We start from the raw sequence: 56,027 nt of genomic DNA, 5'->3' as shown, positions 1-56,027 counted from the left end.
CGTCATCGCGCCGGAGCAGGCGCCGTGCAGGTTCACGTCATCGCTGCCGGTGATATCGCGAATCGCGGCGATGGCTTTAATCAGCGCGCCGACATAGGTATCCATGTCCCAGTCGCAATGTTCGATGGTCGGATTGCGCCAGCTCACCACGAACACCTGGAACTGGTTCCGCAGCATGTAGTCGACAATGCTCTTGCCTTCGGAAAGGTCGAAGACATAGAACTTGTTGATCTGCGGTGGCACGATCAGTTGCGGGCGCGCATACACATCGGGCGTGGCCGGCGTGTACTGGATCAGTTCGAGCACCTCATTGCGGAACACCACCGCGCCGGGCGAGGTGCCGAGGTTCCTGCCGACTGCGAACGCGCTCTTGTCCACCTGGGACGGCATGCCCTGGTTCGTCAGCGCGTCGGTGACGATATTGCGCAGTCCGGCAATCAGGCTGGCGCCGCCTGACTCGATGACCTTCCTCAGCGCAGCCGGATTGCCGAGCAGCGTGTTGGTCGGCGACAGCGCATCGGTCATCAGCGACAGCACGAACTGCGCGCGCTCCTTGCTCTGCTCATCCAGCGCCGAGCGCTCGACGAAACCTGACAGCGCATGGCACCAGGCCAGGTAGCCTTGCATCGACATGCGGTACAGCGGATTGTCGTGCCATGCCGGGTCCGAGAACCGCCGGTCGCCCTTTTGCGGCGCGGTCGTCGATTTGCCGGCCAGCACCGACACCAGCTCGCGCGCCAGCGCGGCTTCCTGCTCCAGCAGCTGCACGGGGTGGCGCACCGCCTGTACGCCAATCTGCTGTGCGCTGGCCATGATGTCGCGCGCGCGCATGCCGATGAACGGGTTGGGCCCGCGCCGGCGTGGCCTGGGTTGCGTCGCGCTTGCGTGCGCTGTGCTGCCGCTCTCGCGCTTTTCGGTTGCTGCCGTCATTGCTGTCTCCTCATGCCTCGAGTCTTGCCCTGGTGCTGGCCGGTGTGTCATGCCACCAGCAGCGCCAATGTCTCCGCGAGCAACGCCGGCTTGCTTTCGCCGTCGATCTGCAGTTCGTTCGCCATCTTCACCATGTAGCGGCCGTTGCCCTTGTCCTCGACGGACAGCAGGGTCACGCGGCCGCGCACCCGTGAACCGGCCTTGACCGGCGCCATGAAGCGCACCTTGTCCAGGCCGTAGTTCAGTCCTGACGAAGCGTCGCCGGGGATGAGCCCGATCTCGATCGCCAGCGAGGCCAGCAACGACAGCGTCAGGTAGCCGTGCGCGATGGTTCCGCCGAACGGGCTTTCGCGCTTTGCGCGCTCCACGTCAACATGGATCCATTGCCTGTCGCCGGTGCACTGCGCGAAGGCGTCGATGCGTGCCTGGTCGACCAGGACCCAGTCCGATGTGCCCAGTTCGCGGCCGGCAAACTCGCCCAGCGTGGCCATGCTGTATCCGGGGATGCTCATGGTGGTGTTTCCTTGATATCAATCGATCGGTCGGGAAGGATCAGGCGAACTGCTCGCGCATCAGCTTCTTGTTCAGCTTGCCGATGCTGGTCTTTTCCAGTGCGGGGACGATCCTGACGACCTGGGGCACGGCATATTTCGAGATGCGGCCGGACTCGCTGTAGCTGAGCACGTGCCGCTTGATGTCATCCTCGCTGGCCGGGGCCGCGGCGTCCGGCTTGAGCACGACCAGTGCAGCGGGCCGTTCGCCCCATTTCTCGTCCTTGATGCCGATCACCGCTACCTCCGCCACCGCGGGGTGCATGGAGATCAGGCTCTCGATCTCGAGCGACGACACCCATTCGCCGCCGGACTTGATCACGTCCTTGATGCGGTCCGTGATCTGCACGTAGCCATCCGGGTCGATGTTGGCAATGTCCTGCGTATGCAGGTAGCCGCCTTCCCAGAGCTGCCCGGATGCCTGCGGATTCTTCAGGTAGCCCTGGGTCAGCCACGGCGCCCGCACCACGATCTCGCCGCAGGCCTTGCCGTCGTGCGGCACGTCATCCATGTCCGGGTCGACGATGCGCAGGTCGACGAGCGGCACCGGCACGCCGGTCTTGCAGCGCAGCCGGACCTCGTCGTCGGTGTTGCCCGGCGCCGCGTCGGGAGCGAGCTGCGCCAGGGTCAGCAACGGGCCGGTCTCCGACATGCCGTAGCCGGAGAACACATCGATGCCGCGGTCAAGCGCGGCGCGGGCCAGGCCGTGGGGCAGGGCGCCGCCGCCGATCACCATCTTCCAGCGGCTCAGGTCGACGCTCTTCGCCTCGGCGCAGCCCAGCAGCATGTGCAGGATGGTGCCGACGCAGTGCGAGAAGGTCACGCCTTCATCGCGCACCAGCCGCATGATCTGGTCGGGTGCGTAGCGGCCGGGGTAGACCTGCTTCACGCCGAGCACCGTCGCCACATAGGGCATGCCCCAGGCATGCACGTGGAACATCGGCGTCAGTGGCATGTACACGTCGCCGCGGTGGAAGCGCTGTCCGGCTTCCGGGCTGGCCAGTGCCGCCATCAGCGTGATGGTGTGCAGCACCAGCTGGCGATGGGAGAAATAAACGCCCTTCGGCAGCCCGGTGGTGCCAGTGGTGTAGAACGTCGTTGCCCGTGTGTTCTCGTCGAAATCAGGGAAGTCGTAGTCGACCGGGCTGGCGGCGAGCAGGGTCTCGTAGTCGGCGCAGAAGGGGATCGCATGCGCGGGGGCGGCACCGCCCTCATCGTCGATGCTGACGAAGACCCGGACGGTCTCGAGCTTGTCGCGGATCGACTCGACCACGGGCAGGAAATCCGTGTGCACAAACAGCACTTCCGCGCCGGCATGGTTGATCGTGTAGGCGATCTCTTCCGGCGAAAGGCGGACGTTCACGGTCTGGAGCACGGCACCCATCATCGGCACCGCGAAATAGCATTCGAGGTAGCGGTGGCTGTCCCAGTCCATCACGGCCACGGTGGTGCCGTGAGCGGTGCCGAGCCGGCTCAGGCCGTTGGCCAGCCGCCCGATGCGCTCGCGCAGGGTGGCGTAGGTCTGGCGGTGCTTGCCACGATAAACGATCTCCTGATCGGCAGCGTGGGCAAGCGGCGTATTCAGCAACTGCTTGATCAACAGCGGATACGCATATGCCGCGGGAGTCATCCCCATCACCTGGTCCTGCATTCTGTTCTCCTGAAATACGGAATCTGTGGCGCGCCCAAGACACTCAAGCCATTACGCGGTTGCGGTACGGCGGCGTTTTGTGCCTGGGTCTATCGTCGCTGCGGTGCAGCAACGCAACCATCCCCCGAAAAGGGGAGCGGCGATGGGGGAGGCGATGGGGAAGGGAACGCGCGCGGACGGGCGACGCGAAGCGGTGGACCGCGCTGGGTGCGGCGTCAGCGCCGCATCAATGCGGGCGAACCAGTCCCAGGGATTGCGCGCGTGCGACGGCGTGGGCGCGCTTGTCGACGGACAGCTTGATGAAGATGCTCTTGACGTGTGATTTCACCGTCTCCGGCGCAATCCCGAGGGAGCGGGCGATTTCCTTGTTCGATTGCCCTTCGGCGATCAGGCCGAGAATATTGCGTTCGCGGCCGCTCAGCGATTCGCGTGCCGTCCCGGAGAGCGCGCTGTCCTCGGGTTGATAGCGCGCCCGCCATCCTTCCAGCAGGCGCTCGACATAGGCGAGCAAGGCATTGGTCTGCGCCGTGGCGGGCGTGTCTTCGCGAACCGCGCGCAGTAGCGCACCGGTCTCCGGCCCCTGGTCGAGGATGGTCCGGAACACGCCGGCGGCCGCGGCGGCTTCCAGGATTTCTCGGAACACGCCCACGGCCTGCTGGCGTTCATTGGCACGCAGGAAAGCGATGGCCAGCGTGCAGCGCAGGCGCAGCGCCAGGTAGTCGCGATGCTTGCGCCCGGCGCTGTCCAGCAGCGTGTTCAGCAATGCCACGGCATCCTGCGTGCGGTCCTGCGCCATCGCCAGGTAGGCAGCGCCAAGCGCGCGATAGTTTTCGATCTGCCTGGCGATGGAGCACTGGGGATCGACGGAAGGCTGCGCCAGTGCGTCGAGCCGGGCCACACACGCAGCGGCTTCGCTGACGCTGCCCTCCGCAAGCAGCAGACGGATGCGTTCGATCAGGGCGGCGGCGCTCAGCCGGTTCCATCCGCGCGCATGGCCAAGGCCCTGCGCCTGGTCGAGCAAGGCGTAGGCCTGGTCGGTGTCGGCACGTGCCACGGCGATGCGCGCCAGCACCAGGTGAGCGACCAGCACGCTGTCGAGCATGACCGCGGCATTGATGACCGGGAGGCGGTCGGCGATCAGCGCATGCGCCTCGTCGAGCCGGTCCTGTTCATAGCGTATCTGCGCGATCAGGGGCGCGCACACCGCGGCGGAGGTGGACTGCGGTCCGACGTGATGCTCGGCCAGGCGCATGGATTTCATGAGATGCCGCTCGGCCTGGGCGAAATGCATCTGCTGCAGCTCGGCCAGCCCGAGCAGGCAGAAGTAATAGACGGACGAGAACACATTGCGCTGGTCGTCCTCGTCCGAATAGGGAATCCATGGGGTCGCATGGAAGCGATCGAGATCGCCGGCCTTCCAGTGGGCAAAGCGGACCACGTTCGACACCACGTTGGTGGACCAGGCATGGCTGGCCGGCCGGTCGAGGCAGGCCTGGGCAATGGCCAGCGCACGCCGGGGATCGTCCTGCAGCGCGGCGGCGACGGCGCGTACCGCCTGGCATTCCCAGCGGACGTTGTCCCGTTCGGGGAGCACGCCGGCCGCCATGTCGTCCTCGATCGACGCCAGCATCGCTGCGGATTCGTCAAACCGCATGGCCAGGGCCATGCCCCACGCAATCGCCAGCCGGACCTCGTCCTGGCCACGCATCAGGTCGGCGGGGAACTGGCGTTGCCAGCCCAGCAGGGTGAGCAGGTCACCCTTCCTGACCAGGGCCATGGCGCAGTTGCCGAGCAGGCTGATGGCCGTTTCGTTGTCGTGCGCGGCGATCGCATGCCGTACCGCATCGGTCCAGAGCTGGCGTGCCGCATACCATCGGCAGGCGCGCAGATGCAGGGCCGCGACCTCCTCCGGTGCGCCGGCTTCAAGCCGCTGGCGCAGGAACTCCCGCAGCAGGTGATGGTAGCGAAACCAGTGGCCGTGCGCGTCCATCGGTTCCAGCAACAGCTGCCGCGTCGCGATACGTTCGAGCATGGACTGGCTGGCATCGAGCCCGGTGACCGCCTGGCACAGCGATGCGGTCAGGCCATCGAGAATGGACGTGTCGAGCATGAACCGGACCATCTCGTCGGGCAGCTGCCAGAGCATGTCCTCGATGTAGGCGGCGATCGGGCGTGCCGTGCCGGACGGCACGACGATCTCCCAGCCGTTGCCGCCGGGTTTCTCCCGCAGCAGCGTCGAGGCCGAGATACGCAGCGCGGCCGCCCAGCCTTCGGTGGTCGCGTGCAGGGTGCTGACGTCGGGCTCCGGCAGTTTGCCGGCGCATGCGTGCTCGAGGAAGCGCTGCGTTTCATCCAGGCTGAACCGCAGCATCGAGGCCTCGATCTCGAGCAGTTCGTTCTGCGCCCTGAGGCGCGCCAGCGGCAGCGGCGGGTCGGAGCGTGTGCCGATGATCAGGTGGAAGTTCGACGGCGCATGCGCGAGCATGAACGCCACCGCGTCATGGATCACCGGAAGATTGATCACGTGATAGTCGTCGAGGAACAGGCAAACCTCTTCGTCGACCTCGGCGAGCTCGTTGATCAGGGTTGCGATAATGGTTTGCGGCGGAACGAGCGAGGTCTCGGCGGTCAGGCCGACGGCTGATGCGCCGACGCCGCTGCACGCCTGCCGCAGCGCCTTGGCGAGATGGTGGAGGAAGCGGGCCGGTTCATCGTCGGCGCCGTCCAGCGACAGCCAGGCTGTGCGGGTGCCGCCCGCGCGCAAGCGCGCGAGCCACGCGGTCGCCAGCGAAGTCTTGCCGAACCCGGCCGGCGCCTTGATCACGCTGAGGCGCCTGGCCGCGGCCGATTCCATCAGGCCAAGCAGGCGTGGCCGGTCGATCAGTCCTGCCGGCAGGCGCGGCGGAATCAGTTTGGTGGCAAGCAGGAGGGGCAGCTTTTCGGTGGCCATCTGTGGTCAATTGGCCTGGGCCGCCTGAAACCTGGTGAGCCCATGTCGGTGGCGTGGAACATCGCGTCGCCGGGACGTCCTGAAAACTGAGTCTAGGCTCTCGGCATGAGAATTCAAAAGAGGAATCACGGGAGGGGCCGCCCATGGACGATGCCGCTGAACACGCGCATATCCGGCCACGCCTTGCAATCAAGGCGCCCCGAAACGCGCCGCGAACTCCCGGTCGCGGAACGCATCGACGACGAAATCGATAAAGACGCGGGTCTTGGGGGGCAGCAGCTTCTTGCTTGAGTAGTACACCGACACGGGTCCGTTGTCGGCCTGCCATGCTGGCAGCAGGCGCATCAGCGCGCCGGTTTCCAGCCACTTTGCTGCATGCGTGGTTGGCAGCAGTGCGACGCCGTAGCCGAGCATCGCCGCATGTGCCATCGCCTCCGGGTCGTCGAAAACCATGCGCGTGCGTTGCGCCGCCGGCGCCTCGTCGCCGGCCTGGTTGCGCAGCGTATAGGCGCGCAACCGGCCGGTCGGGCCCGATCGCCGCACGATGCCGTCAAGGACGGCAAGGTCAGCGGGGTGCGCCGGAACCGGCCTGCCTTGCATATAGGCGGGCGATGCCGTCGCGATGATGCGGGTCTGGACGAGTTCTCGCGCCACCACGCCCTCGGTCAGCTCGATGCCGCCGCCGATCGCGGCATCGAAGCCGTCCTGGATCAGGTCCACCGGCCGGTTATCGAAGTGCCAGTCCGGCACGATGGCGGGATAGCGTGCCAGGAACTCGCCCAGCAGCGGCACCAGGTACTCCCTGCCGAAGGCAAGCGCCAGGCTGACCTTGAGCACGCCCGCGGGTTTGCCTGCGTCCTGCGAGACGCTGGCAAAGGCATCGCGCAAGGTCGAGAACGGACCTGACACCTGCTGGAAGAACTGCTCGCCGCTGTCGGTCAGGGTGAGCTGGCGCGTGCTGCGCTGGAACAGCCGCACGCCGAGGTGTGATTCCAGCCGCGCGACATTCTTGCTGACCGCCGCCGGGGTGAGGCCAAGGCGGCGTGCCGCCGCCGAGAAACTGCCGGCTTCAGCACTCCGCACAAAGGATTCGAGAAGGTTCAGGGCTTCCATGCCACCAGCTTATACCAATGGTTGAAGAAGTTGATGCTGACTTATCGCTACCGGCGACGCAATGCACAGACCATACTGACTTCACCAACCTTTCTTGCTCAGGAGCACTTCATGACCACCCTTTCCGGAAAAATTGCCTTTGTCACCGGTGGCGCCCGCGGCATTGGCGCTGCCATCGTCCGCCGCCTGGCGCGCGAAGGCGCAAGCGTTGCCTTTACCTACCAGCAGTCCGCCGCAACCGCCAATGCACTGGCCGCCGAGGTCGAAGCGGCAGGCGGCCGCGCACTGGCGATCCAGGCAGATGCGGCCGATTCCGCTGCGCTCACCGGCGCGATCAATGATGCCGCGCGGCAGTTCGGCAGGATCGATATTCTCGTGAACAACGCCGGCGTGCTGCGGCTGGGCCCGGTCGAGACCCTCTCGCTGGAGGACTTCGACCAGACGCTGGCCGTCAATGTGCGCGCGGTCTTTGTCGCCGCCAAGGCCGCGCTCGCGCACATGGGGCAGGGCGGCCGCATCATCAATATCGGCAGCACCAATGCCTACCGGATGCCGTTCCCTGGCGGCAGCGCGTATGCCATGAGCAAGTCCGCGCTGCTGGGGCTGGTGCAAGGCATGGCCCGCGACCTGGGGCCGCGCGGCATCACCGTCAACAACGTCCAGCCGGGTCCGACCGACACCGATATGAATCCTGAAGCCGGCGAGTTTGGCGCCACCATGCATGGCCTCATGGCCTTGCAGCGCCACGCGTCGCCGGACGAGATCGCGGCGATGGTGGCCTACGTCGCCGGTCCGGAAGCCGGATTCGTGACGGGCGCCAGTCTGACGATCGATGGCGGATTCAGCGCCTGATCCAGCTCCCGCTCGCCGGGCAGGCGGGCGGGCCACCCATGCATTGGAGGCGATCGATGGATCCGGGCTGTGGCGCGCCGGGGGCAGAGTTGCAAACGCATGTATCCAGCGGGCGTGCGGATACATAGCCATACAAAGAAGCCAGGCGCCGGTCCGTCAGCCGGGATATCTTGCAAGCAAACGGCGGCCGGAGCGCCGGGCACCGTATTGCGTTACCCTTTCGATGCCCGGCGCCGCGCCTGGTGGTTTTCAATCAATATGCCAAGGTAACGCCGATGGACGCCCACACCGACCACATCCTGATCGTGGATGACGACCGCGAAATCCGCGAACTCGTCTCCACCTATCTCACCAAGAACGGCTTGCGCGTCACCGTGGTGCCGGACGGGCGGCACATGCGCTCGTTCCTGGATGTCAACAGCGTCGACCTGATCGTGCTCGATGTGATGATGCCGGGCGACGATGGCCTGGTGCTGTGCCGTGAGCTGCGGGCGGGCAAGCACAAGGCCACCCCGGTGCTGATGCTGACCGCGCGCAGCGACGAGACCGACCGCATCATCGGCCTCGAAATGGGCGCCGACGACTATCTTGCCAAGCCGTTTGCCGCGCGCGAGCTGCTGGCCCGCATCAAGGCGGTGCTGCGCCGGACCCGGATGCTGCCGCCCAACCTGCAGATCTCCGAGGCCGGGCAGCTGCTTGCCTTTGGCGACTGGCAGCTGGACACCACCGCGCGCCACCTGATTGACCAGGATGGCGTCATCGTTGCGCTGAGCGGCGCCGAATACCGCCTGCTGCGCGTCTTTGTCGACCATCCGCAGCGCGTGCTCAACCGCGACCAGCTGCTCAGCCTCACGCAGGGCCGCGAAGCCGAAATGTTCGAACGCTCGATCGACCTGCTGGTCAGCCGCTTGCGCCAGCACCTCAGGGACGATGCACGCGAGCCCCGCTACATCAAGACCGTGCGCAGCGAGGGCTATGTCTTCTCGACGCCGGTGGAGATCCGGGAGGCACGCCAGTGAATCTCCGTGCCTTGCCCTGGCCCCGTACCATGGGCTCGCGGCTGTTCCTGATCCTGCTGGCGGGCCTTATCGTCGCCCATGGCCTGTCGTTTGGCGTACTGTTTGCGGAGCGCTACATCACCGCGCGCCAGGTCATGCTCGGCACCCTGGAGACCGACGTCTCCACGTCGATCGCCATCCTGGACCGCCTGCCGGCGGCGGAGCGCCCGCAGTGGCTGCGGTACGTGAATCGCGGCACCTACCAGTACATACTCGGGCCCGGGCTGCCGGGCGTGCCGGAGATGTCCCCCCAGGCCAAGGAAGTCGCCGACCGGATCATGGAAGCGAGCGGTGGCCGTTTCCCGGTCAGGGTGGAGTCCATCCCCGGGCAAGGCAAGCGCATGCAGGCGCACCTGACCCTCAGCGATGGCAGCCCGCTGACCATCGACGTGCATCCGAAGCCGACCCCGGTCGCGCAATGGCTGCCCTATGTGCTGGTGATCCAGTTGCTGCTGCTGGTCCTGTGCTGCTGGCTTGCCGTGCGGCTGGCGATCCGCCCGCTGGTGGCGCTGGCCAATGCCGCCGACGCGCTCGACCCGAATGCCAGGAGCCAGCCGCTGGGCGAGACCGGGCCCACTGAACTGGTACGTGCCGCGCGCGCATTCAATGCCATGCGCGAGCGCATTGCCCGCTTTGTCGAAGAGCGCGTGCAGATCCTGGCCGCTATCTCCCACGACCTGCAGACGCCGATCACGCGGATGAAGCTGCGCGCCGAACTGGCGGAAGACTCCGAGGACAAGCGCAAGCTGGTGCACGACCTCACCGAGATCGAGACGCTGGTGAAGGAGGGACTGGCCTACGCGCGCGCCACCCATGGCGATGGCGAGAAGCCGTCGCGGATCGACATCGGATCATTCGTCGAGAGCCTGGTCTACGACTACCAGGATACCGGCAGGGCCGTCACCATCGTGCAGAGCGCCGGCGGCGCGGTCGAGACGCGCCCGCACGCCTTGCGCCGCATCCTGACCAACCTGACCGACAACGCCATCAAGTTCGGCGGGGCGGCGGAGCTGGCCGTGCAGCGCGAGGACAGCGGCGCGGTGATCATCCGTGTGCTCGACCGCGGGCCCGGCATCCCGGCAGAAATGCTCGAGTCCGTGCTGCAGCCGTTTGTCCGGCTCGAGGCATCGCGCAACCGGGAGACCGGCGGCACCGGCCTGGGCCTGGCGATCGCTCACCAGCTTGCGCTGGCGATCGGCGGCTCGCTGACGCTGCGCAATCGCGAGGGCGGCGGCCTGGAGGCGCTGCTCAGGGTGGGTTGAGCCGCCGCCCGCTGCATTACCAGCCGCCTCCCAGCGCGCGGAACGTGGCCACCGCCGCGCGGGCATTGTCGGCCCCCACGCGCGCCTGCTGGTCGCGCGCGGCCAGCAGCAGGCGGTCTTCCTCCAGCACTTCGAACAGGCTGACCGCGCCGCCCTTGTAGGCATCCTCGGCGGCGCCGCGCGCGCGGGCCTGGGCATCCACTTCCACGGTCAGCTCCTTGTCCTGCAGCTCCAGCTGGGTCAGCGTAATGATCGCGTTCTCCACGTCCTCCGTGGCGCGCAGCATGGCCTTGCGGTAGGTGGCCAGGGCTTCGGCGTTGGCGCCTTTGGCCTGCGCCACTTCCGCGTCCACCCTGCCGAAGTCGAACAGCCGCCAGCGCAGCCCTGCGATTGCGGCGGGCTGGAATGCGGACGCCGTGAACAGCTTGCCGGCGGAGAGGCTCTCGAAGCCGAGCAGCGCTGACAGCGAAAGCTTGGGGTAGTACTCGGCGGTGGCCACGCCGATGCGCGCGCTGGACGCCGCCAGCCGGCGCTCCGCGGCAATCACGTCGGGGCGGCGTTGCAGCAGGTTGGCCGGACCTTGCGCCACGGTGATCCGCGGCACGGCGGTGCGCCCGGCAGGGGCCACGAGTTCGGCGGCATAGGTGCCGGGGTGCGCGCCCATCAACACATCGAGGCGGTTCAGCTGCGTTTCCAGTTCGATCTGCAGCGGCGGGATGGTCACGCGGGTCTGTGCGAGCTGTGCTTCGGCCTGGGCGCGTTCCCGCTCGGCGCCGATGCCATCGGCCAGGCGCAGCTGCACCAGCTCGAGCAGCTTGGCATTGGTCAGCACCTGCTGTTGCGCGATCGCGATGCGCTGCTGCGCGCCGCGCACGCGGAAGTAGGCGTCGGCCGCTTCTGCGACCACCAGCACGCGCACGCCCATGTGCTCGGCTTCCGCGGCCTGGGCCTCGGCGCTGGCCGCCTCGGCGCCGCGCCGCAGCCCGCCGGCCACGTCGATCTCCCAGCTTGCCCCCACCCCCGCGCTGTACAGCGTCGTGTTGCGGTCAAAGCCCGGCGCGTGCTTGCCGAGGCTGCCCAGGGGCGCTTCCAGCGACTGGTGCTCCTTGCTCACGCTGCCGGAAAACGATGCCTGCGGCAGCAGTTCGGCGCCGGCGTGGCGGGCGGCGGCGCGGGCCTGGTCGACCCGCGCAATGGCCGCCGCCAGGTCGAGATTCTGCGCCAGCGCGCGCTGGATGACCCGCGTCAGCGCGGGGTCGTCAAAGCCCAGCCACCAGCTGTCCAGTGACGGCGCCGGCTGCGTGGCTTCGCGGGCGTCCAGTGCCGCGGCATGCGGGTAGGCCGCCGGCATGTCCGGGGCTGGCGTGTGGTAATCGGGGCCGGCCGCGCAGGCGGCCAGGCTGGCCGCGACGCCAGCCGCAAACAGGGTGGGCAGGAGACGGGCGATACCAGAGCGGGTGCGCTGGAGCGGGTGACGGGAGGGACTCTGCGGCATGACGGACACCTTTCACAAGCAACGAAGACAACACAAAGTAAAAACTAACTTGCATGATGATAGTGACTACTCTAGACTAACTTTCAAGTTGATAGCAACTACATTTTCAGAGGAAGCCAATCATGCAGAGAAAGCCGCTTGATGAAGCCCCGTGCCCGATCACCCGCACCGCCATCCGTGTGGCCGACAGCTGGAGCGTGCTGATCCTGCGCGAAGCGTTCTACGGCGTCACGCGCTTCGATGCGTTCCAGCAGAACCTGGATATCGCGCCGAACATGCTTACCCGCCGCCTGAACTCGCTGGTGGACGAGGGCATGCTGGAGCGGCGCCAGTACTCTGACCGGCCGCCGCGTTCGGAATACCTCCTGACCGAGCGCGGGCGCGACTTCCGCCAGGTGCTGCTGGCCATGCTGGCCTGGGGCAACAAGCATCTCGCGCCCGAGGGCGAGAGCCTGCAGCTGGCCAACCGGCACACCGGCGCGCGCGTCGAGCCGGTGCTGGTCGATGCCGCCAGCGGCCGCCCCGTCACCGACCCCGACTTCCACATCGTTCCCGGCCCGGCGGCCTGCGAAGGTGTGCGGCGGCGGCTGGACCACTCGGCCGAAGCCTGACCCGAACCATTCCCAACCCTACCGAACCCTCCACCGATACCGCCTCGCAGGCGGGGTAAGTCCGAAAGCAGAAAGGAAGTGCCATGAGCAGTAATACGCTGACTGAACGGGCGGGTACCGAACCCGTTCCCGTGTCGAAATCCAAGGCCAGCCCCAAGCGGCTGCTGGCGACCGGCGCGCTGGTTGTCGCCGGACTGGCCGGGATCGGCTACGGCTACCACTGGTGGACTTCGGCCCGCTACCAGGAGAGTACCGACGACGCTTACGTCGGCGCCGATGTCACGGTGATCGGCGCCAAGGTCGGCGGCTACATCGCTGAAGTCGCGGTGACGGACAACCAGACGGTTCATGCCGGCGACTTGCTGGTGCGCATCGACGATCGCGACTACCGCGCCGCACTGGCCAAGGCCGAGGGCGCCGTGGCCGCGCAACAGGCACTGCTGGCAAACCTGGATGCCACCGCGCGCCTGCAGGAGGCGGTCATTGCCCAGGCCAGGGCCGGCATCGCGGCTACCAACGCCGACACCGTACGGGCGCGCGACGACCAGGTGCGCTACGCCAGCCTGGTGGCCAAGGCGGCGGTTTCCATCCAGAGCTCGCAGAAGGCTGACTCGGACTACAAGCAGGCACAGGCCAACGGCGAGAAGGCACAGGCCTCGCTGCTGGCCGCGCAGCGCCAGCTGGAAGTGATCGGCACGCAAAAGCAGCAGGCGCAGGCGGCGCTGGCGCAGGCGACTGCCGAGCGCGACATCGCGAAACTGAACCTTGGCTATACGGAACTGCGCGCGCCGGTGGACGGTACCGTGGGCAACCGGCGCGCCCGCGTCGGCGCTTTTGCCGGTGCCGGCAGCCAGCTGCTGTCCGTCGTGCCGGCCAGCGGGCTGTGGGTGGACGCTAACTTCAAGGAAGGGCAGCTGGCGCACATGCGCGCCGGCATGCCGGTCGAGATTGAAGCCGATGTCCTGCCGGGGCGGGTCTTCCATGGCCACGTGGCCAGCCTGGCGCCCGCCACCGGTGCGCAGTTCAGCGTGTTGCCGCCGGAGAATGCCACCGGCAACTTCACCAAGATCGTCCAGCGCGTACCGGTGCGGATCCGCCTGGATGAGCAGGATGCCCGGCTTGGCGTCCTGCGTCCGGGCCTGTCGGTCATGGCCCAGGTCAATACCCGGCCCGGCAAGCAGGTGCAGTGATGACGACGACCAGCCTGACCAGCCCTGCGCCCGCCGTGGTGGTGCCCACCGCGCCCGACGAGATGTCCACCGCCGCCAAGGTGTTCGCCTTCAGCACGATGTGCGTGGGCATGTTTATCGCCTTGCTGGATATCCAGATCGTTTCCGCGTCGTTGCGTGATATCGGCGGCGCGCTCTCGGCCGGCGCCGATGAAACCGTCTGGGTGCAGACCAGCTACCTGATCGCCGAGATCATCGTCATTCCCTTGTCCGGCTGGCTGTCGCGCGTGATGTCGACGCGCTGGCTGTTCGCCGCCTCGGCGGCGGGCTTCACGCTGACCAGCCTGCTGTGCGGCGTGGCGTGGGACATCAACAGCATGATCGTGTTCCGGGCGCTGCAGGGTTTCCTGGGCGGCTCCATGATCCCGATGGTGTTCACCACCGCCTTTGCCTTTTTCTCCGGCCCCAAGCGCGTCATCGCCGCCGCCACGGTCGGCGCGCTGGCCTCGCTGGCGCCGACGCTGGGGCCAACCATCGGCGGCTGGATCACCGACAATTTTTCCTGGCACTGGCTGTTCTTCATCAACCTGGTGCCGGGCATCTTCGTCACCATCGCGGTGCCGCTGCTGGTCAAGGTCGACCGGCCCAACTGGTCGCTGGTTCGTGGCGCCGATTACCTCGGCATGGCCTTGATGGCGCTGTGCCTGGGCTGCCTCGAATACACGCTGGAAGAAGGCCCGCGCTGGGACTGGTTCGGCGACGACGTGATCCTGGCCACCGCCTGGATCGCCGGCCTGTCGGGCGTGGCCTTTATCTGGCGCTCGCTGGCCTATGCCAACCCGGTGGTGGACCTGCGCGCGCTCAAGGACCGCAACTTCGCGCTCGGCTGCTTCTTCTCCTTCGTCACCGGCATCGGCATCTTTGCCACCATCTACCTGACCCCGCTGTTCCTGGGGCGCGTGCGCGGCTTCAGCGCGCTGGATATCGGGCTGGCGGTATTTTCCACCGGCGTGTTCCAGATGGCGTCGATCCCGTTCTATGCCTTCCTGGCGAACCGGGTCGACCTGCGCTGGCTGATGATGGTCGGACTGGGGCTGTTCGCGGTGTCGATGTGGTACTTCGCCCCCATCACGCACGACTGGGGCGCGGCGCAACTGCTGCTGCCGCAGGCGCTGCGTGGCATGGGACAGCAGTTTGCGGTCGCGCCCACGGTGACCCTGACCCTGGGCAGCCTGCCGCCGGAGCGGCTCAAGCTGGCGTCCGGCCTGTTCAACCTGATGCGCAACCTGGGCGGGGCCATCGGCATCGCGGCCTGCGCGACCGTGCTCAACGACCGCGGCAACATGCACTTCCTGCGCGAGGCTGAGCACCTGAACATCCGCAATGAAGCCATGGGCAGCCTGCTGCAGGGCGTCAGCGACCAGTTCGTGGCGATCGGACACGATGCCCTCGATGCGCAGACCGCGGCGCTCAGGCAATTGTGGGCGCTGGCCTGGCGCGAGGCGCAGACCCAGACCTTTGGCGACATCTTCCTGCTGATCCTGGTCTGCTTTGCGATCGCCACCGCGATGGTGCCGCTGATGCGCAAGGTTGCAGCGCCGAAGGGACCGTCGGCGGACGCGCATTGAATGGGGGGCAAATCATGAAATCCACTCTGTACAAGCGGTTACTCGCTATCGCGCTGGTCGCGGGCGGCGCCACCGCGGCGTTCGCGGGGGAACGCCCGCGCGATACCGGTGTTGGATGCCACCGCGCCGCCAATGCCTATTGCAGGCTTTCCGACGAGGGCAGCAAGCCCATGCTGCAAGGCGTGCTGCCTGCGGCAAGCCTGTTTTGTATCAACGTATCTTGCGCTGGAGCGCCGATACACAGCGATACAAAATCCCCCGAAGTCCGACACATGCCGCTTGCGATGGCCTCCTAGACTCACGTTCACATTGATCACCCACACAGGAGCAGCAGATGTCGAACAAAGTCGATTTGCCTCGTCGAGGCTTTCTGGGTGCCGCGGCAGTGACACTGGCCGCGGCCCCGTTCGGGTTGCCGCAGGCCGCCCGCGCACAAGCCGGCGGGTCGAAGGCGGCGCCGCTGCCCTCGACCACGGCGGGCACCCATACCAGCTTCGCGCCGATCAGGCACGTCAACGCCGGCGTGCTCAATATCGGCTATGCCGAGGCCGGCCCGGCCACAGGGCCCGTGGCGCTGCTGCTGCACGGCTGGCCCTACGACATCCACAGCTTTGTCGACGTCGCGCCCCTGCTGGCGGCGCGCGGCTATCGGGTGATCATTCCCCACCTGCGTGGCTTTGGCTCGACCACCTTCCTGTCAGCCGACACCATGCGCAACGGCCAGCCCGTGGCCATCGCCGCCGACATGATCGCGCTGATGGACGCGCTCAATATCCGGAACGCCGTGGTGGCCGGCTTTGACTGGGGCGCGCGCACCGCCGACATCATGGCGGCGATCTGGCCGGACCGTTGCAGGGGGCTGGTCTCGGTCAGCGGCTACCTGATCGGCAACCAGGCCGCCGGCAAGCTGCCGCTGCCACCCGAAGCCGAGCTGCAATGGTGGTACCAGTTCTACTTCGCCACGGACCGGGGCCGCGCCGGCTACCAGAAGTACACGCACCAGTTCGCCAGGCTGATCTGGAAACTGGCGTCGCCGAAATGGAACTTCGACGATGCCACCTTCGACCGCAGCGCCGCCGCCCTGGACAACCCGGACCACGTGGAAATCACCATTCACAACTACCGCTGGCGGCAGGGGCTGGCCGCCGGCGAAGCCAGGTTCGACGACTTCGAGAAGCGGCTCGCCACCGCGCCCACCATCGGCGTGCCCACCATCACCCTGGAAGGCGATGCCAATGGCGCGCCGCACCCTGAGCCCAGCACCTATGCCAGCAAGTTCACGGGCCGGTACGAGCACCGGGAACTGACGGGCGGGATCGGCCACAATCCGCCACAGGAAGCGCCCGCGGCGTTTGCGCAGGCGGTGCTCGATGTCGACGTGCGCTGAGGAACGAGGTGAGGTAATGCTGCAAAGGGCGCTATCGCATACGTGATATTTGCCGGCCCCGGCATCTTCACGGCCCCGCATATGGCAAATTGGACAGCACTCCGCGAGTACCGCGCGATGGCTGCCAGTGAGGCATATCGAAATCAAGGGTCGTTTGGGGGAGCTGGATGTCAACTGTTCGCCATGGGCGCAGGCTTGCGTTGGTGCTTGCCGTCATTGCCATGACCGTATCCGCACCGGGTTGGACGCAGGGCGAAAGCTGGCCGGCGCGTCCGATCCGGATGCTGGTGCCGTTTCCGCCCGGTGGTGCCGCCGACATGATGGCGCGCTATCTCGGCAACGGGCTGGCAAAGCGCCTGAACCAGGCGGTGGTGGTGGAGAACGTGCCGGGCATGGGGGGCGTGCTCTCGTTGCGGCGCCTCGCGCATGCGCCGGCAGACGGCTATACGATCGGGCTTGCACACGTCGGGGTGCTGGCCATCAGCCCCCATCTCTACGCGAGTGTTGGCTACGATCCGCTCAAGGATTTCGCACCGATTGCGCAGATCAGTGAGTACGAGAATGTCCTGGTGGTCAACAGCAAGTCTCCCTTTCGGTCCCTGGGCGACTTGCTGGCCGCCGCGCGCGCGCAACCTGGCGTCGTCAGCTATGGCTCGGCGGGCAACGGCTCATCCAATCATCTCACCGCGGCCATGCTGTCGAGCATGGGCGGGATGAGCTTCAACCACATCCCTTACAAGGGCAGCGCTGCCGCGCTGCTTGGCGTGATGGCGGGCAATGTGGATTTCATGTTCGATGTCATGAACACCTCGCGCGAGCCCATCCGTGCGGGCAAGCTCAGGGCACTGGCCATGACGGGAAAGCAGCGGTCACCGGAATACCCGGACGTGCCCACGGTGGCGGAGACGATTCCCGGCTTTGCCTTCGAGGGATGGAGCGCCATTGTGGCCCCGGCTGGTACGCCGCGAGACATCGTTCAGCGCGTCAGCACGGCCTTCCAGGCGATCATCCAGTCCCCGGACGGCAGCGAGCACCTGCGGGCGCAAGGCGCAACGCCCAGGTATGGCGCTCCGGAAGTGGTGGACGCGTTGATTCGCCGCGACCTGCGGAAGTTCGGCGAGGTTGTCAAACAGAGCCACGTCCGGATCGACTGACCGGCCGCGCCCCGATCCTGATCACTGACGGAAGAGACATGCACAAGCCTGAAGAAGACGGCAAGCCAAGCGAAACACTGGGAGCGCTCTTCGAGCCGGGGTCGGTTGCCATCATCGGGGCCTCCGACGACAGCGGCCGGATTGGCGGACGCCCGCTGCGCTTTTTGCTGGAGGCCGGCTTTGCGGGCGGCATCTATCCGGTCAATCCCAACCGGGACCAGGTCCAGGGCATACCAGCGTATCCGGATATCCGCGCGATTCCCGTGCAAGTGGACCTGGCGATCATCGCGCTGCCGGCCGACCAGGTGCTGTCCGTACTGCCCTCTTGCGCCGAGAAAGGCGTCAAGGCCGCCATCATCTTCTCGGCGGGATTCGCCGAGACCGATGCGGCTGGCGCGTTGCTGCAGGCCGAGGTGCTGGCGATGGCGCGGCGCCTCGGCCTTCGAGTCCTGGGGCCCAACTGCCTTGGCGCATTCAACGCGCATGCCGGCTTCATGGGCACCTTCACCCAGGCGTTGAAGCATGGCTTCCTGTCACCCGGCGGCGTCGCGATCGCCAGCCAGAGCGGCGCGTGCGGCGGGCACCTGGCCTACCTTTGCAGGCAGCGCGGAATCGGCGTCGGCTACTGGATCACCACCGGCAACGAGGCGGACATCGGCTTGCCTGAATGCATGCTGTGGCTCGCACAACATCCGACCGTGCGCGTGATCGTGGCCTATGCCGAGGCGATCCGCGATGGCGAGGGCTTCGTCAGGGCATTGAAGCTGGCGCGCTCGCGCGGCAAGGCCGTGGTCGTGCTGAAGGTCGGGCGCTCCGCCGCGGGCGCACGCGCCGCCGCGTCGCATACCGGGGCGCTGGCGGGCGAGGATGCGGTCTACGATGCGGTGTTCAGACAGTACGGGGTCTATCGCGCCGGCAGCGTCGAGGAACTCCTTGATATCGCCTATGCCTGCGCACACGGCGTGTTTCCGCCGGATCGCAGCCTGGGCATCGTGACCGTCTCGGGCGGGGTCGGCGTACAGATGGCCGACGCCGCGGCCGAGTACGGCTTGGAAACGCCGCTGCTTCCAGACGATGCCCAGGCCAGCATCAAGGCGATGATCCCGTTCGCGGGCGTGACCAATCCGATCGATGTGACCGCGCAGGCCGCCAACGACAAGAGCCTGCTTGGCCGCTGCCTGGAAGTCGTGATGACCGAGGGCAGCTTCGGTGCGGTCGTGCTCTTTGTCACCAGCGCGCCGGCCGATCCCGACTTCGCGCAGCGGCTGCTGGCCGCGCTAGGTGAGATGCGCAAGCGCCATCCGGGGCGGCTGGTGGTGCTGTCCTTTGTGGCGCCGCAGGCGGTGGTGAGGGAGTTCGAGGCAGCGGGGTTCCTTGTGTTCGAGGATTCGAACCGGGCGGTGCGTGCGATTGGCGCGTTGGCCGGGTTCGCGCGCAGTTTCCAGCGCGCGGCGAGTACCCCGGGCGATCCTCCGGCCCCGGCCGAAACGACATACGCGCTGACGCGGGGCGACATCGACGGGTTGAACGAGCAAGGCGCCAAGGCGCTGCTGGCGGCTGCCGGTATTCCCGTGCTGGAGGAATTTCTTGCCGTCAGTGCCGAAGCGGCCGGAGAGGCCGCCGCGCGCATCGGCTGCCCGGTTGCCTTGAAGGTGGTGTCGCCGGACATCCAGCACAAGACCGAGGTGGGTGGCGTCGTGCTGGATGTCCCCACACCGGCACTGGCCGTGGCAGCCGCGCGCGACATGCTGGCGCGGGTGCGCGGCCTCCTGCCCGCGGCGCGCATGGACGGCGTGCTGGTTTCGCCCATGCGCCGGGGCGGTACAGAGACGCTCTGCGGTGTGTTCCGTGATCCGGTGTTCGGGCCGGTGCTCATGTTTGGCCTGGGCGGCGTGCACGTGGAGGTGCTGAAGGATGTCACGATGCGCCTGGTGCCGCTGGATCGCGATGAGGCACGTTCGATGGTGCGGGAACTCCGTGGCAAGGCCATCTTCGACGGCGTACGCGGTGCCCCGCCGGCCGATGTGGAAGCCCTGGTTGACGTGCTGGTGCGCCTGTCCGCCTTCGCCGACAGCCAGCGCGATGTGGTTGGCGAGGTGGATATCAACCCGCTGCTGTTGATGCCGCAAGGGCACGGTGCGATCGCGCTGGATGCGCTGGTACTGCCGGTTTCCGCACCGATCTCCGAATAAGGGGACAGATCCTGTATGCTCGCAACACAGGATTTGCGCCAGACAGGAGGCAGGCAGATGGAGCGCGGCATGGTGAAGTCGGCGACCCGGGTCTTTGATTTGCTCGAGCTCTTTGAAAAGGAGCGCCGGCCGCTGCGGGCCGTCGAGATCGTCGACATGCTGCGGCTGCCGCAATCGAGCGTATCCATGCTGCTGCAGACGCTGGTCGCGCGCGGCTACATGGAGTTCGACGCCGAAACACGCGAGTACTGTCCGTCCGTGCGCGTCTCTTTCCTCAACGAATGGGCCACGCGCAGGCAGGGCCCGGGCAACACAGTGCGCGATGCCATGCGGCGCCTGTCCGGCGAAACCGGCGAGACCGTGTTGCTGGGGCGGCGCAGCGGCATCATGCTGCAGTACCTCTCCGTGGTCGAGTCGCAGTACGCGCTGCGGCTGTCGGTGTCATCCGGCACGGTCCGGCCGATGCACCGGGCTGCCATCGGCATCATGCTGCTGAGCAAGATGGAAGATGACGACATCGGCCGCCTGCTGCGCCGCTACAACGCCGAGCACGCCAGGGACGGGACGCCGTCGGCAAAGCCTGCCGACGTCATGCGCGCGGTGGAGTCGGCTCGCGAGCGGGGCTACTATGAATCGGCCAGTCTTGCTACTGCCGGGGCTGGCGTGATCGCCACGCTGCTGGCGACGCCGATCCGCGGCCAGTGGATGGGCATTGGCGTCGGCGGGCCGGTGGCCCGCCTGCATGAGCGGCGCAAGAAGCTGGTGGCGGCGGTGCTGGCGGTCGGCAAGGACCACTGATTGCCTGCTGGTGCTATGCGGCGCGCGATGCGTTGCGCGCCTGGATGGCGTCGTGCAGCGCCAGCAGGCGCGTGGCCTGCTCCAGGTGCAGCCGCTCGACCATGCGGCCGTTCAGGTTGATCACACCCGCGCCAGCATGCTCCGGTGCTGCAAAGGCCCCCACGATCTGCCTGGCGTCTTCCACCGCGGCTGCCGACGGGGCGAAGGCCTGGTTGGCCGGTTCCACCTGCGACGGGTGGATCAGCGTCTTGCCGTCAAAGGCCATCTTCACGGACTGTTCCACTTCCCGGGCGAAGCCCGCCTGGTCGGCGAAGTCGTTCCACACGCCATCCAGGATGGCAACGCCATGGCGCCTGGCCGCCAGCACGACCGACATCAACCACGGCAGCAGGTACTGGCGCTGGTCGCCCGGGAAGACGCCGGTTTCCTTGGCCAGGTCGTTGGTGCCGATCACCAGGCAATCCAGTGCAGGCCCTGCGGCGCTGCCGGCGCGGAGGATCTCGTCGATATGGTGGATCGCGTCAGCCGTCTCGATCATGGCCCACAGGCCGCAAGCGCGAGTCCATGTGTGCGCGCCGTACGCCGTGCGCAGACGCTCCAGGTCCGCGCCGCGGTTGACCTTGGGCAGCAATACCGCATCCGGTCCGCAACCGGCGGCCACTTCCAGGTCGGCGGCGAAGTCCTGGGTATCCAGGCCGTTGACGCGAATCACGGCCTCCTGACCCGCGAACGCTCCGGCGGCGAACGCTTCAATCAGGTTGCGCCGGGCCGCGTCCTTCGTGGCGGGCGCCACGGCGTCCTCCAGGTCGAACACGATGGCGTCGCACGGCAGGCTGCGCGCCTTGACGAGGGCGCGCGCATTGCTGGCCGGAACATAGAGGACGGAACGGCGTGGTGGTCTCAGGTTCTCTGTCATGGCATCTGATGGGTGGGTGGAGGCATTCAGCGCGGCGTTCGGCACGGCGCTCGGCACGACGACTACGCAGCGCACATCAGCAGTCTCCACCGCCCACGTCCTCATGTAAATCACATATGTGATGGATCCGTCGTGCCCGGAACAATCACATATGTGATGCCGTGCCCGGGAAGCCTGCCCGATACTTGGTTCACCGGAACCGAGGACCGCCGGGGAAAACCAGGCGGAAAACCGAGTGGAAAACAGGAATCAGGGTGGGAGTGAGGCCGCCGGCTTCACGCAATTGCTGGCGCAGTGGATTAGTACGTTGGACGACGAAGCCATCGGTCCGGATGCCTTCGTGTGGGCCAGGCACGCCATGCTCGATTGGATCTCAGTCAGCCTGGCCGCGGCAAACGAGCCGCTGGTGGAGATGCTGGCGGCGGAGTATGCCGGCTCGCGCGACTTGCCCTGCAGCCTGCTGGGCAGGACGGCGCGTGCGAATCCGCTCGAGGCTGCGCTGATCAACGGCTCGGCCGGTCATGCGCTGGACTTCGATGACGTTGCCTCGTCCATGTACGGACACCCGACTGTGCCGGTGGCGCCGGCTGCGCTGGCCCAGGCGCAAGCGCAGAACGCCAGCGGACGCGCGTTGCTGCGCGCGCTGATCGTCGGCCATGAGATTGAAAGCCGGGTCGGCGAAGTGCTTGGCGCCAGCCACTACCAGCAGGGATTTCACGTCACCGGCACGGTCGGCACGCTCGGCGCCGCCGCGGCATGCGCGGTGCTGCGCCAGCTCGACGCCACCGCGACTTCGCATGCGCTGGGTCTTGCGGCCACGCAGGCGGCTGGCCTGAAATGCATGTTCGGCACCATGGCCAAGCCGCTGCACGCCGGCAAGGCGGCCATGAACGGGCTGATGGCGGCCCAGCTTGCGGCGCGCGGCTTCACGGCGCACGCGGACGCCATCGAATGCGAGCAAGGGTTTGCGCGCACGCAGGCCCCGGCGCCCAATGCATTTCCCGCCTTCCTGGACACCGGGCGCGGCATGGCGATCGAGCGCACCCTCTTCAAGTACCACGCCTCCTGCTATCTCACGCATTCGACCATCGAGGCGATCGGCCAGGCTCGCCGCAACCACGGCGTCGGTCTCGACGACATGGCTTCGGTGACGATCGTCGTGTCGGGCCATCACCGCGGCGTCTGCGACAACCCGAACCCGCAAACCGGGCTGGCCGTGAAGTTTGCCGTGCAGCACCTTGCGGCGCTCGCGCTCGACGGTGCGGCGACTTCATCGCTTGAACTCTATGCCGACAGCACCGCGCAGGACCCGCGCTACGTGCGTGCGCGCCAGCGCATCGCGTTGGTGGTCGAAGCGGGCGGGGACCGCAATGCCGCCACGGTGACCATTCGCACCCGCGACGGGCGCGAGCTTCGCGAGCAGGCCAATGTGGCCATCCCGGCCACGGATCTCGGCGCGCAATGGGAGCGGCTGGTGGCCAAGTCGCGCGCCATCGTCACGCCGGTGATCGGCCCGGTCCGTTTCGGAAAACTCGTGGCGGCGGTGCAAGCGCTGGACCGTTCGCCCTCCGTCAATTCCTTGTTCGAGGCAATGCAATGACATCAGACGCCATGATCGTTGCCCGGCTCAAGTCCGAGGCAAAGCTGCGCGCGCGCGGCCACCGCTTCGAGGACTTCGAGGCCGGGCAGTCGTACACCCACCACTGGGGACGCACCGTGACCGCGGCGGACAACACGCTGTTCTGCGTGCTCACGCTGCACTACAACCCGCAGTACACCAACGCGGCGCTGGCCAGAGCGCAGGGGCACCCGGACACGCCGGTCAATCCGCTGCTGGTCTTCAACACGGTCTTCGGGCTGTCGGTCGAGGACCTGTCGGAAGGCGGCGGCCCGTTCCTCGGCGTGGATGAGCTGACCTACCTGAAGCCGGTCTATCCGGGCGACACGCTGTACGCAAGCTCGGTCGTGGTGTCGGCCAGGCCGGCCACCAACCGGGCCGGCTACGGCATCGTCACGTGGCATACGCGCGGCACCAACCAGCAGGGAGCAGAGGTGATCACGTTCAAGCGCTCGAACCTGGTCAGGACCAGGAACCAGTAACAGAGACCAAACAAGGGGACAAGCATGTCGCAAGACGGACTGGGATACATGACGGAGGAGCGGCGCATGATTCGCGACGCTGCGCGCGAGTTCACGATGAAGGAAGTGCTGCCGGTCGCCAATGCGCTCGATGGCCCGGACGGCGAGATCCCGATGGCGCTGCGCGAGAAGCTGGCCGAGATGGGCTACTTCGGCATCACCATCCCCGAGGCCTACGGCGGTCTGGGGCTGGGCATCTTTGAGTACTGCCTGATCTGCGAACAGCTTTCGCGCGGCTGGATGTCGGTGGCCTCGATCGTTGCGCGCGCGCAGGGCGGGTGGATCCAGAAGTCGATGCCCGAGGAGATGCGCAGGGAATACCTGCCAAGGGTCGTGCGCGGCGAGTTTCTCGGCGCCAGCGCGCTGTCCGAGCCCGATACCGGCTCGGACCTGGCGTCGATCTCGTGCCGCGCCGTGCTGGATGGCGATGAATGGGTGCTGACCGGAAACAAGTACTGGTGCACGTTCGCCGACGGCGCGGACTACCTGACCGTGTTCGCGCGCACCTCGGCGCCGCCCAGCCCGGACAAGCGCTGGCAGGGGATCTCCTGCTTCCTGATCGAGAAGGAACGGGGCAAGTTTCCGGCGGGGATGGCCGGCAAGCCGATTCCGAAGATCGGCTACTTCGGCTGGAAGACCTTCGAGCTGGCGCTGGACGGCGTGCGGGTGCCCAGGCGCAACCTGATGGGCGATGAGGGCAAGGCCTTCCTGCTGATGAGCAAGGGCCTGGAAGGTGCACGCGCGCATACCGCGGCCCGTGCCATCGGCCTGGCGCAGGGCGCGCTGGAAGACGCGATCGCCTATGCCACGGAGCGCAAGCAGTTCGGCATGCCCATCGCCGAATACCAGGCCATCCGCTTCAAGATCGCGACCATGGCCACCGAGATCGAGGCGGCGCGGCAGTTGCTCTACTACGTGTGCAACGAGATCGACAGCGGCCGGCGCTGCGACAAGGAAGCGTCGATGGTCAAGTACTTTGCCTCGGAGATGGCCGAGCGCGTGACCTCCACCGCGCTGCAGATCTTCGGCGGCGCGGGCTATACCACCTTGTTCCCGATCGAACGCTACTGGCGCGATGCGCGGCTGACCAAGATTTTCGAGGGTACCTCCGAGATCCAGCAGCGTGTCATTGCCACCAGCCTGCTGGGCCGTTCCGAGGTGGAAGCGATGATCGCCGAGCGGGCCTTTGCCGGCCAGGCGGGCAAGCAACGGGAGGCGGCATGACTACCGGCACCGACATCGCCACGCTGACCAGCCCGGACGGGTACTTCGAGGACTTCGAGGTCGGCATGCTGATCCGCCACGCGCGCGGCAAGACCGTGACGGAAATGGACAACGTGCTGATCACCAACATGGTGATGAACACGGCGGAGGGTCATTTCAACGAGGACGTGATGCGGCAGAGCCCAGGTGGCATCTTCTCGCAACGCGTGGTCTTTGGCGGCATCAACCTGTCGATGGTGCTCGGACTGGCCGCGCAGGACACGGCCGAGCAGTGCCTGCGCGAACTGACGCTGGACAAGATCCGCCTGTCCCATCCCGTCTTTCACGGCGACACGCTGTATGCCTACACCGAGGTGCTGGAGAAGCGCGACGCGGACCAGGTCGACGCCGGCATCGTCTGCTTCCGGCACTACGGGCTGAACCAGGACGACAAGCTGTGCGTGCAGGCCGAGCGCACCGCGCTGATCCGCCGCCGGCCGAAGCGGAGCACACCATGAGTTCAACGGAGCGCGTGGCGGGTGCGCTCGACGGCCTGGTCGTGCTGGATCTCACGCAGATGCTGGCGGGACCCTACACGTCGATGATGCTGGCGGACCAGGGCGCGCGCGTCATCAAGATCGAACCGCCGGGCGGCGACCAGACGCGGCGCACCGGGCCGCACCTGGACGGCTCGGTGAAGATGGCCGAGGGCGGCTTTGGTGGCTACTTCGGCTCGATCAACCGCAACAAGGAGTCCGTGGTACTGGACCTGAAGCAGCCCGCCGGCCGTGCCGTGCTGCTGCGCCTGGTGCAGGGGGCGGACGTGCTGGTGGAGAACTACCGCGCCGGCGTCATGGACCGGCTCGGGCTTGGCTACGAGACCCTGGCGGCCGAGAACCCGCGGCTGGTGTATGCGGCGCTGCGCGGGTTTGGTGATCCGCGCAGCGGCGAGAGCCCCTATGCGTCCTGGCCCGCCTACGATCCCGTCGCGCAGGCGATGGGCGGCATCATGGGGATCACCGGCGGCAGCCGGGGCGGCCCGCCGACCAAGATCGGGCCGGGCGTGGGCGATATCGTGCCGGCCATGTTCCTGGCCTACGGCGTTGCGGCCGCGTGCTGGCAGGCGCAGCGGACCGGCCGCGGCCAGTTTGTCGACGTAGCCATGGTCGATGCCATCCTGGCCGTCTGCGAGCGCGTGGTGTTTCAGTACAGCGCCACGGCGCAGGTGCCGGGCACCGAAGGCAACGGCCATCCGCTGCTGTGCCCGTTCGGCCTGTTCCCGGCCCGCGACGGCTTTGTCAGCCTGGGGGTACCCAACGACCGCTTCTGGCGCTTGCTGGTGGCACAGATGGGCGACCCGGCCCTGGCGGCCGATCCGCGGTTTGCCACCAACGAGGCGCGGGTCGCGCATCGCGGCGAAGTCGAAGCCGCGGTGGGTGCCTGGACCGCGCGCCATACCAAGCGCGAGCTGGCCGCGATGCTTGGCGGCGAGATCCCGTTTGGCCCGGTCTTCGGGGCCGACGAGATCTTCAGCGACGCCCACTTCCGCGTCAGGGAAATGCTGGTCGATGTCGACCAGCCGGGCGCCGGCCGCCCCCTGACCATCGCCGGCAGCCCGGTGCGCATGAGCGACACCCCGGGCGGCGTGCGGCGCCGCGCGCCGATGACCGGAGAGCATACCGACAGCACGCTTGCCGATTTCGGCTTTGACGAGCGCGAGATCGCGGCGCTGCGCATCGATTGCGTCATTCAGTAGCTACAGCCAATCCCAGGAGGAGATCCCGATCATGCAAGAACGAGTGAAGAGACTGCGCCGTTGCCAGCTTTCCGTGCCTGGCTCCAGCGAGAAGATGATGGCGAAGGCCGCCGCCATGGACGTGGACTTCGTGTTCCTCGATCTTGAGGATGCCGTCGCCCCGGCCGAGAAGCGGCCGGCACGCCGCAAGATCATCGAGGCGCTGAACGGTCATGACTGGGGCAGGACCACGCGTTGCGTACGCATCAACGACCTGACCACCGAATACGCCTACGAAGACATTATCGAGGTGGTCGAAGGCGCCGGCGCCAACCTTGACGTGATCATGCTGCCGAAGGCCATGAGCGCCGCCGATGTGCTGTTCGTCGACAAGCTGCTGAGCATGATGGAGAAGAAGCTTGGCCTGCGCCGGCGCATCGGCATCGACGTGCTGATCGAGGAAGTCGAGGCGATGATGCATGTCGAGGAGATCGCCGCTTCCACGCCGCGGCTGGAATGCCTGATCTTCGGCATGGGCGACTACTCCGCCAGCCAGGGGGTATCGATCCGGGACATCGGCGGAACCGGTGGCTATCCGGGCGACATCTGGAACTACCAGCGCCACCGGCTGACCATTGCCGCGCGCGCCAACCGGCTTGATGCCGTGGACGGGCCGTTCGCCGATTTCCGCAATCCGCAGGCGTACGCGGAGGAGGCCCGCCGCGCGATGATCCTGGGCATGGTGGGCAAATGGGCGATCCATCCCGCGCAGGTCGAGCTTGCGCAACAGACCTTCTCGCCGGCCGCGGCCGACGTCGCGCAGGCGCGGGAGATGATCCGTGCCTACGATGAAGCGCTGGCGCAAGGGCTTGGTGCCGTGCAGTACAACGGCAAGATGATCGACATCGCCTCGGTCCGCATTGTCAGGAACCTGGTCGAGCGCGCCACGCAGATCGGCATGTAAGACGTTGGAAGGCGGGCAATGCCGCAGCGGGACAACTGCCCGGCACACCTCTCACAAGCGCGCCCGCCGCTGCAATCCACAGGGCGCCGACACGGCTGGAGACGCCATCATGGATACACCGCAGCAATCCCATCTCGCTCACGTCGACCCACGCCGCCGCCGCCTGCTGGCGGCCGGCGCCGGCCTGGCCGCGCTGCCCTGGCTGCCCGGGGCAGCGCGCGCGTCCGCATGGCCGGACCGCCCGATCCGCATCGTCGCGGCGCAGGCGCCCGGCTCTTCCAATGACTCCACCGCGCGTGCGCTGGCCGAGTACTTTACCGGCAAGCTGAACGTCGCGGTGGTGGTGGAGAACAAGCCCGGCGGCGTGGGCATGATCGCAGCCGAAACCGTGGCCCGCTCCGCGCCCGACGGCTACACGCTGCTGTTCACCCTGCAAAGCCAGCTGGCGCAGGCGCCGGTCCTGCTCAGGAAGCCCCCCATCGCGCCCTCGCGGGACCTGGTGCCGATCGCGGCAACCAGTACCGGCGTCGGCGTGATGGTGGCCACCAAGGGCCTGCCCGCGCGCAGCTTCAAGGAACTGCTGGCCCTGGCGCGCAAGCGGCCCGTCAGCGTGGGCAACTACGGCATCGGGTCGGGCTGGCAGCTGATGGTGACGCAGCTGGCCCGGGACACCGGCGCGCAGTTCGACATCATCAACTACAAGGGCACGGGTGCCATGGTTGGCGACCTGCTGGCCGGCCATATCGATATCGGTGCAGGTTCGCTGCTGGGGCTGGCGGGCGGCATTGCCAGCGGCGGGCTGCGGCCGCTGCTGGTGATCAATGGCGTGCGTTCGGCCAAGCTGCCCGGCATCCCGACCTGGGCCGAGGAAGGCATCAAGGGCCCGGCCTTCGAAGACCTGACCGAGTGCAATATGCTGCTCGGCCCCGCCGGCCTGCCTGCGCCGATCGTCTCGCTGCTGGCCACGCTGGTGACGGAATCGGTGTCGCAGTCGGAACGTGTGCGGACGGTGCGTGACCAGCTTGGCAGCGAGGACGTGCCGCTGACGGGCGCCGCGCTGCAGAGTTTTATCAATCGGACCTGGCCCACCTTTCAGGCCATGACCCGCTCGATCGGGCTGACGGTGGAGTGATCTGCCGTCGTCAGACCGGCGTGACGGATGCGGCCGGCTGGCCGGCTGGCTTGCGCCCGCCAGCCGGCCGGGTTGCCTTACTCCGCCTTCACACCAGACGTCTCGATCAGGTGCCTGACTACGGGTTCGGTCTTTTCGAATTCCTGCCGGAACTGCGCAGAGGTGCCGCCGACCGGTTCTGACGAAGAAAGCTGGAGGCGTTTCTTCATTGGCGCCGAGTAGGCCGCGGCGCGCGCCTCCTGCTCCAGCCGGCTGAGCAGGGTTGCCGGCGTACCGGAACGGACCAGCAGCCCGATCCAGCCGGCGGGGCGGTATGCCGGATCGTCCAGTCCGGACTCGGCCATGGTGGGCACGTCGGGCATGGCCTGCGCGCGGCGGTCGCCGAATACGGCCAGCGCCCTTAGCCGCCCGCTCTCGATCTGCGGCTTGAGCGTGCCGAGCGAGATCACGCCCCAGGCGATATTGCCGGCGAGCACGTCCTGGGCCACCTGGGCCTCGCCCTTGTAGGCGACGTGAACCATGTCGAGCCCGCGCGTCTTGTTGAGCTGGATGCCCACCAGGTGCCCGAAAGTGCCGACCCCATAGGAGCCGTAGCTGACCTTGCCCTTGTTCCGCGCCGCCCATGCCAGGAACTCCTTCATGTTCCTGGCCGGCACGTTCCGGCTGACCGCCAGCATGACCGGCCCGACCGCAACCTGCGACACGAATGCGAGGTCGCGGCGCACGTCATACGGCACCTTCGGCAGCAGGTAGGGGGTATTGATGATCGGCGCGGCATGCGTCACCAGCACGGTGTAGCCATCGGGGGCGGCGCGCGTGACGGCTTGCACGGCCAGGATCCCGGCCGCGCCAGGCTTGTTGTCTACAACGATCGGCTGTCCCAGCCGCTTGCCCATCTCTTCGGCGAGGGTGCGGGAGAGGGTGTCCAGCGCGCCGCCCGGCGGTGCCGGGACGACAAAGGTAATGGGCCGCGCCGGGTATGCCTGGGCGAAACACAAGGCATGGCTGGCGAGCGCGGCGATGGCAATCAGGCTTCGGGTAAGCATGAAGATGGCCTCTTCTGGTATGGGGCGGCACCCGGCCGGCGGGCCGGGCGGCCTGCTTATTGCGGTGCGCCGGACACGGCGATGATCTGGCCGGTGATGTAGTTCGACTCGGGCGAGCAGAACAGGTAGACCCCGCCGGCGGCTTCGGCAGTGGTGCCGCCGCGCCCAAGCGGATTGCGCTGGGCGACAGTCCTGAGCCGCTCCGGGTTCAGGCCGACGCGGATGTCGCGGCCTTCGATGCTGATGGTGGCGCCGGCGTGCGCGTCGGCAGCCGTCATGCGGGTATGGATCAGGCCGAATGCGACGCAGTTCACATTGACATTGAAGCGGCCCCATTCGCGGCTCAGCGCGCGCGTCATGCCGATCACGCCCGCCTTTGCCGACGAGTAGTTCACCTGGCCCGCGTTGCCGTTCAGTCCCGATGTGGACGAGATATTGACGATCTTGCGATACACCTCGCGCCCGGCCTCCACATCCGCCTGGTGCAGCGCCTTGATATGCGGGTGGGCGGCGCGCAGGATGCGGAAGGGCGCGGTCATATGGCAATCGACGATGGCGTGCCATTGCTCGTCGGTCATCTTGTGGATGACATCGTCCCAGGTATAGCCGGCGTTGTTGACGATGATGTCGATGCCCTTGAAGGTGTTCATCGCCGTGCCGATGAAGCGCTCGGCAAAGTCGGGCGCGGTCACGTTGCCGATGCAGGCGACGGCCTCGGTCCCTTCCTTTCTCAGCAGTTCCACCGTCTCATGCGCAGGTTCGGCATCGAGGTCGTTGATGACCAGCCGCGCGCCTTCGCTGGCGAGTTTCATTGCGATGGCCTGGCCGATGCCCCGGCCCGAGCCGGTTACCAGGGCAACCTTGCCGTCAAGCTTTCCCATGTCTTGCTCCGTGGATGTCATTGGGTTCAGAACGCGACCACAGCGTCGCCAAGGACCCTGGTTTCGCCATACTGGTTTGCGCTGAGGACTTCCAGGGCGATGCGCTGCTCGCTGTCCTGCTCATACTTGCGGACCACCCGGCCGCTGCAGGTGATCTGGTGCCCGAGATGCGTAATGCCGGCAAAGCGCACGCCGAACTGGCGCAATTGGCGCTGGTCGACCCACTGGGTCAGCAGGCGGCCCAGCCAGGCCATCGACAGCATGCCGTGCGCAAACACGTCGGGCATGCCCGCGCGGCGCGCGTAGTCCAGGTCGATATGGATCGCGTTGTGATCGCCGGAGGCACCGGCGAACAGGGCGAGAGTGGTGCGGTTGACCGGTGCCAGCGTCAGGGGCGGCAGGGTCTGGCCAATCTCGATGTCACGGAAGTTCAGTGGGTGCATGCTGGTTCCCTCTTGCTCAGTTGCGATGCACCAGCACGCCGCGCAGGTCAGCGACGTGCTCGCCACGCTGGTTGGTCACGCGCGTCTCGCGCACCACGAAATCCAGCGCGCCGTTCTTGCGCGCATAGATATCGGCGATGCGGCTTTCGAAGCGCAGCACGTCGCCGGCGTAAGCCATGCGGTGGTAGGTGAAGGATTGCTCGCCGTGCAGCACCCGCGCTGGCTGGATCCCGATCTCGGCACGCCAGCTCCTGGCGGGCTGCTGGATCTCGAGCGAGAACAGGAAGGTGGGCGGCAGCGGGATGCCGGGATGGCCGGCGGCAAGCGCCGCGGCTTCGTCGAAGTAGACAGGGTTGCTCTCGCCGGTCGCCTTGGCGAAGAAGCGCAGCTGCCCCGCCTCCGCCGTGGCCTGGAACGCGGGAAGCGTCATGCCGATGTATTTCTTGTCGATCATGTCTGTGTCCGGTGTCTGGGTGTGCCGTCAGGCGCTGGCCCCGGCTCAGGCCGCCTGGTAGATGGTCACCACGCACGCGCCACCCAGGCCGACGTTGTGCGCCAGCGCAACCCTGGCGCCGTCGACCTGGCGCTGCGCCGCGGTGCCGCGCAACTGCTGGGTCAGCTCGTAGCACTGCGCCAGGCCGGTCGCGCCCAGCGGATGCCCCTTGGACAACAAGCCGCCCGACGGGTTGACCACCCACTTGCCGCCGTAGGTGTTGTCGCCGTCGTTGACCAGTTTCTCGGCGCCGCCTTCCTCGCACAGGCCCAGGCCCTCGTAGCTCAGCAGCTCGTTCTGCGCGAAGCAGTCGTGCAGCTCGATCACATCCACGTCGGTGGGGCCGACGCCTGCCTGCTCGTAGGCCTGGGCCGCCGCGGCACGGGTCATGTCGAAGCCCACCACGCGGATCATGTCCCGGGTCTCGAAGCTGCTCGGCGTGTCGGTGGTGACGGACTGCCCGGCAATCAGCACGTCGGTGCGCACCCCGTGCTTGCGCGCGAAGCGCTCGGACACCACGATCGCGGCGGCGGCGCCGCAGGTGGGCGGGCAGGCCATCAGGCGGGTCATCACGCCCTCCCACAACATCGGCGCGGCCATCACATCCTCGGTGGTGAGCACGTTGCGGAACACCGCCAGCGGGTTGTTGGCGGCGTGGCGGCTCGCCTTGGCACGGATGCTGGCGAAGGTCTCCAGCCGGGTGCCGTACTTCTGCATATGGGCCTGGCCGGCGCCGGCAAACTGGCGGATCGCGCCGGGCAGGTCGGGGCGGCCGATCAGTTCGTTGGCAAGCTTGCCGGCGCGCTCGGTGGCGCGCGGCCGGTCGGTCCACACCGACTTCAGCGCGCCCGCGCCCATCTCCTCGAAGCCCACGGCCAGCGCACAGTCCACGGCGCCGCTCTGCACCGCCTGGCGCGCCAGGAACAGCGCCGACGAGCCGGTGGCGCAGTTGTTGTTGACGTTGATGACCGGGATGCCGGTCATGCCGACGTGGTACAGGGCCTTCTGGCCGCAGGTGGAATCGCCGTACACGTAGCCCGCGTAGGCCTGCTGCACCTCGGCGTAGTCCAGGCCGGCATCGGCCAGCGCCTGCCCGACTGCCTGGGCGCCCATCACGTCGTAATGCTCGCTGGTGCCTGGCTTGCGGAACGGGATCATGCCGACGCCGGCAACGAAGACGCGACTTGTCATGTCAGTTTTCCTTGTTGAAGTGGAGATGAAGTTGGGGAGTCAGATGGGCGCCCCGGCGCATGCGCGCACGGTGCGCCAGGCCGCATCAGAGCTTGCGAGAGATCAGGTCGCGCATCACTTCGCTGGTGCCGCCGTAGATCCGTGACACGCGTGAGTCCGCAAAGGCGCGCGCCACGGGGTATTCCAGCATGTAGCCGTAGCCGCCATGCAGCTGCACCATCTCGTCGAGCGCCTTGCCCAGCGTCTCGGTGGCGAAGAGCTTGGCGACCGCGGCCTCTTCCAGCGTGAGGCGGCGGCGCATGTGCTCGCCGAGGTAGTAGTCGATCATCAGCCGCACCGCGATGGCCTGCGCCTTGATGTCGGCCAGCTTGAACCTGGTGTTCTGGAAGTCCCACACGGTCTGGTTGAAGGCCTTGCGCTCCTTCACGTACTTCAGCGTGTGCTCCAGGCAGACCTCCAGCTTGGCGGCGGCCGTGACCGCGATGGCAAAGCGTTCCTGCGGCAGCTCGCCCATCAGGTAGGAGAAGCCCATGCCTTCCTCGCCGAGGCGGTTGACGACCGGCACGCGCACGTCGTCGAAGAACAGCTCCGAGGTGTCCTGTGCCGGGCACCCGACCTTGTCCAGGTTGCGCCCGCGGCGGAAGCCCGCGCGGTCGCCTTCCACCACGATCAGGCTCACGCCCTTGGCACCGGCGCCGGGGTCGGTCTTGCAGACCACGATGATCAGGTCGGCGTTCAGGCCGTTGCTGATGAAGGTCTTGCTGCCGTTGATGACGTACTCGTCGCCTTCGCGCATGGCCGTGGTGCGGATGGCCTTCAGGTCGCTGCCGGTGCCGGGCTCGGTCATGGCAATCGCCAGGATGTACTCGCCGGAGCAGACCTTGGGCAGCCAGCGCTGCTTCTGCTCCTCGTTGCCGATCCGGTTGATGTATGGCGCGATGATGTCCGAGTGGACCCGGAAGCCCGGGCCGCTGACGCCGGTGCGGGCGAACTCCTCGGCAAAGACGGCCGCATGGCCGAAGTCGCCGCCGCCGCCGCCGTAGCGGGTCGGCAGGGTGACGCAGAGCAGGCCCTCGCGGCCGGCCTTGAGCCAGGTCTCGCGGTCGACCTTGCCGGCCTTGTCCCATTCGGCCTGCTTGTGGACGCATTCACGCTCCAGGAAGCGCCGTACCGTGGTGCGGTACATCTCGTGATCGTCGCGAAAGATGCTGCGGGGGATTTGCATGGAAGGCTCCGGATTGGATGGGGTCTGTTCCTGTGTGACGTCGGCAGCGAGCGCCGCATGCTGTCAAAGGTAGCCATCCGATGCGCGCGTCGAGCCACCCGCGGCGGGTGGCGCTGTCCCGGTGGCCGACCCGGCGTGGGGGGCGCTACCCGAGACGGGTGGCGTCTGCGCCCACCGGTGGCTGCTTTACTTCAGTCAGACGACACTGGCACCCGGAGCGCGGCAGGCGCCGGCCAGGACGATGCCGATAACAAGCAGACCAGGAGGTAGACAATGCAGTCAGGTTTCCCGACGAACGCCGGCGTGGTCGAACGGCCGCAGAGCCCGCTCAGGCTCGACAGGCAATATGCCCGCAACGGCGTGCCCGAGTGCCTGCACGTGCCGCAGACGACCCTGTTCGACAACCTCGAGATGTCGGCCCGGCGCTTTCCCGACAAGACGGCGATCCATTTCTACGACGCGTCCGTCAGCTATGCCGCCCTGCTGCATGACGTGGAGCGCATGGCGGGCTACCTGCAGCGCACCTGCGGCGTGCTGCGCGGCGACCGCGTGCTCCTGTTCAGCCAGAACTGCCCGCAGTTCATTGCCGCCTATTTCGCCATCCTGCGTGCTGATGCGGTGGTAGTGCCGGTCAATGCCATGCTGCTGCGCGAGGAAGTGCGGCATATCGCAACGGACAGCGGCGCGGTGGCGGCCTTCTGCGCGCATGAACTGGTTGGGGAGATCGCGCCGCTGGTCGGCGAGACCGCGCTCAGGCACCTGATCGTGCACGCCTATGGCGATGCGCTGCCGGACCAAGCCGGGGGCTTCAACATTCCCGACGCCGTGCGCGAACGCCTGCCGGCCGCGGGCATCTTGCCCGGCACGCGCTGGCACGACGCGCTGGCACAGGGGCAAGCGCCGGACGCGCCGCAGGCGCAGCCGGACGACCTGTGTCTGCTGCCCTATACCTCCGGCACGACCGGGGCGCCGAAGGCGTGCATGCACACCCACCGGACGGTCATGTCCTCGGTGGCGGGTTCGCGCCTGTGGCGGCACATCAATGCCGAATCGACCGCGCTGGCTTCCGCGCCATTCTTTCACCTGCTCGGACTGCAAGGGAGCATCAACGGCGTGTTCTACGCCGGCGGCACGGTCGTCATCCTGCCCCGCTGGGACAAGGTGGCTGCCGCGCAGCTGATTGAGCGCTACCGCGTGACGATGTTCGGCGGGCCGCCGCCGATGATTGTCGATTTCTTCTCGCAACCGGACCTGGCGCAGCGCGACCTGAGCAGCCTGACCCTGGTGGCCGGCGGCGGCGCGGCCATGCCGGAGGGCACGGCCCGGCTGATGCGCGAGCAGTACGGCCTGGAGTATGCGGAGGGCTATGGCCTGACCGAGACCGCGGCGTTCCTGCTGGCCAACCCCTTGCACCGGCTCAAGCCTGGCTGCCTGGGCGTGCGCACCTTCGGCGTGGACGCCCGCATTGTCGATCCCGCCACGCTGCAAGTGCTGCCGCAGGGCGAGACCGGCGAGATCGTCGCCCATGGCGCGCAGATCATGCTGGGCTACTGGAACAAGCCGCGCGCCAACGAAGAGAGCTTCGTGGTGATTGACGGCAAGCGCTTCTTCCGCACCGGCGACCTGGCCTATGTCGATGAAGACGGCTATTTCGTCATGCGCGACCGGCTCAAACGCATGATCAACGCGTCCGGCTACAAGGTCTGGCCCGCCGAGGTCGAAGCCATGCTGCACGGTCACCCGGCCATCCGCGAAGCCTGCGTGATCGCCAGCCGCGACGAACGCCGGGGCGAAACCGTCAAGGCCGTGATCGTGCTGATGCCGGCCATGCGCGACACCACCGCGGCCGACATCCTGGCCTGGTGCCGCGAGCGGATGGCCACCTACAAGGCACCGCGCATGGTCGAGATCGTCGACGCGCTGCCGCGCACGGCGACCGGGAAGATCGCCTGGCGCGAGCTGCAGGAGCTGGAGCTGCGGAAGTAGCGCGGCCCTGCATCGCCGCGCCTGCGTGATACGCATTCACACGGCAGCCGGTCGTCATGGCCTGCCTGCCGGCAATTCATCAATCATGAGGAGACATCAAGGTGACCAGCAAGACTATGGAAGGGAAGGTCGTCGTCGTAACCGGCGCGGGCCGCGGCATCGGCCGCGCGATTGCCATGCTGATGGCGGCGCATGGCGCCAGCGTGGTCGTCAATGATGCCGGCGTGTCGGTCAACGGCGAAGCCGGTGCGGAGAACCCCGCCGACGAGGTCGTCGGCCTGATCCGCGAGGCCGGCGGCGAAGCCGTGGCCAATGGCGACAGCGTGGCGCAAGCGGACAGTGCCCGGCGCATCGTCGAGGCGGCGGTGGACACCTTCGGCCGCATCGACTGCGTCATCAACAACGCCGGCATCCTGCGCGACCGCATCTTTCACCAGATGACCGGGGACGACTGGGAATCGGTGCTCAAGGTGCACCTGTTCGGCAGCTTCTACATGAGCCGCGCCGCGGCCGACCACTTCAAGGAGCAGAAGGGCGGCAGCTTCGTGCACATGACCTCCACCTCCGGGCTGGTGGGCAATTTCGGCCAGGCCAACTATGCCGCGGCAAAGATGGGCATCCTGGGCCTGTCCAAATCCATCGCGCTCGACATGGCCCGCTACAACGTGCGCTCGAACTGTATCTCGCCGTTTGCCTGGAGCCGCATGGTCGGCAGCATCCCGAATACCGGCGACCAGGAGAAGCGGCTGGAGAAGGCGCAGAAGCTGTCACCGGAGACCATCGCCCCGGTCGCGGTGTTCCTGGCCAGCGATGCGGCGCGCGACGTGACCGGGCAGATCTTCGCGGTGCGGCGCAATGAAGTGTTCCTGATCAACCATCCGCGGCCGGTGCGCTCCATGCACCGCGGCGAGGGCTGGACGCCGGAGACGCTGGCGGACCACATGCTGCCCGCGCTGAAGGCCTCGCTTGCGCCGCTGGACCGCTCGTCCGACGTTTTCTCCTGGGATCCGGTCTGACCTTCGGAAGCCGACATGATGAATACTGAACTGCAGGAAGAGGCGCTGGTGATTGCCGACTCGCTGATCCGCTTTATCGATCGCGAGGTGCTGCCGCTCGAACGCGAGCACAAGGAACTGCTGGCCAGCGAACGCACCATCTACGGTGCCGACGGCCGCTTCACCGCGCCCGTGGTGGCGCTGCGCCGGCAGGTGCGCATGCGCTCGGCGGAGCTGGGCTTCTACAACCTGTTCGCGCCGGAGGAACTCGGCGGTGGCGGGCTTGGTGCCCAGGCCGCGCTGGCGATCCAGGAGGCGGTGAATGCCAGATACGGGCCGGCGCGCACGCTGATCCAGAACGTGATCCTGCCATCTTCGTTCACCAACGGGTTGTCGCCGGTGCTGCGCCATCTCGACCCCGCGGTACTGGAGCGGTATCGCGACGGCCTGGCGCGGGGTGAGCAGACCATGTGCTTCGGGCTGAGCGAGCCGGACGCGGGCTCGGACGTCTTCGCCATGAAGACGCGCGCCGTGCGCGACGGCGACCACTGGGAGGTGACGGGGACCAAGCAATGGATCACCAACGCGCCCTATGCCGACCTGGCCATGGTCTTCGCGGTCACCGACGAGGCCCTGGCGCGCGAGCGCAAGGGCGGCATCTCCGGCTTCCTGGTGCCGACCAGCACGCCCGGCTTCAGCGTGCCAAGCGTGATCCCGACCATGGGCCACCTGGGCGCCGAGATCGGCATCGTCACGCTGGACAAGGTGCGTGTGCCCGACAGTCATCGCCTGGGCGAAGTGGGCAAGGGCCTGGCCGTGGCGCTGGGAGGCGTCAGCGTGGGCCGCTTGTCGATGGCCGGGACCTGCGTCGGGCTGGCGCGCTGGGCGCTGGACCAGGCGCTTGAGTATGCCAAGGTGCGCAAGACCTTCGGGCGCCCGATCGCGGACCACCAGGCGATCCAGTTCATGCTGGCGGAATCGGCCATGGATATCTACGCGGCCAAATGCATGGCGCAGAACTGCGCGGCCCGTGTGGACGCGGGCGAGCCTGCCACCAAGGAGGTCTCGATGACCAAGGCCTTCGCTACCGAGATGCTCAACCGCGTGATGGACCGCTGCATCCAGGTCCATGGTGCCATGGGGCTGACCAATGAGCTGAGGCTGGAAGCAGGCTTCCGGCTGGCGCGGACCATGCGCATTCCGGATGGCACGGCGGAGATCCAGCGCCGCACGGTGGCTGGCCGGCTGCTCGCCGGCGATACCGCGATCTGAGTCGGCGTTGCGGCACACACGGGAGGAACTGCTCAATGAGCATCAAGCGACGTGCCTGCATCGCAGGCGCATTCGAACACCCGACCCGCAAGGCGCCGGACAAGACCGTAGCCCAGCTGCACGCCGAATGCGCCAGGGGCGCGCTCGCGGATGCCGGCCTGACCTTGCAGGACGTGGACGGCTATTTCTGCGCGGGCGACGCGCCAGGCCTGGGCGTGCTCAATATGGTCGACTATCTCGGCCTGGGCGTGCGGCATGTCGATTCCAGCGAGACCGGCGGGTCTTCCTACCTGATCCACGTCGCGCATGCGGCGCAGGCGATCGCGGCGGGCAAGTGCAATGTCGCGCTGATCACGCTCGCTGGCCGGCCAAGGAGCGAAGGCTCCAGCGGACTGGTCCCGCGCGCTGCCAGCACGGCCACGCCGGACCTTGCCTTCGAACGGCCGTACGGCCCGCTGACCGTCAATATGTACGCGCTGGCCGCGGCACGGCATATGCATGAGTTCGGCACCACCAGCGAACAGCTGGCCTGGATCAAGGTCGCCGCCGCCGCGCATGCCCAGCACAACGCCAATGCCATGCTGCGCGAGCCGGTGACCGTCAGCGATGTGCTGGAGTCGCCCATGGTGTCCGACCCGCTGCACCGCCTTGACTGCTGCGTGGTCAGCGATGGCGGCGGAGCCCTGCTGGTGGTGCGCCCGGAGATCGCCCGCTCGCTCGGGCGCCCGGTCGTCAACATCCTGGGCGCGGGCGAGACCGTCAAGGGGCAGAGCAATGGCCAGGTGGACCTGAGCTATTCCGGCGCGGCGGTGTCCGGGCCGCTGGCCTTTGCCGAAGCGGGCGTGACGCCGGCAGATATCCAGTACGCGTCCATCTACGACAGCTTCACGATCACCGTGCTGATGCAGCTCGAGGACCTGGGCTTCTGCAAGAAGGGCGAAGGCGGGCGCTTCGTTGCCGACGGCAACCTGATTTCAGGCATCGGCAAACTGCCTTTCAATACCGACGGGGGCGGGCTCTGCAACAACCATCCGGCCAACCGGGGCGGTATCACCAAGGTCATCGAGGCAGTCAGGCAGCTGCGTGGCGAGGCGCACCCGAAAGTGCAGGTGCCGGACTGCCGCCTTGCCCTGGCGCAGGGCACCGGCGGGCTGCTGGGGTCGCGGCATGGCAGCGCGACGCTGATCCTGGAACGGGAGGCTTAAGACATGACCACGATCTATCAGGCGCGTCCGCTCGGGGCGCCCATCATCGACGCCGCCAACGAGCCGTTCTGGCGCGCGGCCGCGCAAGGCAGCCTGCTGATCGGGCATTGTCCCGCCTGCGGCAAGAGCCACTGGTATCCCCGCCCGCTTTGCCCCTATTGCCTGAGCGACACCGAATGGCGGCAGGCCAGCGGCCACGGCACGGTCTACAGCGTCAGCGTGACGCGCAAGGCCGGCCCGGTTGCTTATGCGATTGCCTATGTCCGGCTGGAAGAGGGCGTGACGATGCTGACCAATATCGTCGATACCGACCTGGATGCCGTGCGCATCGGCGACCGGGTCAGGGTTTGCTTCAAGCCCGCCGAGGGTGGCCACATGGTTCCCATGTTCACGCCGGCCTGACGGCAGCGCCCGGGGCCGGCGCTCCGGGCACGCGGCTACGGCTACGACTGCGGTGCGCCTGCCGGCGAGCCGAGGTCCAGCTCCAGGTTGCGTGCGCGCGCCACCGCTTCATCGCGCGTGGTGACGCCCAGCTTGCCGTAGATCTTCTTCAGGTGCCACTTCACCGTCTCCGGCGACAGGCCGAGCGCGCGCGCGATTTTCTTGTTCGGCATCGTTTGCGCCAGCAGCCGCAGCACATCGGCCTCGCGCTCGCTCAGGTCCAGCGCCGGCAGGCGCAGCGGACCCTGCCCGTCACCGACGGTGGCCAGGGCGGCTGAGCTGGCCTGCAGCGCCGCCTGCAGGCGCGCCACATAGAAACTGAGAATCGGGTCGGGCTGCCCCTGCGACAGGTCTGGCAAGAGCCTGGCGATCAGTGGCATGGCCGCCTGGTCGGCATCGAGCAGGCTGCGTACCAGGCCAAGCCGATGGCCCAGGCGCAGCGCGGCCAGGACCTCTGCGCGCGCCGCATCGGGGCGTTCGCGGCGGCTCTCGACCAGGGCATTCTGCAAGCGCAGCTGCGCCACCTGGCGCTGCCAGCCGCGGGCCTCGCAGCGGGCAATCAGGGACGTCAGCCGGATATGCGCGCCGTGGAAGTCCTCATGCGCGATGCAGCGGCGGATATGGGCCTGCTGCGTGACCGCTCGGATCTCGTCCAGCGCACTGGGTCCGGGCTGGTCGTAGCGCGCATCGATGGCGTCCAGCCGCGCCAGGCAGGCGTCGGCCGCATCCAGCTCGCCGCCTGACAGATGGCGCGTGACCCGCGCGGCCAGCGCATGGGCGAGCAGCCGGTCCAGGCCCAGCTGCGTCGCATAGTCTTCCAGGCGATCGAGATAGGCGAACGCGTCCAGCGGGTGGCCCAAGACCCAGTGCGCGGCCGACAAGGTCAGCAGGACCTTCAGCACGGAGTCGGGGATCGACACGCGCTCGAGCATGTCGACGCGCTCTTCGAGCAGCCGGATGGCGCCTGCTGCGTCGTTGTGCTCATACAAGACGTCGGCGAGCAGCGCGGCCGAGAAGTAGGCGGCCTCCGAGCACAGGTTGCTTTGCTGTTCGGCTTCGCGCAGCACCTCGCGGCTGATGCGCTCGACCTGCAGCATCTGGCCTTCCAGTGCATAGCTGAAGCCCATCAGGCTGCGTCCGCTCAGGCTGCCGGCGGTGGAGCCGGTCAGCGGCGTACCGTCGAGCAGCAAGGGTGGCCCGTCGCACTGGAAGCTGCGCGCGCGTTCGTATTCGCCCCGGTGCATATAGAGCCATGACAGCAGCACGCGACGCGTGCCGGTGACGATGGCATCGTCGTGCGAGGACGCCTGCAGCAGCTCGGGCAGGACCGACATGGCGGCGTCCGTGTCGTCGCGTTGCAGTGCCAGCACGCCACGCAGCACGGTCAGCGTGACCCGCGACGTGGTGTCGTCGGGCGGGATATCGGCCTGCAGGCGATCCATCGCGGCGGCGGCCGCATCGAATTCGCGGGCATAGAGCTGCATGCGCAGCTTCCAGAACCGCAGGCCGATGCGGGCCTGGATCTGCTCGGGCGGCAACAGCCGCACCAGCCGCACCACCCGGCGCAGCTCACCCCGGCTGAACAGGCTCCGGGCACTTTGCAAGACCAGGTCGGCGGCAGCGTCGGCCTCGCCGCCCAGCACCGCGTGGCGCACGGCTTCCTCGATATGGCCATGCGTGCGGAACCATCGCCAGGCGGCGACATGCACCTGCCGCTGCAGGATCTCGCTCCATCCGTGGAAACGCTCGAGCAGGGTCTCGCGCAGCAAGGGATGGAGCCGGTACCACGAACCGGGCTCGGCGCCCTCGATCGGCACGATGAACAGGTTGTCGCATTCCAGGCGCGCCAGCAGTGCCGCCACCTCGGCCAGCGGCTGGGCTGGCTCGGTCAGCGCCGCGCACAGCGCGGTGCAGAAGCGGTCGCTGCTCGCCACCCGGATCAGCAGCGCGGTCTCGCTCGGCGACAGGCGCGACAGCACCTCGCGTTCAAAATACTCGGTGAACGCGCCCGCGTTCTGCACATGCGCGCGCACCATGCTGTCAGCCAGCGAGGCCGTGCCGGTGGCTTGCTTCCTGCGCTTCCAGTGCGCGGCGAAGAGATGCAGGCCTGCCACCCAGCCATCGGTCAGTTCATGCAGGGTACGGGCGTCGCGCGGGCTGATTTGGTCGAGCTGGGCGTTCAGGAACTGCTCTGATTCCGGCAACGTGAAGCGCAGGTCGCGCTGGTCCAGTTCCAGCACCAGTCCCTGGTCGCGCAGGCGGGCCAGGGACAGCGGCACCGCGGCACGGGACAGCAGCACGAGGTGGAAATTGGGCGGGGCGTAGTCCAGCAGCCATTGCAAGGCTTCGCGGATACGGGCGCCTGTCAGGTGGTGGAAATCGTCCAGGATCAGCGTCACATCGCGCTGATGGACGGCAATGCCGTGCAGCAGCGAAATCACCGCGCATTCCACGGCCTCGGTATTGGTGGCCCGTCCGGCCAGCAGGGCCGCTTCGCGCGTGATGGCGGGATCGGTCTGTTCCAGGCTGCCCAGCAGGCTCTCAAGCCAGCGCCCGGGCTCATTGTCGTCCTCGGTGAGGGTCAGCCAGGCGACGTCGAAATTCAGCGCCAGCAGCGCCTGCCGCCAGGCCACCAGCGTGGTGCTCTTGCCGCATCCCGCGGGGCCCTGCAGTACCAGGCAACGCTTGTGCCGAGCCTCGAACAGCTGGGTCAGCAGCCGTTCACGCGCGAGAACGCGGGCCGGGCCGCGCGGCGGCAGAAACTTGTTGACTGCATCCGGGTCCGGCGCAGTGCTGTGGTGTAGACCTTGCAGCATATTGGACACATACCTTGTAGCCGGGATCGGGCAGGTCCGGACCGATGGCGCGGTGTACCGAAGTGAGCCTTGATTGTACGGGAAACCTCCTTCTCGTAGCGCGGGAAAGGGCCGGCGCCCGTTACCAGCGGCAGCCATGGTCGAACGGCTGTCGACGCCTGGTTCTATCCTGCCCGTCGAAGCGGCGGCTATTTGCCAGAAGGGTGCGGCGCTACGCCGGCCGGGAGTGCGCGTGCCACGGGCACCGCGGCCAGCGTCTGGCGAATCCCCTCGACATAGCTCGTCTTCCGGATCGGCCCGATCAGCCGCTGCAGCGCCGAGTCGTCCATGATCAGCGGCTCCGTCATCAGGTAGTGCATCTCCACCAGTTCGCGCATGAACGGGTTGAACAGGCCCAGCAGGCGCAGCATCGCCTTGCCGGCGACGCGCAGCTTCAGCGCGCGTCCGGTCTGTCGCTCCATTTCCGAGACCAGCGCGCGCTGCGTCGTGACACCGGCGCCCGCCAGGTGCCAGATCTTGCCGAATGCCGCCGGCGTGTCGATCAGCCGGGCCACCACCGGGCCCACGTCGGGCACATAGATGAACTCGTGTGACTGGTCGACGGGCCCGACCATGTCGGCCGTGCCGCCATGCACCGCTGCCTGCGCGGCGCGGTGCAGCAGGCTGGCCTGCACGCCCGGGCCATAGAAGTCAGGCAGCCGCAGCACCGTGGCGCGAATGCGCCCGCTGGCGCTGGCCTGCATCAGCAGGTCCTCCTGGGCCTTGCGCATGCGGCCCTTGAAGGTATGGGGCTCGCGCGGATGGTCTTCGCGGACCGGGTTGCCGGTCCGCACCCGGCCGTAGGGATAGACGGTGCCGATCAGGATGACGTTCTTCACGCCCGCGGCCACGGCTCCGTCCAGCGTCTTGCGCATCAGTTCGGGGTGCAGCTGGAACTGCCAGTAGTCAACGCCGACCATGTAGACCAGCGTCTCGATGCCGCTGGCGGCGGCCTGCACCGACTCGGGCGAATCGGGGTTCCAGGTGACGAGCTCGGCCAGCGGATCCGTCCCGAACGCCGCGCGCAGGCTGCCTTCGTTGCGGCCGACCACGCGGTAGGGCTGGCCCTTGCTGCGCAGCGCGGCGGCCACGCTTTGACCGATGGCCCCGGCTGCGCCGAAGAGTGCGACCTTGGACATGGGGAATCTCCTTTTGAGTTGGCACCTTTGGCTGAAACCGGCTTCAGTCTGCGATCCCTGCGGCTAAAAGGAAATTGCCTATAATCGCTTGGCGGCTATATAAAAATGCATAGCAATGCTAAAAAGCGAACCGAACTGGGAGTGGTACCGGAGCTTCCTTCATGTGCTGGAGACCGGCTCGCTGTCCGCGGCGGGACGGGCAATGGGCCTGACGCAGCCGACCGTCGGCCGGCATGTCGACAGCCTGGAGGCCGCCCTGGGGCTGAAGTTGTTCACCCGCTCGTTCGACGGCTTCGCGCCGACCGACGCGGCGCACGAGCTCAAGCCCTACGCCGCCGGCCTTGCCGCGACGGCTGCGGCGATGCGACGCGTCGCCAGCGGCCACGGCACGGGCGTGCGCGGCACCGTCCGCCTGTCGGCGAGCGAAGTGATCGGCGTCGAAGTCTTGCCGCCGATCCTGACGGCGCTGCGCAACGAGCATCCGGCACTGGAAATCGAACTGGTGCTGTCGAACCAGGCAGACGACCTGCTGCGCCGCGAAGCGGATATCGCGGTGCGGATGTTCCGCCCGGAGCAGGAAGCGCTGGTGGCCACGCGCGTTGGCGCGATCGAACTGGGCCTGCATGCCCACGACAGCTATCTGGCCGCCCATGGCGTGCCAAAGTCGCTGGCGGAGCTGCCCCGTTTTGCGCTGATCGGCTTCGACCAGGAGAACGCCTTTATCCGTCGGCTGCAGGCAAGGTTCAAAGCGTTGTCGCGCGACGCCTTCTCCTTCCGCGCGAACAGCGACCTGGCCCAGCTGGGCGCGATACGCGCGGGATTAGGCATCGGCGTATGCCAGTCGGCGCTGGCGGCGCAGGATCCGCGGCTGGTCAGGATCCTGCACAAGCAGTTCTCGCTGACCCTGGATACCTGGGTCGCGATGCACGAAGACCTGCGCGGGAGCGCGCGCTGCGCGGTGACGTTTGCCGCGCTGGCCGCGGGGCTGCGCGCCTACGCCGAAGGGGCGTAGCATTGGCAAGCTCAGCCCGCAGCGCTCTCCTGCGCCGCGTCGTATTGCCCCAGGCAGGCCATGCCATTCAGCCGCGAGCGCTGCAGCAGTGCCCGTTGCGCTTGCGCCGCGTTGGCGGCGTCGCCGCGCCAGGCCTTCAGGGGCGGCTCCTGCAAGGCGCGCCCGTAAGAGAAGGACAGCCGCCAGGGCAGCGGGGCCAGCCGGTTCATGGCGTCGAGATTGACGGTGGCCTCGGTGGGCGTCTGGCCGCCGGACAGGAAGAAGATGCCCGGCACCGCCGCCGGCACCGTGCGCCTGAGCACCTGCACGGTCTGCATGGCAACCTCGGCCGGCGCCGCGTGCCCGGCCTCCTTGCCGGGCAGCACCATGCTGGGCTTGAGCAGCATGTGCTCGAGCACCACCGCATGCCGGTGCAAGGCGTGAAACACTTCATGCAGCACGGCCTCGGTGACCTCGGCGCAACGCGCCATGGTGTGTGCGCCATCCATCAGCACCTCGGGCTCGACAATGGGCACCACGCCCGATTCCTGGCAGATGGCGGCATAGCGTGCCAGAGCCTCCGCATTGGCCTGGATGGCTGCCCAGCCCGGCAGTCGGTCAGACACGTTGTAGACCGCACGCCACTTGGCAAAGCGCGCACCTTGCTGGCGATAACCGGCAAGCCGCCTGGCCAGCCCGTCGAGACCCTCGGTGACCTCGTCCCCGGGGGCCAGGGCAAGCGCGATCTTGCCCTTGTCCACCTTGATGCCGGGCACGATGCCCTGGCGCGCGGCCAGTTCCGGCAGCGGCGTGCCGTCGTCGGCGCGCTGGCCCAGCGTTTCCTCGTACAGGATCACGCCGCTGATGAACTCACCAAGGCCTGGTGCCGACAAGAGCAGGTTGCGCCACGCGCGGCGGTTTTCCTCGCTCGATTCCACCCCGATGCGCTCGAACCGCTTGGCGATCGTCGGCCCGCTCTCGTCGGCCGCCAGCAGCCCTTTGCCCGCTTGTGCCAGGGCGTCGACGGTGGCTTGCAGTTCGCTTCTTGTGTCCATGATCAGGCTCCGCGCAGGTGACATAGGAACAAGCATTTGCCCGAAAGTCCATTCGCGCAAGGGAGCTGAGGGCGTGTGGCCCGTCCCCATGGTGCCCGCCCGAACATTTCGCGCAGCCTGCCCGGAGGCTGCCGGAGCCCTGGGCTGATGGCCTGCCCGGGCGGGGGTGTGGGATAATTGCCGCTTTGCCCAGGGCGCAGCTCAAGAGGTTGCTCGCACGGGCGCGCAAGGGCCCTTATTCCCGTGGCCCGCTTCCTTTCTGCGATATTTCTTCAGCAATAAGATGCCCACATACCGTTCCAAAACCTCCACCGCCGGCCGCAACATGGCGGGGGCGCGCTCCCTGTGGCGCGCCACCGGCATGAAAGACGAAGACTTCTCCAAGCCCATCATTGCGGTGGTCAATTCCTTCACCCAGTTCGTGCCCGGGCACGTGCACCTGAAGGACCTGGGCCAGCTGGTCGCGCGCGAGATCGAGGCCGCGGGCGGCGTGGCCAAGGAATTCAACACCATCGCGGTCGATGACGGCATCGCCATGGGCCACGACGGCATGCTGTATTCGCTGCCCAGCCGCGACATCATCGCGGACTCGGTGGAATACATGGTCAATGCGCACTGCGCCGACGCCATGGTGTGCATCTCCAACTGCGACAAGATCACCCCCGGCATGCTGATGGCCGCCATGCGGCTCAACATCCCGGTGATCTTCGTCTCCGGCGGCCCCATGGAAGCCGGCAAGACGCGCCTGGCCAATCCCGTCACCAAGGCTATGGAGTTCAAGAAGCTCGACCTGGTGGACGCCATGGTGATCGCGGCCGACAGCGCCTATTCCGACGCCGACGTGGCCGAGGTGGAGCGCTCCGCCTGCCCGACCTGCGGCTCGTGCTCGGGCATGTTCACCGCCAATTCCATGAACTGCCTGACCGAGGCGCTGGGCCTGTCGCTGCCCGGCAACGGCACCGTGGTGGCCACGCACGCCGACCGCGAACAGCTGTTCAAGCGCGCCGGCAGCCGCATCGTGGAACTGGCCCGCCAGTACTACGAGCAGGAAGACGCGCGCATCCTGCCGCGCGCGGTGGGTTTCAAGGCGTTCGAAAACGCCATGACGCTGGATATCGCCATGGGCGGCTCGACCAACACCATCCTGCACCTGCTGGCGATCGCGCGCGAGGCGGAAATCGACTTCGACATGACCGACATCGACCGCCTGTCGCGCGTCGTGCCGCAGCTGTGCAAGGTGGCGCCCAACACCAACAAGTACCACATCGAAGACGTGCACCGCGCGGGCGGCATCATGGCCATCCTGGGCGAACTGGAGCGCGCCGGCAAGCTGCATACCGACGTGCCCACGGTGCACGCCCCCACGCTCAGGGACGCGCTGGAGCAGTGGGACATCAGCCGCACCCGGGACGAAGCCGTCAGGAACTTCTACCTGGCCGGCCCGGCGGGCATCCCCACCCAGGTGGCGTTCAGCCAGAACACGCGCTGGCCCAGCCTGGACCTGGACCGCGCCGAGGGCTGCATCCGCTCCTACGAGCATGCCTTCTCCAAGGAAGGCGGCCTGGCGGTGCTGACCGGCAATATCGCGCTCGACGGCTGCGTGGTGAAGACTGCCGGCGTGGACGAGAGCATCCTCGTGTTCGAGGGCACGGCCCACGTCACCGAGTCGCAGGACGAGGCGGTGGAGAACATCCTCAACGACAAGGTCAAGGCCGGCGATGTGGTGATCGTGCGCTACGAAGGCCCCAAGGGCGGCCCCGGCATGCAGGAGATGCTCTATCCCACCAGCTATATCAAGTCCAAGGGCCTGGGCAAGGCCTGCGCGCTGCTGACGGACGGCCGCTTCTCCGGCGGTACCTCGGGTTTGTCCATCGGCCACTGCTCGCCCGAAGCGGCAGCCGGCGGCGCCATCGGCCTGGTGCGTGACGGCGACAAGATCCGCATCGATATTCCCAACCGCACGATCAACGTGCTGCTGTCCGATGAGGAACTGGCGAGCCGCCGCGAGGAACAGAACGCCAAGGGGTGGAAGCCGGTCAAGCAGCGTCCGCGCAAGGTTTCCGCTGCACTGAAGGCTTATGCCAAGCTGGTGATGTCGGCGGATAAGGGGGCGGTGCGGGACTTGTCGTTGCTGGACGATTGAGTCTGCGGCGAAGCGCTGGTCCGTTTGCCGGGAAGGCCGCTCTGCTGAGCGGCTTTTTCTTTGGTTCTCTTCGCCGATCTGCGGGATGGGGGAGGGTCGCAAAGCGACTCCTCACGGTCATTCGCACACTGATGTGCAAACGGCCGAGGCTCATAAGTCTCAATCGGTAGCGATCTCTACAACATTGCAGTAGTCCGTACGGCACCCTATGCTGCCGTCATGACTCCCAAGACCAACTCCTGGCTCCTTCTGATCGTCAGCCTGCCAACTGCGGGCGCGACCGCGCGCATGCGCATCTGGCGTGCGGTCAAGGCGCTCGGCTGCGCTGCCTTGCGCGACGGTGCCTATCTTCTGCCTGAGAATGCCGAGCAAGCGGCGCCATTTCGCGAGCTTGCCGACGAGACACAGCAGGAAGACGGCAAGGCATGGCTACTACGCGTCGAGGCCCTGGGGGTGGACGACGTGGCCGCCTACCAGGCCTTGTTCGACCGCACCGCAGACTACACCGAGTGGCTGACCGGATTGTCAGAAGCACGCAAGACGTTGACCGGGCTTGGCACGCCCGAGCTCAATCGGCTGTATCGCCGCCATAGCCGAGCCTATGAGGCCATTCGGAAGATCGATTTCTTCCCCAATGAGGCGTCCATCCGCGCGGAAGCGCAATGGCGAGACTTTTCCGGTGCGATCGAGGCCATTTTGTCGCCTGGCGAACCGCGCGCCGCCGCCGGCAGCATTCCCCGGCGCGACCCCGCCCAATATCAAGGCCGCCTCTGGGCGACCCGCCGCCACTTATGGGTCGACCGCGTTGCCTGTGCGTGGCTGATCCAGCGGTTCATCGACCCGCACGCCCGTTTTCTGTGGCTGGAAAGCCTGACGGACTGCCCACCCGATGCCCTTGGCTTCGACTTCGACGGCGCAACCTTCACGCATGTCGACGGCCGCGTGTCGTTCGAGGTGCTGCTCGCGAGCTTTGGACTCGACGATAACCACGGACTGGCCCGGCTCGGCGCGATGGTGCACGCGCTGGACGTCGGCGGCTCGACGGTGCCCGAGGCTGGCGGATTCGAAGCCGTTCTCGCCGGCGCGCGTAAGCGGTTGGCCGATGACGATGCGCTCCTCGATGAGATCGGGGGCGTCCTGGATTCCCTCTACGCGCATTTCTCCAGCGGTCGGAAGTCAAGTTAACTCAATCGAAAAAGCCAATGAACTCGCCCCAGCAAATTGACACTGCACCGCCGCCTTCATCCCACGAACGCCCGGCCTACACGCTGTGGCAAATCGTCGTGTACTTCCTGCGGCTAGGCACCTTCGGCTTCGGTGGCCCGGTGGCACTGGCCGGCTATATGCATCGCGACCTGGTCGAGGCGCGGCGCTGGATCACCGACGGCGACTACAAGGAAGGCCTCGCGCTCGCGCAACTGGCGCCCGGGCCGCTGGCGGCGCAACTGGCCATCTATCTCGGCTACGTGCATTACCGCATCCTCGGCGCAACGCTCGTCGGCATCGCCTTTGTGCTGCCGTCGTTCCTGATGGTGGTGGCACTCGGTTGGGCCTATGTACGCTTCGGTGGACTGACCTGGATGCAGTCGGTGTTCTACGGCGTGGGTGCCGCCGTGATCGGCATCATTGCGATCAGCGCCTACAAGCTCACTAACAAGAGCGTGGGCAAAGACAAGCTGCTTTGGTTCGTCTATCTGGTCCTCGCTGCCGTGACAGTGATCACCGAGTCGGAAGTGGCGTGGCTGTTCCTTGCAGGCGGTGTCCTGGTGTGGTTCTGGCGCGCGCCACCCAAATGGCTACGCCAGGGCAAGGTGAATGCACTGGCGGCAACACCTCTGCCGGCGGCAAGCGGCATGCTGAGCACGATTGACTGGCCGCTGCTGGCACAGATCGGCGTCTTCTTCGCCAAGGCCGGTGCCTTTGTATTCGGCTCGGGCCTGGCCATCGTTCCCTTCCTCTACGGTGGCGTGGTGACCGAACACCATTGGTTGAACGACAAGCAGTTTGTCGATGCGGTCGCTGTCGCCATGATCACGCCGGGGCCGGTGGTCATCACCGTCGGATTCATCGGCTACCTGGTCGCCGGTCTGCCTGGTGCCTGCGTGGCAGCGGCCGGTACCTTCCTGCCGTGCTACCTGTTCACCATCCTGCCGGCGCCGTACTTCAAGAAGTACGGCAAGTTGCCCGCGATCCTGGCCTTCGTGGATGGCGTTACGGCCGCCGCGGTCGGCGCCATCACCGGTGCGGTCATCGTGCTGGCCAAGCGCTCGATCGTCGATATTCCTACGGCCCTGCTGGCGCTGGTCACCGTCGCACTGCTGCTGAAGTTCAAGAAGCTGTCGGAGCCCGTGATCGTTGTCGGTGCCGCCTTGATCGGGCTGGCCGCGTATCCGCTGTTGCACCATTGAGCTGCGAAAGGAGAACCCATGACCTATCAAATGAAGCCGCTGGCATGCGATCCGGCCAACTTGCCAGGTTTGTCCGAGAAGCTGATCGTCAGCCACTACGAGAACAACTATGGCGGTGCGGTGAAGCGCCTGAATGCGATCGCGGCGGACATTGCCGCCCTGGATGTGGCAGCCGCCCCCATTTTTCTTCTAAACGGCTTGAAGCGTGAGGAGCTGATCGCCACGAATTCCATGATCCTGCATGAGGTGTACTTCGATAGCCTCGGCGATGGCGGGCCGCTCGAGGGCAACCTGAGGGATGCCATCGAACGCGACTTCGGCTCGGTCGCGCGCTGGCAGGCCGAGTTCACGGCGATGGGCAAGGCGCTTGGCGGTGGCTCGGGGTGGGTGTTGCTCGCCTACTCGCCGCGCGACCGGCGCCTCGTCAACCAATGGGCTGCGGATCATGCCCATACGCTTGCCGGAGGCACACCGATCCTGGCGCTCGATATGTACGAGCACGCCTATCACATGGACTATGGCGCCAAGGCAGCGGCCTACGTCGACGCGTTCATGAATAACGTCCATTGGCGACAAGTCTGCGCTCGTTTCGAGACGGCGGCGCAGCGATAGGGCGGAGGTGCCAGGACATGCCCAAGCCAATTTCCCCGAGTGAGCTTGCCGCGACGATGCAAGGTCCGGTCCCTGTGCAGTTGATCGATGTGCGACGCCCGGAAGCCTTCGAGGCCAGTGCAAAGATCCTGATCGGCGCCTTCTGGCACGATCCCGCGGACATTGAAAGCTGGATCACGGCCATCGACGCCTCCCGACCTGTTGTCGTCTATTGCGTCCGCGGCCATCAGGTAAGCCAGGACTGTGCCACGCGGCTTGAGCAGGCGGGACACAGCGTCACGTATCTCGACGGTGGTATCGAACAGTGGGTCGCGGATAGTCACCCCACGGCCAGCAAACCATCACGGAGCGAATCATGAAATGGATTACGCGCGAGCGCCCCAAGATCGACCGAATCGCTTGCCCATGGCTGATTGCCCGGTTCGTCGATGAGCGGCCGGAGTTCCTGTACGTGCCCCCTGGCGATGTCTTGCGCATTGCCGGCGAGACCGGTGCGATTCCATATGACATCCCCGGCGTCGAGCTGTCGCATGTCGGCGAGTTGTGCAGCTTCGATGCCTTCCTCGGCAAGTACGATCTTGGTGGCGACGCTGCCCTGCAGCAGGTGGCCGGCATCGTGCGCGGCGCGGATACCTCACGATTGGATCTGACCCCTCAGTCAAGTGGGCTTTACGCGATCTCTCTCGGCTTGTCCCAAGTCTTCGCCGATGACCATGAAATGCTCGAACATGGCATGGTGATGTACGACGCGTTGTATGCGTGGTGTCAAAGCTGTCAGGCGGAAACGCATCAGTGGCCACCCAGGATGCCCGGATGAACGCAAAACCGCCATCATGGGCATACCGCACTTCATCGCGATGGGCCCTTGCATTCGTAGCGATGGTGTTCGGCTTGGTTGTCCACACCCATGCCGCACAGCCAGGCCCGGTGGATACGATACCGCTGCAACATGTAGGCGACTATTCGTTGCCGGGCACCACAACGCGATGGGATTACCTTAGCCTGGACCCGGCCACGTCGCGACTATTCATTGCGCACCTTGGCGATAGTGCGGTTGTCGTGATGGACACCAGGACCAAAGGCATCGTGGGCACGATCAACGGTGTTGGCCACGTCCACGGTACGCTTGCCGTTCCGGAGCTTGGTCGTGTGTATGCCTCAGCGACCGCGACGAACGAGATCGTGGCAATCGACGCGAATACGCTAAAGACCGTCGCCCGCATCCCCGGTGGCGTTTATCCCGACGGCATTGCTTATGCGCCGGATGTCGGCAAGCTATATGTCTCCAATGAAACTGGCAACACGGAATCCGTGATCGACGTCCGCTCGAACCAGCGGATCGCTACCATTGAGCTGGGCGGCACCGTAGGCAACACCCAGTACGATCCCGTTTCGAAGCATATTTTTGTCAATGTCCAGGGACGCCGGACCCTGGTTGAGATCGATCCACGCACAGACAAAGTCGTCGATCACATCCCGCTGCCCGGTGCCGACGGAAACCATGGGTTGCTCATCGCGCCACAGCAGAGACTGGCGTTCATCGCCTGCGAAGGGAATAGTCGCTTGCTCGTCCTGGATCTGAAAGGCAAGCGGCTCGTCGCGACCTTCCCAGTTGGCCGGAGCCCTGACGTTGTGGCTTACGATCGGGATCTCGCGCAGGTTTATGTGGCCAGTGAGTCGGGCGTGCTGTCGATTTTCAAGGTCACGGCTACCGGCGTAACGAAGGTCAAGGAGGGCTTTGCCGGACCGAATGCGCACAGCTTGGCGGTCGATCCCGTTACGCACGAGATATATCTTCCCTTGAAGGACGTTGACCATCGCTCTGTGATGCGCGTAATGAAGCCTTGAGGCTTGTCATCGCTCAGGATCGGCGGCCAAGAGCGCTTCGGTCCGTCGGTGTGCTCCCCTACGGCGCCTTGGAGTTGCCGAACGAGCTGGCGTGACGATTGTGGTCGTTGGCCGTTGGTAGCGTGGGACTGCACGCCGAACTCGCCCGGATGCGAGACAATAACGGGTGTGCTCCTGCAAGCGACAGTCGACATGTCAGTCCGATCCGCTGCCCCTGCCTTGGCTGCTGCGCTGCTGTTCGGCGCAAGCACACCCTTGGCCAAGACGTTGACCGGTGCGATTTCACCGATTCTTCTCGCTGGCCTCCTGTACTTGGGAAGTGGTCTTGGCTTGACGGCCGTGCTGCTCGCCAGGAGGCTGATAGCGAGAGCGGGAGATTCCGCTCCCGCAGTCTCGTCAATCCCGCGACGCGAAATCCCTTGGCTGCTTGGCGCGATCCTTGTCGGTGGCGTGGCCGGTCCAGCACTTTTAATGACTGGCCTCGCAACGACGGGTGCGGCGGCAGCCTCGCTCCTGTTGAATGTCGAAGGCGTGTTCACGGCGCTCATCGCCTGGGTCGTGTTCAAGGAGAATGCCGACCGACAGATTGTGCTCGGCATGGTCGCCATTGTTGCAGGGGGCGCACTACTTTCCTGGCAACCCAACGCAGCAGCATTGTCCTTGGGGGCATTGCTGATTGTGGCTGCTTGCGCATGCTGGGCAATCGACAATAATCTGACCCGAAAGGTGTCGTCAAATGATGCGGTAATGATTGCCTGCCTGAAGGGCCTGGTCGCCGGGACATGCAATACAGGGCTTGCAATAGCGGCAGGCAATACGCTGCCCGCCGCACTGCCATTGATCTGGGCAATGGTGGTCGGCTTTGTTGGCTACGGTGTCAGCCTGGCGCTCTTTGTGATTGCGCTTCGTCATCTCGGCACGGCACGAACAGGAGCGTATTTCTCCGTGGCGCCACTCTTTGGCGTAGTGATTTCTCTCGCCCTGTGGCCCGAGATGCCGAGCATTCTGTTCTGGCTCGCCGCGGTACTAATGGCGCTTGGCGTTTGGCTGCACCTGCGCGAGCGGCACGATCACGTGCATACGCATGAGGCGATGGAGCACACGCATCCACACCGTCACGACGAGCATCATCAACACACACATGATTTCCCTTGGGATGGCAAGGAGCCACATGTCCATGCCCACGTGCACGAAACCCTTGTTCACAAGCACCCGCACTACCCGGACATTCACCACAGGCATTCGCACTAGCCCGGGACTCTGGCGCGGTCGTGATCATTTTTCTCAATTGAGTTGGCTTTGAGGTCAATGAACCTCCCGTAGTGGCGACGAGTGGTAGTCTGAGGAGTGACTGTCGATCGACCGGGCATGTTCAGGGGCGCACGCTTCCTGGATCAACGCAGCGCACGATGTCAGCCCTGCTCCCAGGCGCTGCACCATCCCTTCGCTGCGACATCCTTGTCGCCAAACAACACGCAGCCGCCGGCAGCGCTGCCCTCGTCACCCTGATAGAGCTGACAGTTGGCGCAGGTCTGGGAGAGCTTGTGGCTGGGGTATTTCTGCGGATCGACCTTGGAAGAGTCGGCCTTGTAGCCTAGCTTGAGCGCCTGCGGCTCCTGGTCGCCCAGCATGGCCGCGGCGCGGGCCTGCCGACTGCCGAGGACCGCTGTGGCCACCAGTCCGGTGGTCAGCGCGAACGGAAGGTAGCCAAGGAATTGTCGTCTGCGCGGCATGGTGGGGCTCCTCTGTGTTGGGGGGCGGGCATGTGCCAGCCGTACGGGACAGAGGTTACAGGTTTGTCTACGCGCTGAGTAGACACAAGGCCATCATGGCGAACCATGGCGCGCCGCCGTTCCCTTCGCCGTCGTGAACAGCTGAAAGGTCATACCCTGGCCGCTCGCCGGCAAGGCGAGCAGCCAGGGTCGGCAAGGATCATCGGAGCGCGCGGTTCAGGAAATCGCGGGTTCGACCGTTGGCCAGGGCCGCGGCGGCGGCATCGTAATGAGCGCCATTGTTGCGAGAGAACGCGTGGCGCTGGCCGGGGTAACTGTAGACCGCGGCATCCGGCTTGCCGGCGAGAGCCGCCTTGATCGCCTGTTGAGCTGGCCCGGGGATGAACTCGTCTTCCTCTCCCAGGTGCATCAACAGCGGCGCATGCAGGCTGCCCACCTCATCAAGGTACCTTTCGGTGTCGCTGCCATGGTAGGCCACGGCGGCGTCAACCTCGGAGCGGACTGCTGTCAGGAAGGCCATCAGGCCGCCAAGGCAATAGCCCAGGACGGCGACTTTTCCGGTGCACTCGGGTAGTTCGGCCGTGGTCTTGACAGTATCCTTGACGTCCTTCACGCCGGCGTCCCGATCGTAAGCCAGGTACAGACGCAGCCCATGCTGCCAGTCAGGTTCCGAACTGACGTCGAGGTCGACGCCAGGCTCTTGTCGCCAGAACAGATCGGGCGCCACCGCAATGAAGCCCAACCCGGCCAACTCATCGCAGTGCTTGCGGATATCGGCGTTCACCCCGAACACTTCCTGCAGGACGACGACAGCCGGCGCGGGCAGATCGGCCGGCCGCGCAATATAGGCGCCGAAGGCGCCGTCCTGGCCCTCGATGACGATACGATTTCCCATCGTTTTCTCCTTCGGTGACTACAGTTCCCGGATTTCCGCCGATATCGTTCCGGACCGCCTATCCCTGCCTGGCGGCGACCGCGGCGCAGGCCTTGCGGATCACGTCGAGCACCGTATGCGGCTGCGAGAGCATCGGGACGTGGCTGGTGTTGAGCTCGACGGTGGGTGGCGCCCATGCGCCTGGCGGCGAAGCGTTCCAGGTCCGGATGGACGGTTCTGTCCTCTGTGGCCACGATCGACCAACTCGGCCTCGTACGCCAGGCGATCCCCTCGAGCTTCT

Annotated in this window: 50 protein-coding genes (1 of these 50 only partly in view); 32 read left to right on the top strand and 18 right to left on the bottom strand. The window is 66.6% G+C overall.

Annotated features, from left to right (window positions below; translation table 11 throughout):
* The 5 genes from ACZ5MJ_RS24545 to ACZ5MJ_RS24525 form a co-directional block, all read right to left on the bottom strand.
* Positions 1-831 carry the 5' portion of an alpha/beta fold hydrolase gene (locus ACZ5MJ_RS24545; protein ID WP_464226596.1) on the bottom strand. It extends 774 nt beyond the left edge of the window, so 831 of the gene's 1,605 nt are visible here — the first part of the coding sequence; it begins with the start codon at positions 829-831; its stop codon lies beyond the left edge, outside the window.
* A gap of 146 nt (positions 832-977) precedes the next feature.
* A complete protein-coding gene (locus ACZ5MJ_RS24540; RefSeq protein WP_464226274.1) occupies positions 978-1,442 on the bottom strand; it encodes a MaoC family dehydratase in 465 nt (154 codons plus the stop codon).
* A 40-nt stretch (positions 1,443-1,482) separates the two neighbouring features.
* Entirely contained in the window at positions 1,483-3,132 is a 1,650-nt protein-coding gene (locus ACZ5MJ_RS24535; RefSeq protein WP_464226273.1) for a fatty acid--CoA ligase, read from the bottom strand.
* 226 nt (positions 3,133-3,358) lie between these two features.
* Entirely contained in the window at positions 3,359-6,082 is a 2,724-nt protein-coding gene (locus tag ACZ5MJ_RS24530; protein ID WP_464226272.1) for a LuxR C-terminal-related transcriptional regulator, read from the bottom strand.
* Between the two features lie 189 nt (positions 6,083-6,271).
* On the bottom strand, positions 6,272-7,195 hold the full coding sequence (locus tag ACZ5MJ_RS24525) for a LysR family transcriptional regulator (protein ID WP_464226270.1): 924 nt from the start codon (positions 7,193-7,195) through the stop codon (positions 6,272-6,274).
* Between the two features lie 111 nt (positions 7,196-7,306).
* Here ACZ5MJ_RS24525 and ACZ5MJ_RS24520 point away from each other — a divergent pair, with 111 nt between their 5' ends.
* The 3 genes from ACZ5MJ_RS24520 (at position 7,307) to ACZ5MJ_RS24510 (ending at position 10,367) form a co-directional block, all read left to right on the top strand.
* Positions 7,307-8,047: an SDR family oxidoreductase gene (locus ACZ5MJ_RS24520; protein WP_464226268.1), complete on the top strand. Its 741-nt coding sequence runs from the start codon at positions 7,307-7,309 to the stop codon at positions 8,045-8,047.
* A 275-nt stretch (positions 8,048-8,322) separates the two neighbouring features.
* Positions 8,323-9,066, top strand: coding sequence for a response regulator (locus ACZ5MJ_RS24515; RefSeq protein WP_464226267.1), 744 nt, complete (start codon positions 8,323-8,325; stop codon positions 9,064-9,066).
* Positions 9,063-10,367, top strand: coding sequence for a sensor histidine kinase (locus ACZ5MJ_RS24510; protein WP_464226266.1), 1,305 nt, complete (start codon positions 9,063-9,065; stop codon positions 10,365-10,367). Before ACZ5MJ_RS24515 ends, ACZ5MJ_RS24510 begins: the two co-directional genes overlap by 4 nt.
* Before the next feature lie 16 nt (positions 10,368-10,383).
* On the opposite strand, the gene ACZ5MJ_RS24505 is transcribed toward ACZ5MJ_RS24510, so the two are convergent.
* Entirely contained in the window at positions 10,384-11,862 is a 1,479-nt protein-coding gene (locus ACZ5MJ_RS24505) for an efflux transporter outer membrane subunit (RefSeq protein WP_464226265.1), read from the bottom strand.
* A 122-nt stretch (positions 11,863-11,984) separates the two neighbouring features.
* On the opposite strand from ACZ5MJ_RS24505, the gene ACZ5MJ_RS24500 reads away from it, so the two are divergent.
* The 8 genes from ACZ5MJ_RS24500 (at position 11,985) to ACZ5MJ_RS24465 (ending at position 20,801) form a co-directional block, all read left to right on the top strand.
* A complete protein-coding gene (locus ACZ5MJ_RS24500) occupies positions 11,985-12,473 on the top strand; it encodes a winged helix-turn-helix transcriptional regulator (protein WP_464226264.1) in 489 nt (162 codons plus the stop codon).
* A gap of 83 nt (positions 12,474-12,556) precedes the next feature.
* Positions 12,557-13,663 carry an HlyD family secretion protein gene (locus tag ACZ5MJ_RS24495; RefSeq protein WP_464226263.1) on the top strand — a complete coding sequence of 369 codons (1,107 nt, stop codon included), beginning with the start codon at positions 12,557-12,559 and terminating at the stop codon, positions 13,661-13,663.
* Positions 13,663-15,270 (top strand): DHA2 family efflux MFS transporter permease subunit, encoded by a 1,608-nt coding sequence (locus tag ACZ5MJ_RS24490; protein ID WP_464226262.1) that lies wholly within the window; start codon positions 13,663-13,665, stop codon positions 15,268-15,270. Before ACZ5MJ_RS24495 ends, ACZ5MJ_RS24490 begins: the two co-directional genes overlap by 1 nt.
* Before the next feature lie 14 nt (positions 15,271-15,284).
* On the top strand, positions 15,285-15,566 hold the full coding sequence (locus ACZ5MJ_RS24485; RefSeq protein ID WP_464226261.1) for a hypothetical protein: 282 nt from the start codon (positions 15,285-15,287) through the stop codon (positions 15,564-15,566).
* A 38-nt stretch (positions 15,567-15,604) separates the two neighbouring features.
* Positions 15,605-16,657 carry an alpha/beta fold hydrolase gene (locus ACZ5MJ_RS24480; RefSeq protein ID WP_464226260.1) on the top strand — a complete coding sequence of 351 codons (1,053 nt, stop codon included), beginning with the start codon at positions 15,605-15,607 and terminating at the stop codon, positions 16,655-16,657.
* 221 nt (positions 16,658-16,878) lie between these two features.
* The gene (locus ACZ5MJ_RS24475) at positions 16,879-17,811 is read left to right on the top strand and encodes a Bug family tripartite tricarboxylate transporter substrate binding protein (protein WP_464226259.1); all 933 of its coding nucleotides are present in this window, start codon (positions 16,879-16,881) and stop codon (positions 17,809-17,811) included.
* A gap of 38 nt (positions 17,812-17,849) precedes the next feature.
* Positions 17,850-20,003, top strand: coding sequence for an acetate--CoA ligase family protein (locus tag ACZ5MJ_RS24470; protein WP_464226258.1), 2,154 nt, complete (start codon positions 17,850-17,852; stop codon positions 20,001-20,003).
* A 15-nt stretch (positions 20,004-20,018) separates the two neighbouring features.
* A complete protein-coding gene (locus ACZ5MJ_RS24465) occupies positions 20,019-20,801 on the top strand; it encodes an IclR family transcriptional regulator (protein WP_464226257.1) in 783 nt (260 codons plus the stop codon).
* A gap of 13 nt (positions 20,802-20,814) precedes the next feature.
* On the opposite strand, the gene ACZ5MJ_RS24460 is transcribed toward ACZ5MJ_RS24465, so the two are convergent.
* Positions 20,815-21,717, bottom strand: a complete 903-nt coding sequence (locus ACZ5MJ_RS24460; protein WP_464226256.1) for an HpcH/HpaI aldolase/citrate lyase family protein — start codon at positions 21,715-21,717, stop codon at positions 20,815-20,817.
* 235 nt (positions 21,718-21,952) lie between these two features.
* Here ACZ5MJ_RS24460 and ACZ5MJ_RS24455 point away from each other — a divergent pair, with 235 nt between their 5' ends.
* From ACZ5MJ_RS24455 to ACZ5MJ_RS24425, 7 genes are all read left to right on the top strand, one after another.
* The gene (locus ACZ5MJ_RS24455; RefSeq protein WP_464226254.1) at positions 21,953-23,317 is read left to right on the top strand and encodes an MmgE/PrpD family protein; all 1,365 of its coding nucleotides are present in this window, start codon (positions 21,953-21,955) and stop codon (positions 23,315-23,317) included.
* Positions 23,314-23,817, top strand: a complete 504-nt coding sequence (locus ACZ5MJ_RS24450) for a MaoC family dehydratase (RefSeq protein ID WP_464226253.1) — start codon at positions 23,314-23,316, stop codon at positions 23,815-23,817. The genes ACZ5MJ_RS24455 and ACZ5MJ_RS24450 overlap by 4 nt, the downstream gene beginning before the upstream one ends.
* Before the next feature lie 66 nt (positions 23,818-23,883).
* Positions 23,884-25,080: an acyl-CoA dehydrogenase family protein gene (locus tag ACZ5MJ_RS24445; protein WP_464226251.1), complete on the top strand. Its 1,197-nt coding sequence runs from the start codon at positions 23,884-23,886 to the stop codon at positions 25,078-25,080.
* Entirely contained in the window at positions 25,077-25,577 is a 501-nt protein-coding gene (locus ACZ5MJ_RS24440; protein ID WP_464226250.1) for a MaoC family dehydratase, read from the top strand. Before ACZ5MJ_RS24445 ends, ACZ5MJ_RS24440 begins: the two co-directional genes overlap by 4 nt.
* Positions 25,574-26,815 carry a CaiB/BaiF CoA transferase family protein gene (locus ACZ5MJ_RS24435; protein ID WP_464226248.1) on the top strand — a complete coding sequence of 414 codons (1,242 nt, stop codon included), beginning with the start codon at positions 25,574-25,576 and terminating at the stop codon, positions 26,813-26,815. Before ACZ5MJ_RS24440 ends, ACZ5MJ_RS24435 begins: the two co-directional genes overlap by 4 nt.
* Before the next feature lie 31 nt (positions 26,816-26,846).
* Positions 26,847-27,758: an HpcH/HpaI aldolase/citrate lyase family protein gene (locus ACZ5MJ_RS24430; protein WP_464226247.1), complete on the top strand. Its 912-nt coding sequence runs from the start codon at positions 26,847-26,849 to the stop codon at positions 27,756-27,758.
* A gap of 109 nt (positions 27,759-27,867) precedes the next feature.
* The gene (locus tag ACZ5MJ_RS24425; RefSeq protein ID WP_464226245.1) at positions 27,868-28,890 is read left to right on the top strand and encodes a Bug family tripartite tricarboxylate transporter substrate binding protein; all 1,023 of its coding nucleotides are present in this window, start codon (positions 27,868-27,870) and stop codon (positions 28,888-28,890) included.
* A gap of 77 nt (positions 28,891-28,967) precedes the next feature.
* On the opposite strand, the gene ACZ5MJ_RS24420 is transcribed toward ACZ5MJ_RS24425, so the two are convergent.
* From ACZ5MJ_RS24420 to ACZ5MJ_RS24395, 6 genes are all read right to left on the bottom strand, one after another.
* Entirely contained in the window at positions 28,968-29,936 is a 969-nt protein-coding gene (locus ACZ5MJ_RS24420; protein WP_464226244.1) for a Bug family tripartite tricarboxylate transporter substrate binding protein, read from the bottom strand.
* 56 nt (positions 29,937-29,992) lie between these two features.
* A complete protein-coding gene (locus ACZ5MJ_RS24415) occupies positions 29,993-30,817 on the bottom strand; it encodes an SDR family NAD(P)-dependent oxidoreductase (RefSeq protein WP_464226243.1) in 825 nt (274 codons plus the stop codon).
* A gap of 26 nt (positions 30,818-30,843) precedes the next feature.
* Complete coding sequence (locus tag ACZ5MJ_RS24410) at positions 30,844-31,260, bottom strand: MaoC family dehydratase (protein WP_464226241.1); 417 nt, start codon at positions 31,258-31,260, stop codon at positions 30,844-30,846.
* Positions 31,261-31,276: 16 nt separating this feature from the next.
* Positions 31,277-31,714 (bottom strand): MaoC family dehydratase N-terminal domain-containing protein, encoded by a 438-nt coding sequence (locus tag ACZ5MJ_RS24405; protein WP_340530129.1) that lies wholly within the window; start codon positions 31,712-31,714, stop codon positions 31,277-31,279.
* Positions 31,715-31,759: 45 nt separating this feature from the next.
* A complete protein-coding gene (locus tag ACZ5MJ_RS24400) occupies positions 31,760-32,944 on the bottom strand; it encodes a lipid-transfer protein (protein ID WP_464226240.1) in 1,185 nt (394 codons plus the stop codon).
* A gap of 85 nt (positions 32,945-33,029) precedes the next feature.
* Complete coding sequence (locus tag ACZ5MJ_RS24395; RefSeq protein WP_464226239.1) at positions 33,030-34,169, bottom strand: acyl-CoA dehydrogenase family protein; 1,140 nt, start codon at positions 34,167-34,169, stop codon at positions 33,030-33,032.
* Positions 34,170-34,442: 273 nt separating this feature from the next.
* On the opposite strand from ACZ5MJ_RS24395, the gene ACZ5MJ_RS24390 reads away from it, so the two are divergent.
* The 5 genes from ACZ5MJ_RS24390 to ACZ5MJ_RS24370 all read left to right on the top strand — a co-directional run bounded on the left by ACZ5MJ_RS24390 (position 34,443) and on the right by ACZ5MJ_RS24370 (position 40,029).
* Positions 34,443-36,155, top strand: coding sequence for a long-chain fatty acid--CoA ligase (locus tag ACZ5MJ_RS24390; protein WP_464226238.1), 1,713 nt, complete (start codon positions 34,443-34,445; stop codon positions 36,153-36,155).
* A gap of 101 nt (positions 36,156-36,256) precedes the next feature.
* Positions 36,257-37,171 carry an SDR family oxidoreductase gene (locus ACZ5MJ_RS24385; RefSeq protein WP_464226237.1) on the top strand — a complete coding sequence of 305 codons (915 nt, stop codon included), beginning with the start codon at positions 36,257-36,259 and terminating at the stop codon, positions 37,169-37,171.
* Between the two features lie 15 nt (positions 37,172-37,186).
* A complete protein-coding gene (locus ACZ5MJ_RS24380) occupies positions 37,187-38,422 on the top strand; it encodes an acyl-CoA dehydrogenase family protein (protein ID WP_464226236.1) in 1,236 nt (411 codons plus the stop codon).
* Between the two features lie 35 nt (positions 38,423-38,457).
* On the top strand, positions 38,458-39,627 hold the full coding sequence (locus ACZ5MJ_RS24375) for a thiolase domain-containing protein (protein WP_464226235.1): 1,170 nt from the start codon (positions 38,458-38,460) through the stop codon (positions 39,625-39,627).
* A gap of 3 nt (positions 39,628-39,630) precedes the next feature.
* Positions 39,631-40,029 (top strand): Zn-ribbon domain-containing OB-fold protein, encoded by a 399-nt coding sequence (locus tag ACZ5MJ_RS24370; RefSeq protein WP_464226234.1) that lies wholly within the window; start codon positions 39,631-39,633, stop codon positions 40,027-40,029.
* 41 nt (positions 40,030-40,070) lie between these two features.
* Here the strand turns inward: ACZ5MJ_RS24370 and ACZ5MJ_RS24365 are convergent, their stop codons facing one another.
* Together ACZ5MJ_RS24365 and ACZ5MJ_RS24360 are read right to left on the bottom strand one after the other, a co-directional pair.
* A complete protein-coding gene (locus ACZ5MJ_RS24365) occupies positions 40,071-42,884 on the bottom strand; it encodes a LuxR C-terminal-related transcriptional regulator (protein ID WP_464226233.1) in 2,814 nt (937 codons plus the stop codon).
* 188 nt (positions 42,885-43,072) lie between these two features.
* The gene (locus ACZ5MJ_RS24360) at positions 43,073-44,062 is read right to left on the bottom strand and encodes an NAD-dependent epimerase/dehydratase family protein (RefSeq protein WP_464226232.1); all 990 of its coding nucleotides are present in this window, start codon (positions 44,060-44,062) and stop codon (positions 43,073-43,075) included.
* Positions 44,063-44,177: 115 nt separating this feature from the next.
* Between ACZ5MJ_RS24360 and ACZ5MJ_RS24355 the strand changes: the two genes are divergently transcribed.
* A complete protein-coding gene (locus ACZ5MJ_RS24355; protein ID WP_464226231.1) occupies positions 44,178-45,074 on the top strand; it encodes a LysR family transcriptional regulator in 897 nt (298 codons plus the stop codon).
* Positions 45,075-45,085: 11 nt separating this feature from the next.
* On the opposite strand, the gene ACZ5MJ_RS24350 is transcribed toward ACZ5MJ_RS24355, so the two are convergent.
* Positions 45,086-46,108 carry a class I fructose-bisphosphate aldolase gene (locus ACZ5MJ_RS24350; RefSeq protein WP_464226229.1) on the bottom strand — a complete coding sequence of 341 codons (1,023 nt, stop codon included), beginning with the start codon at positions 46,106-46,108 and terminating at the stop codon, positions 45,086-45,088.
* Between the two features lie 283 nt (positions 46,109-46,391).
* On the opposite strand from ACZ5MJ_RS24350, the gene ilvD reads away from it, so the two are divergent.
* The 8 genes from ilvD (at position 46,392) to ACZ5MJ_RS24310 (ending at position 54,370) form a co-directional block, all read left to right on the top strand.
* Positions 46,392-48,251, top strand: a complete 1,860-nt coding sequence (gene ilvD, locus ACZ5MJ_RS24345) for a dihydroxy-acid dehydratase (protein WP_464226228.1) — start codon at positions 46,392-46,394, stop codon at positions 48,249-48,251.
* A gap of 219 nt (positions 48,252-48,470) precedes the next feature.
* The gene (locus ACZ5MJ_RS24340; protein WP_464226226.1) at positions 48,471-49,436 is read left to right on the top strand and encodes a chromate resistance protein ChrB domain-containing protein; all 966 of its coding nucleotides are present in this window, start codon (positions 48,471-48,473) and stop codon (positions 49,434-49,436) included.
* Between the two features lie 17 nt (positions 49,437-49,453).
* Complete coding sequence (locus ACZ5MJ_RS24335) at positions 49,454-50,659, top strand: chromate transporter (RefSeq protein WP_464226225.1); 1,206 nt, start codon at positions 49,454-49,456, stop codon at positions 50,657-50,659.
* Positions 50,660-50,677: 18 nt separating this feature from the next.
* Positions 50,678-51,271, top strand: coding sequence for a superoxide dismutase (locus ACZ5MJ_RS24330; RefSeq protein WP_464226224.1), 594 nt, complete (start codon positions 50,678-50,680; stop codon positions 51,269-51,271).
* Positions 51,272-51,288: 17 nt separating this feature from the next.
* Positions 51,289-51,630: a rhodanese family chromate resistance protein ChrE gene (gene chrE / locus ACZ5MJ_RS24325; protein WP_464226223.1), complete on the top strand. Its 342-nt coding sequence runs from the start codon at positions 51,289-51,291 to the stop codon at positions 51,628-51,630.
* Entirely contained in the window at positions 51,627-52,088 is a 462-nt protein-coding gene (locus tag ACZ5MJ_RS24320; RefSeq protein WP_464226222.1) for a chromate resistance protein ChrB domain-containing protein, read from the top strand. Before chrE ends, ACZ5MJ_RS24320 begins: the two co-directional genes overlap by 4 nt.
* Complete coding sequence (locus ACZ5MJ_RS24315; RefSeq protein ID WP_464226595.1) at positions 52,085-53,119, top strand: YncE family protein; 1,035 nt, start codon at positions 52,085-52,087, stop codon at positions 53,117-53,119. Before ACZ5MJ_RS24320 ends, ACZ5MJ_RS24315 begins: the two co-directional genes overlap by 4 nt.
* A 192-nt stretch (positions 53,120-53,311) precedes the next feature.
* The gene (locus ACZ5MJ_RS24310; protein WP_464226221.1) at positions 53,312-54,370 is read left to right on the top strand and encodes a DMT family transporter; all 1,059 of its coding nucleotides are present in this window, start codon (positions 53,312-53,314) and stop codon (positions 54,368-54,370) included.
* Positions 54,371-54,531: 161 nt separating this feature from the next.
* Here ACZ5MJ_RS24310 and ACZ5MJ_RS24305 read toward each other — a convergent pair whose 3' ends face one another.
* A complete protein-coding gene (locus ACZ5MJ_RS24305; RefSeq protein WP_464226220.1) occupies positions 54,532-54,852 on the bottom strand; it encodes a high-potential iron-sulfur protein in 321 nt (106 codons plus the stop codon).
* A gap of 199 nt (positions 54,853-55,051) precedes the next feature.
* On the bottom strand, positions 55,052-55,747 hold the full coding sequence (locus ACZ5MJ_RS24300) for a dienelactone hydrolase family protein (RefSeq protein ID WP_464226219.1): 696 nt from the start codon (positions 55,745-55,747) through the stop codon (positions 55,052-55,054).
* Positions 55,748-56,027 lie beyond the last annotated feature (280 nt).

The organism is Cupriavidus sp. LA-1, assembly GCF_055385985.1.
The sequence above is the reverse complement of the archived record's forward strand: the minus strand, read 5'-3'. Positions and strand labels throughout refer to the sequence as shown.

What these genes read in the sequence shown, in the direction of transcription:
- ACZ5MJ_RS24480 (WP_464226260.1), top strand. Translation starts at nt 15,605, where the DNA reads ATGTCGAACAAAGTCGATTTGCCTCGTCGAGGCTTTCTGGGTGCCGCG.
- ACZ5MJ_RS24490 (WP_464226262.1), top strand. Translation starts at nt 13,663, where the DNA reads ATGACGACGACCAGCCTGACCAGCCCTGCGCCCGCCGTGGTGGTGCCC.
- ACZ5MJ_RS24335 (WP_464226225.1), top strand. Translation starts at nt 49,454, where the DNA reads ATGAACTCGCCCCAGCAAATTGACACTGCACCGCCGCCTTCATCCCAC.
- ACZ5MJ_RS24530 (WP_464226272.1), bottom strand. Translation starts at nt 6,082, where the DNA reads ATGGCCACCGAAAAGCTGCCCCTCCTGCTTGCCACCAAACTGATTCCG.
- ACZ5MJ_RS24315 (WP_464226595.1), top strand. Translation starts at nt 52,085, where the DNA reads ATGAACGCAAAACCGCCATCATGGGCATACCGCACTTCATCGCGATGG.
- ACZ5MJ_RS24340 (WP_464226226.1), top strand. Translation starts at nt 48,471, where the DNA reads ATGACTCCCAAGACCAACTCCTGGCTCCTTCTGATCGTCAGCCTGCCA.
- ACZ5MJ_RS24355 (WP_464226231.1), top strand. Translation starts at nt 44,178, where the DNA reads ATGCTAAAAAGCGAACCGAACTGGGAGTGGTACCGGAGCTTCCTTCAT.
- ACZ5MJ_RS24405 (WP_340530129.1), bottom strand. Translation starts at nt 31,714, where the DNA reads ATGATCGACAAGAAATACATCGGCATGACGCTTCCCGCGTTCCAGGCC.
- ACZ5MJ_RS24525 (WP_464226270.1), bottom strand. Translation starts at nt 7,195, where the DNA reads ATGGAAGCCCTGAACCTTCTCGAATCCTTTGTGCGGAGTGCTGAAGCC.
- ACZ5MJ_RS24360 (WP_464226232.1), bottom strand. Translation starts at nt 44,062, where the DNA reads ATGTCCAAGGTCGCACTCTTCGGCGCAGCCGGGGCCATCGGTCAAAGC.
- ACZ5MJ_RS24435 (WP_464226248.1), top strand. Translation starts at nt 25,574, where the DNA reads ATGAGTTCAACGGAGCGCGTGGCGGGTGCGCTCGACGGCCTGGTCGTG.
- ACZ5MJ_RS24505 (WP_464226265.1), bottom strand. Translation starts at nt 11,862, where the DNA reads ATGCCGCAGAGTCCCTCCCGTCACCCGCTCCAGCGCACCCGCTCTGGT.
- ACZ5MJ_RS24365 (WP_464226233.1), bottom strand. Translation starts at nt 42,884, where the DNA reads ATGCTGCAAGGTCTACACCACAGCACTGCGCCGGACCCGGATGCAGTC.
- ACZ5MJ_RS24540 (WP_464226274.1), bottom strand. Translation starts at nt 1,442, where the DNA reads ATGAGCATCCCCGGATACAGCATGGCCACGCTGGGCGAGTTTGCCGGC.
- ACZ5MJ_RS24410 (WP_464226241.1), bottom strand. Translation starts at nt 31,260, where the DNA reads ATGCACCCACTGAACTTCCGTGACATCGAGATTGGCCAGACCCTGCCG.
- ACZ5MJ_RS24520 (WP_464226268.1), top strand. Translation starts at nt 7,307, where the DNA reads ATGACCACCCTTTCCGGAAAAATTGCCTTTGTCACCGGTGGCGCCCGC.
- ACZ5MJ_RS24320 (WP_464226222.1), top strand. Translation starts at nt 51,627, where the DNA reads ATGAAATGGATTACGCGCGAGCGCCCCAAGATCGACCGAATCGCTTGC.
- ACZ5MJ_RS24400 (WP_464226240.1), bottom strand. Translation starts at nt 32,944, where the DNA reads ATGACAAGTCGCGTCTTCGTTGCCGGCGTCGGCATGATCCCGTTCCGC.
- ACZ5MJ_RS24425 (WP_464226245.1), top strand. Translation starts at nt 27,868, where the DNA reads ATGGATACACCGCAGCAATCCCATCTCGCTCACGTCGACCCACGCCGC.
- ACZ5MJ_RS24375 (WP_464226235.1), top strand. Translation starts at nt 38,458, where the DNA reads ATGAGCATCAAGCGACGTGCCTGCATCGCAGGCGCATTCGAACACCCG.
- ACZ5MJ_RS24300 (WP_464226219.1), bottom strand. Translation starts at nt 55,747, where the DNA reads ATGGGAAATCGTATCGTCATCGAGGGCCAGGACGGCGCCTTCGGCGCC.
- ACZ5MJ_RS24310 (WP_464226221.1), top strand. Translation starts at nt 53,312, where the DNA reads ATGTCAGTCCGATCCGCTGCCCCTGCCTTGGCTGCTGCGCTGCTGTTC.
- chrE (WP_464226223.1), top strand. Translation starts at nt 51,289, where the DNA reads ATGCCCAAGCCAATTTCCCCGAGTGAGCTTGCCGCGACGATGCAAGGT.
- ACZ5MJ_RS24460 (WP_464226256.1), bottom strand. Translation starts at nt 21,717, where the DNA reads ATGACAGAGAACCTGAGACCACCACGCCGTTCCGTCCTCTATGTTCCG.
- ACZ5MJ_RS24390 (WP_464226238.1), top strand. Translation starts at nt 34,443, where the DNA reads ATGCAGTCAGGTTTCCCGACGAACGCCGGCGTGGTCGAACGGCCGCAG.
- ACZ5MJ_RS24470 (WP_464226258.1), top strand. Translation starts at nt 17,850, where the DNA reads ATGCACAAGCCTGAAGAAGACGGCAAGCCAAGCGAAACACTGGGAGCG.
- ACZ5MJ_RS24515 (WP_464226267.1), top strand. Translation starts at nt 8,323, where the DNA reads ATGGACGCCCACACCGACCACATCCTGATCGTGGATGACGACCGCGAA.
- ACZ5MJ_RS24415 (WP_464226243.1), bottom strand. Translation starts at nt 30,817, where the DNA reads ATGGGAAAGCTTGACGGCAAGGTTGCCCTGGTAACCGGCTCGGGCCGG.
- ACZ5MJ_RS24475 (WP_464226259.1), top strand. Translation starts at nt 16,879, where the DNA reads ATGACCGTATCCGCACCGGGTTGGACGCAGGGCGAAAGCTGGCCGGCG.
- ACZ5MJ_RS24430 (WP_464226247.1), top strand. Translation starts at nt 26,847, where the DNA reads ATGCAAGAACGAGTGAAGAGACTGCGCCGTTGCCAGCTTTCCGTGCCT.
- ACZ5MJ_RS24440 (WP_464226250.1), top strand. Translation starts at nt 25,077, where the DNA reads ATGACTACCGGCACCGACATCGCCACGCTGACCAGCCCGGACGGGTAC.
- ACZ5MJ_RS24450 (WP_464226253.1), top strand. Translation starts at nt 23,314, where the DNA reads ATGACATCAGACGCCATGATCGTTGCCCGGCTCAAGTCCGAGGCAAAG.
- ilvD (WP_464226228.1), top strand. Translation starts at nt 46,392, where the DNA reads ATGCCCACATACCGTTCCAAAACCTCCACCGCCGGCCGCAACATGGCG.
- ACZ5MJ_RS24465 (WP_464226257.1), top strand. Translation starts at nt 20,019, where the DNA reads ATGCTCGCAACACAGGATTTGCGCCAGACAGGAGGCAGGCAGATGGAG.
- ACZ5MJ_RS24305 (WP_464226220.1), bottom strand. Translation starts at nt 54,852, where the DNA reads ATGCCGCGCAGACGACAATTCCTTGGCTACCTTCCGTTCGCGCTGACC.
- ACZ5MJ_RS24350 (WP_464226229.1), bottom strand. Translation starts at nt 46,108, where the DNA reads ATGGACACAAGAAGCGAACTGCAAGCCACCGTCGACGCCCTGGCACAA.
- ACZ5MJ_RS24500 (WP_464226264.1), top strand. Translation starts at nt 11,985, where the DNA reads ATGCAGAGAAAGCCGCTTGATGAAGCCCCGTGCCCGATCACCCGCACC.
- ACZ5MJ_RS24495 (WP_464226263.1), top strand. Translation starts at nt 12,557, where the DNA reads ATGAGCAGTAATACGCTGACTGAACGGGCGGGTACCGAACCCGTTCCC.
- ACZ5MJ_RS24420 (WP_464226244.1), bottom strand. Translation starts at nt 29,936, where the DNA reads ATGCTTACCCGAAGCCTGATTGCCATCGCCGCGCTCGCCAGCCATGCC.
- ACZ5MJ_RS24330 (WP_464226224.1), top strand. Translation starts at nt 50,678, where the DNA reads ATGACCTATCAAATGAAGCCGCTGGCATGCGATCCGGCCAACTTGCCA.
- ACZ5MJ_RS24380 (WP_464226236.1), top strand. Translation starts at nt 37,187, where the DNA reads ATGATGAATACTGAACTGCAGGAAGAGGCGCTGGTGATTGCCGACTCG.
- ACZ5MJ_RS24535 (WP_464226273.1), bottom strand. Translation starts at nt 3,132, where the DNA reads ATGCAGGACCAGGTGATGGGGATGACTCCCGCGGCATATGCGTATCCG.
- ACZ5MJ_RS24395 (WP_464226239.1), bottom strand. Translation starts at nt 34,169, where the DNA reads ATGCAAATCCCCCGCAGCATCTTTCGCGACGATCACGAGATGTACCGC.
- ACZ5MJ_RS24370 (WP_464226234.1), top strand. Translation starts at nt 39,631, where the DNA reads ATGACCACGATCTATCAGGCGCGTCCGCTCGGGGCGCCCATCATCGAC.
- ACZ5MJ_RS24445 (WP_464226251.1), top strand. Translation starts at nt 23,884, where the DNA reads ATGATTCGCGACGCTGCGCGCGAGTTCACGATGAAGGAAGTGCTGCCG.
- ACZ5MJ_RS24485 (WP_464226261.1), top strand. Translation starts at nt 15,285, where the DNA reads ATGAAATCCACTCTGTACAAGCGGTTACTCGCTATCGCGCTGGTCGCG.